This is a genomic window from Pseudomonas congelans (genome assembly GCF_900103225.1).
GTDB classification, from domain to species: domain Bacteria; phylum Pseudomonadota; class Gammaproteobacteria; order Pseudomonadales; family Pseudomonadaceae; genus Aquipseudomonas; species Aquipseudomonas congelans.
In genome coordinates, this window is sequence record NZ_FNJH01000001.1 from 1,017,784 (window position 1) to 1,075,454 (window position 57,671).

The following is a 57,671-nucleotide window of genomic DNA, read 5'->3' on the forward strand; positions in this document are numbered from 1 at the left end:
AGGTTTCTGGTCGCCATGCCGCTCGACCCAGGGACGCAGCACAGTGGCGGGCAACGCTTCGCCACCAAACACCACGTAGCGCAGCGCCAGAGGAGCAGTGTTGCCACGGTCGGCTTCATCAAGACCACGGAAGGCCGATGGCGTCTGACTGAGCACGGTGATGCGCTGATCGGCGAGCCATTGACGCAGGCTGGCAGGCGAGCGCGAAACGTCATACGGGACAACGGCCACCTGGCCGCCGTGGGCGAGGGCACCCCAGATTTCCCAGACCGAGAAGTCAAAACCGATGGAGTGGAACATCGACCAGACGTCCTGGGCGTTGAAGCCAAAGGCGCGCTGGGTGCTTTCCAGCAGGCGACTGACGTTGCCATGGGAAACCTGCACACCCTTGGGCTCACCGGTGGATCCCGAGGTGTAGATGATGTAGGCAGTGGAATTGCTCGGGTCGATACGGGTGTCTTCAGCGGCCGGTTGCAGCGCCGGCGCGGACAGCAACTCGTCGAGTGCCAATACACGCAGAGACGGTATGTTCGGCAGGTTGGCGGCATCGCCGATGATCAGGTTCAACTCACTGTCGCGCACGATGTGCTCGACGCGTTTGCCGGGGTATTGCGGGTCGACCGGCACATAGGTGCCACCGGCCTTGAGAATACCCAGCAAGCTGGTGACCAGATCGACGCTGCGCGGCAGGTACATACCCACACGCGTGCCATAGGTCACACCTTCATCGCGTAAACGTGCAGCCAGCTTCGTCGAGAGCGCGTCGAGCTGTGCGTAGCTCAACGTCCGGGCCGCATCGCTGACAGCGGTGCGCTCAGGAAATTGACGTGCCCTGTCACTGAATATCTCGTGCAGGAAAGCACCGGGCTTGAGAGGGGCTGACGCGGCGCAAGGCGATTCGTCAGTGTTCTTAATCGGCATGACCAAGGCTCCTGTGTAGTAACCAGGTGCAGCGTTCAGATCCGCTGCACTCGAGACATCCCTGCGGCCTGAAGGATCCGTTCAAAGGGCCGGCACGATCCGCAGTTGGCGCATTTCAGCACCGACTGCCAGCCGGCGTCTGTCGAGGGAAATGGGGACAAAGCCCTGCCGAACGCAATGAGTACGTATTGACGCTCTGCGCGACCGCTGTCCCGGATTGCGGTGACAGACGCCCCCGGGCCATCAGTGTTTTTATTCTTGCGCGGTGCCGGAGCGTGTTGGTCTGGCGCCAAACAACGTGGATGTGAAGGGCTGAGGTCCAGGAGTTTGTTCATGAGTCTTCAAGCTGACACTGCGCCCGTTTTCGCTGACCAACAGCAAGCGGATGCGCCAACGTGGCCCGACGGGGCCGCTGACCGCTCGGTGCGGTTGTCCCTGCTGGCTGCCGGCATCAGTTTGCCGATGGTCGTCGAGCCATGTGCTGACGAACTGGACCCGGTTCAGTGGGCCAGCGCGCGACGCGAAGCGATTGAGGCATTGTTGTGTCGTCACGGCGCGGTGTTGTTTCGCGGGTTCGACCTGCCTTCGGTCGCCGCCTTCGAAGCATTTGCCGAGGCGCTGTCGCCTGGCCTGCACGGCACCTACGGCGATCTTCCGAAGAAGGAAGGCGGGCGCAATGTCTATCGCTCAACGCCATATCCCGAACGCGAAATGATCCTGTATCACAATGAGAGTTCTCACCTGGAAAGCTGGCCTCGCAAGCAATGGTTCTTCTGCGAGAAGCCATCGCAAGTGGGCGGGGCGACCCCGCTGGCGGACATCCGCCAGGTGCTTGCCTACCTGCCCAAAGAGGTGGTCGAGCGCTTTGAAAGCAAAGGCCTGCTTTACAGTCGCACGTTCACTGCCGGAGTCGAGCCAAGCTGGGAATCGTTCTTCGGCACCTCTGAGCGCAGCGTCATCGAGCAGCGTTGCCGCGAACAGGGCACAGACTTCGAATGGCTTGACGGCGACACGCTGCAGCTGCGCACCCGTTGCCCGGCGGTGATCAGCCACCCGTTCACCGGCGAGCGCTGCTTTTTCAATCAAGTGCAGTTGCATCACCCCTATTGCATGGGCGAGGAACTGCGCGAGGACCTGCTCGACATGTTCGGCCCCGAGCGCCTGCCACGGCTGGTCAGTTATGGCGACGGTTCAGCCATCGAAGACTCGGTGATGGCCTTGATCGGTGATGCCTACGAGGCTTGCGCGGTGCGCTTCGACTGGCGCAAGGGCGATGTGGTGATGCTTGACAACATGCTCGTCGCCCATGCCCGTGATCCTTATGAAGAGCCGCGGCTGATCGTTGTGGCCATGGGTGAAATGACCGCTCGGGGCGATGTCTGGCAACCGGCCTGAATGTTCGATATCCATTGATACCGTCAGGGCTTTCAACCACCAGCGCCCGCACGGACCAAGCATCCAAGGACAGCAACCAATGAAAACCAAGCAAGAGAAGAAGACCAGACCGGGCTCGATCATGCGTCTGTTGTGGAGCAGCCATCCCTGGCTGACGTTCTTTACGCTGGTTACCGGGCTCATCAGCGGCGTGGCGTCCATTGCCGTGGTCAATGTGATCAACCAGGCGATTCACGAGGAGACCTTTCAGCGTCAGTCGCTGTTCTGGTTCGTTGGTCTGAGCGCGGTGGCGCTGCTGTTCCGCAACGGTGCAGCGCTGTTTCCGGCCTACGCCAGCATGCGCATCATGACCCGCCTGCGTATTGCCCTGTGCCGCAAGATCCTCGGCACGCCGCTTGAGGAAGTCGACCGCCGCGGTGCGCCGAATGTCCTGACGATGCTCACCAGCGATATTCCGCAACTCAACGCTACGTTGTTGATGATGCCAACGATCCTGGTGGAGTCGGCTGTGTTTCTGTTCGGTATTGCCTACCTTGCCTACCTGTCCTGGGTGGTGTTCGCGATCACCGTCGCTCTGATGATGCTGGGGGTTGCACTGTACCTGGTGCTTTTCATGGGCGGCATGAAGTTCAGCCACAAGGTGCGCGACGAGTTCACGGCGTTCAATGAACACACGCACGCGCTGGTGTTCGGACTCAAGGAACTGAAACTCAACGGTATTCGCCGCCGCTGGTTCAGCCGCTCGGCGATCCAGGAGTCTTCGGCCCGGGTCGCGAAGTACAACTACATTGAACGGCTCTGGTTCACTGCCGCCGACAACGTTGGCCAACTGAGCCTGTCGCTGCTGGTCGGTTGCCTGCTGTTCGCAGCGCCGATGTTCGCTGTCATCGATGCCAAGACCATGAGCGCCAGTGTGCTGGCAGTGCTGTACATCATGGGCCCGCTGGTGATGCTGGTCAGCGCCATGCCCATGCTGGCCCAGGGACGTATTGCCTGCACGCGCCTGGCGGACTTCGGTTTTTCCATTAACGAAGCGCATCCGGAACCGGAAACCGGCGACGCCGACAATGTGCTGTTCCTCGACCATAAGAAGCCCTGGGATAGTATCCAGCTGAAGAACATACACATGAGCTACAAGGACCCACTGAGCAACTCCGGTTTTGCCCTGGGACCTATCGACCTGACAATCCGTTCCGGTGAGTTGATCTACATTGTCGGCGGCAACGGTTGTGGCAAAAGTACCCTGGCCAAGGTGCTCTGCGGCCTGTACATCCCGAAAGAAGGTCAGCTACTGCTCGACGGTACGGTAATCACCGACGACTCGCGCAGCAACTATCGCGATCTGTTCTCGGCGGTGTTCTCCGACTTCCACCTGTTCAACCGCCTGATAGGTCCTGACGAGAAAGAACAGGCCAGCACCGATCAGGCGCAGAAATACCTGTCGACTCTGGGCCTGGAAGACAAGGTCAAGATCGAAGGACACGGTTATTCGACTACCAAAGCTTTGTCATACGGCCAGCAGAAACGCCTGGCCCTGGTGTGCGCCTATCTGGAAGACCGTCCGATTTACCTGCTGGACGAATGGGCCGCCGACCAGGACCCGCCATTCAAGCGTTTCTTCTACGAGGAACTTCTGCCAGACCTCAAACGGCGCGGCAAGACGGTACTGATCATCACTCACGATGACCAGTACTTCCAGCTGGCCGATCGCATCATCAAGTTGGTCGACGGTTGCATCGTCTCCGACGTGAAGTGCGAGGTCCAGGGCAAGCGCGCCTGAACTGAAGCGCTGTTCAACTTTCCAGGGACGATCCTTCACAAAACTGCATGAAGCAGATCGCTCCCTGCCTTGATCCGACTACCGGTTTTCGCTGCCTTTTGTGTGCGGCCAGGCCGACCCTTTGCGAGAAGAAATGTATGGCATTTGCCCTGACCGCTGCGCAACGCAATATCTGGCTGGATCAGATGACCCAGGGCGACTCGCCGTTATACAACATCGGCGGCTATATGGAGATCAATGGCCCCCTCGACTCCGATTTGTTCATGCAAGCCATGGGCCTGTTGATCGAGAAGCACGATGCGCTGCGCATGGTCCTGCTCGATCAACGTGACGAGGAGGGCGTGCCGCTGCAAAGCTTTGCCACGAGCATGCCTATGCCCGTGACACCGCTGGACTTGCAAGGGCAGGACGACCCGCATCAGGCCGCCGAACACTGGGTCCAGGCTCAGCTTGAACAAGCGTTCAAGCTGGAGGGGGGGCCCCTGTTCCGAATGCATTTTCTCAAGCTGGAAGCACAGCGCTTTTATTTTGTGTTTTATGCCCATCACATTGCGCTCGACGGCTGGAGCATCGACGGGGTCTCCAAGTCCCTCAGTGATATTTACAATGCATTGTGCGATCAGCACACGCCCGATCTGGCTGCGCCGTCCTATATCGATTTCATCGAGGACGACTGTCAGTATCGCGGGTCGCGACGTTTTACCCTCGATCAGGCCTACTGGCTGGACAAGTACCGCGACATCCCCGAGCCCTTGCTGGTACCACGCCCGCGCCAGGCCGAGGATCAGAATCAGCTACCGAGCCGTAGCGGCCACCTCCGTTACGGTCTGGCACGTGAGCTGGATCAGCAGATGGAAGACCTGGCCCTGCGCCTGAACGCCTCATCTTTCCACGTTTTTCTGGCCGTGCTGTACGTGTATTTCACCCGTACCTACCAGCGTGATGAACTGGTCATAGGCTTGCCGATTCTCAACCGCTCCAATGCCAGCTACAAAAAGACCCTCGGCCTTTTTACCCAACTCAGTTCGGTGCGGTTGAAATTCAGTCACGACCTGCCGTTCGCCGAATTGGTCCAGGGCATCGGTCGGGCGGTCAAGCAGGATTACCGCAACCAGCGGTTTCCGGTCAGCGACCTCAACCGGCTGCTGGAGTTACGCCGTACCGAGCGTACGCAATTGTTCGACCTGACATTCTCCTACGAGCGGCAAAACCACCTGCTGCGCTTCGGCCAGGCAACTGCCCGCGTCGTGAAGGGTTCGAATAATCACGAACAGACACCGCTGGCCATCCACCTGCGCACCAACACGTGCGACTCTGAATCGTGGCTGCACTTCATCTACAACGAGGCGTTTTTTCAGCATGACGAGATCGCACCCCTTGCCGAGCGCTTGCAGCATGTCATGGCGCAGGGCCTGGCGAACGAACAACGGCCGGTGCATGAGTTCTCGCTGATCAGCAAGAGCGACCACCTCCAGATGCAGGCATGGAATGCCGCTCAGCCACATTCCACCGAGAACCTGACGATCCACCAGCAGTTCGAAGACCGCGCCGCAGAGCGACCGGACGCCGTCGCGCTGGTGTTCGAAGAGCAGACCCTGAGCTACGGCGAACTCAACGCCCGCGCCAACCAGGTCGCCCACCGCCTGCTGGCCCACGGCGTTCGTCCGGATGATCGGGTGGCGATCTGCGTCGAACGTGGCCCGACAATGATTATCGGCCTGCTGGGTATTCTCAAATCCGGCGCCGGTTACGTGCCGCTGGATCCCGCGTATCCCCTTGAACGTCTGGCCTACACCCTTGGCGACAGCGCACCGGTGGCGTTGTTGAGCCAGCAGTCAGTGCGGCAAGCCCTGCCAGTGTCGGAAGTGCCGGTGATCAGTCTCGACGATACCGATCTGCAGGACGAATCCGCCTGCAATCCGCAGGTGCCGGGGCTGACGGCCGCGAACCTGGCATATGTGATCTACACCTCCGGCTCCACAGGTCTGCCCAAAGGCGTGATGGTCGAGCATCGCAACGTTGCACGGCTGTTTTCCGCCACCGCAGACTGGTTCGGCTTCAATGAACAGGATGTCTGGGCGTTGTTCCATTCGTTCGCCTTCGACTTCTCGGTCTGGGAAATCTGGGGCGCGTTGCTGCACGGCGGCCGTCTGTTGATCGTCCCGCAACTGGTCAGCCGTTCGCCCGAAGACTTCTACAACCTGGTATGCAGCGCCGGGGTGACGGTGCTCAACCAGACGCCAAGTGCGTTCCGCCAACTGATTGCGACCCAGGGCGAGCATGAGCAGGCACATTCGCTGCGTCAGGTGATCTTTGGCGGTGAAGCGCTGGAAACGGCGATGCTCAAGCCGTGGTATGCACGCAACGTGAATGCCGACACACAACTGGTAAACATGTACGGCATCACCGAAACCACCGTGCACGTGACCTATTACCCGTTGCAGCCCGAAGACGCCCAGCGCCTTGGTGCCAGCCCGATCGGCAAACGCATTCCCGACCTGCAGCTGTACCTTCTCGATGCCTACGGCCATCCGCTGCCACCGGGTGCAGTGGGCGAGTTGTACGTTGGCGGGGCAGGCGTGGCCCGAGGCTACCTCAATCGCGATGAATTGAACGCGACGCGCTTTCTCGACGATCCATTTGCCTCGGCGCCCGGCGCGCGAATGTACCGCTCCGGCGATCTGGGTCGCTGGTTGCCGGACGGCAGCCTGGAATACCTGGGCCGTAATGATGAACAGGTAAAAATTCGCGGTTTCCGTATCGAGCTGGGCGAGATCGAGGCCCAATTGAGCGCCTGCGAAGGCGTGCGTGACGCTGTGGTCGTGGTGCGTGAAGACGAACCGGGCGACAAGCGTCTGGTGGCCTATGTCATCGGCACGGCGGGGCAGGAACTGGACGCCACCTACTTGCGTGAACAGCTGCGTCTGTCGCTGGCCGAGCACATGCTGCCAGGCGCTTTTGTCAGCCTGGAACGTTTCCCGCTGACCGCCAACGGCAAGCTCGACCGCAAGGCATTGCCGCTGCCTGCTGCCGAGGCCTATGCCCGGCGTCAGTACGAGGCACCGCAAGGCCTGGCGGAAACCCGGCTGGCCGGGTTGTGGACCGAGTTACTGGGCGTCGAGCAGGTAGGCCGTCATGACCAGTTCTTCGAACTGGGCGGACATTCGATGTTGGCGGTGAAACTGATCGAACGCATGCGCGAGGTCGGTCTGAATGCCGACGTCCGCGTGCTGTTCGGCCAGCCGACCCTGGCCTCCCTGGCGGCCGCCAGCGGCAAGGCCACAGACGTTGGAGCACCCGCCAACAGGATTTCCGCCGATTGTCGGCACATTACCCCGGACATGCTGCCTCTGGCCCGACTCACCCAGGCTCAGATCGACCGTGTGGTCGCCACCGTGCCGGGCGGTGTAAGCAATGTGCAGGATATCTATGGGCTGGTGCCTTTGCAGGAAGGCATCCTCTATCACCATCTGACGAGTGAGGAGGGTGATCCGTACCTGTTGCGGGGCCTGTTGCGGGTCAATAGCTTCGAACAGTTGCTGGATTTCACGGAAGCCTTGCAGCAGGTCATCGATCGCCACGACATTCTGCGCACGGCGGTGGCCTGGGAAGAACTCGACGAGCCGGTGCAGGTGGTCTGGCGTGAGGCACGGCTGCGGGTCGAGGCGTTTTTACCGCACCCGGACCAGGGTGATGTCGCGACCCAGTTGCAGGCCCGGTTCGATCCACGGCGGATACGTATGGATCTGCATCAGGCTCCGATGATGCGCCTGCACTACGCCGAAGATCCCGTCGACCAGAGCTGGGTCGCGGTGTTGCTGTTCCATCACCTGATCGACGACGCCACCTCGCTGGCTTTGCTCGGCGCAGAGATCGAGGCTTTCAGACAAGGGCGCGGCGAACATCTGCCCGCGTCGGTGCCGTACCGAAATCATGTGGCGCAGGCGCGACTGAGCGTGAGCCGCGAGGAGCACGAAGCGTTTTTCCGCGACATGCTCGCAGATGTTAACGAGCCGACCCTGCCGTTCGGCCTGCAAGACTTGCAAGGCGACGGTGGCGGAGTCGATGAAGCCCTGCTGCCGGTCGAACCGGAGCTGGCCGGACGTCTGCGCGCCCATGCCCGGCGATTGGGCGTCAGTAATGCCAGCCTGCATCACCTGGCGTGGGCACAGGTGGTCGGGCGCCTGTCGGGTCGTCAGGACGTGGTCTTCGGTACTGTGCTGATGGGCCGCTTGCTCAGTGGTCAAGGCGCCGAGCGGGCCTTGGGCATGTTTATCAATACCTTGCCATTGCGCGTCGCTGCCGGAGAGCAGGGCATTCAGGCTGCAGTGCGAACCACCCACGCACGGTTGGCGGCGTTGGTCAGTCATGAGCATGCACCGCTGTCACTGGCTCAGGGATGCAGTGACGTGGCGGCACCGACACCGTTATTCAGTGCACTGATGAACTACCGCCATGTCGCGGTCGGTGCCCGGACACCTCAAGAGACGGGGCAGACCAGACTCTGGGGCGGTGTCGAGGTACTCGGCGGTGAGGAGCGCACCAACTACCCGTTGTCGATATCGGTGGACGACCTCGGCGAATCCTTCGGCCTGACCGTTCAGGCGGTGGCCGGAATCGATGCCCGGCGCATCTGCGGTTACATGCATAGCGTGCTGGAGCAACTGGCCGACGCGCTGGACAGCCGGCCCGATGCGCCCTTGCATAGCCTCGACTGGTTGCCCCCGCACGAGCGTCGCCAATTGCTGGAAGACTTCAACGCGTTCGATAGCGCCTACCCGCAAGACCTTTTGCTGCACCAACTGTTCGAGGCCCAGGCGGCTGCGCAGCCGGATTCGGTGGCGGTCACCTACGAAGGCCAGCAGCTGAGCTACGCCGAGCTCAATCAGTGGGCCAACCAGATTGCCCACCGGTTGATCGCTGCAGGCGTCGGCGCTGATGACCGTGTGGCGATCTGCGTGGAGCGCAGTCTGGAAATGATCGCCGGCCTGGTGGGTATTCTCAAGGCCGGTGCCGGCTATGTGCCGCTTGACCCTTCCTATCCTGCCGAACGCCTGGCCTTCATGCTAGAGGACAGCGCGCCGAAAATGCTGTTGACCCAGCGCGGCTTGCGCGAGCGCTTTGCGCAGGCTTCCATGCCGATCGTCCTGCTGGAAGCTGACGCCCGCGCCGAGAGCGGTATCGACGGTGAGCCGGCAACCAATCCGCAACTCGCCGGGCTAAGTGCCCGGCACCTGGCGTACCTGATCTACACCTCGGGCTCTACCGGCCAGCCCAAAGGCGTGGCCATGCCCCATGCGCCGCTGGTCAACCTGCTGCATTGGCAGATCACCCAGACTGTCGAGCAGCGTCGCCCAAAGCAACGCACCTTGCAGTTCGCGGCGCTGGGTTTTGATGTGGCCTTTCAGGAAATCTTCAGCACCTTGTGCGCAGGCGGCGAACTGTCACTGATCCACAGCGATATTCGTCTGGATTTCCGTCGCCTGTTCAAGCATCTCTGCGCACAGCGCATCGAGCGCTTGTATATGCCGTGCATTGCCCTGCAAGCGTTGGCCGAGGCCATGGCGGCCGAGACCGAACAGCCTGAGTGCCTGTTGCAGGACGTGATCACTGCTGGCGAACAACTGCGAATTACCGAACGGATGCGGCAGTTCTTTGCCCGTCTGAGCGACGCCCGCCTGCACAACCACTATGGCCCGACCGAATCCCATGTGGTTACGGCGCTGACCCTCGACGGCGACCCACAGTTCTGGCCAACCTTGCCGAGCATCGGCCAGCCGGTGGCCAACACCCGCATCTACCTGCTTGACGAACACATGCGCCCGGTGCCGGTGGGTATCGCCGGTGAACTGTACATCGGCGGCGCATCCGTCGCCCGTGGTTACCTGAACCGCGATGACCTGACCGCCGAACGCTTTATCGCTGATCCGTTTGCCGCCAGCGATGTCGGCAACCCACACACGCGTCTGTACAAGACCGGCGACCTGGGCTGCTGGCAGGCGGATGGCAGGATCGTCTACCTGGGCCGTAACGACGATCAGATCAAGATTCGTGGCTTTCGTATCGAACTGGGGGAAATCGAGGCACGCCTCGGTCAGTATCCGGGGCTGCGCGATACAGCAGTGCTGGCCCGCGAAGACGTTCCCGGTGAAAAGCGCCTGGTGGCTTATTTCAGCGTGCAGGCCGGCCAGGTTGTGCCCGAGGCTGATCAGATACGCGTGCATTTACAGGCACTGCTGCCGGACTACATGGTCCCGGCAGCCTACGTGCACCTGGAAAAAATGCCGGTGTCGCCCAATGGCAAGCTTGATCGTCGTGCGTTGCCGCAACCATCGACCGATGCCTTCGTCAGCCGCGACTATCAGGCCCCGCGCGGCGACACCGAAACCACGCTGGCGGCGCTCTGGTGCGAAGTGCTGAGTGTGGAACGGGTCGGTCGCCAGGACCATTTCTTCGAGCTGGGCGGTCATTCGCTGCTGGCGGTGAAGCTGATCGAGCGCATGCGGCAGGTTGGCCTGAGCGCCGATGTCCGCGTCCTGTTCGGCCAGCCCACCCTTGCCGCACTGGCGGCGGCGGTGGGCGGCGGCATCGAGATCGAGGTTCCGGCCAACGGCATCCCCGAGGGCTGCAAGCACATCACCCCGGACATGCTGACGCTCACCACGCTGGACCAGGCGAGTATCGAGCGCATTGTCGCCGGCGTACCCGGTGGCGCGGCGAACGTGCAGGACATCTACCCGCTGGCGCCGTTGCAGGAAGGCATTCTTTATCACCATATCGCGGCCGAACAGGGCGACCCGTATCTGCTGCAAGCGACCTGCGCCCTGCGCGATCCGGCACACGTACGACGCTTTGCCGAAGGCTTGCAGGCGATGATCGATCGCCATGACATCCTGCGCACAGCGTTGGTCTGGGAAGGCCTGGAACAGCCGCTGCAAGTGGCTTTGCGCCGGGTGGAACTGTCGATGGAGCAGATCACCCTGGCCCCGGACGGCGGCGATATCGTCGCTCAGTTGCAAAGCCGTTTTGATCCGCGCGTGTGCCGTCTCGACCTCAGTCGGGCCCCGCTGATTCACCTGGCCTTTGCCGAGGACTCGGAGAACCAGCGCTGGGTGGCGATCCTGCTGTTCCACCATATTGCCCTCGACCACACCGCGCTGGACGTGATGAGCGCAGAAATGCTCGCCCACTTGCAAGGCACGGCGGCGCAACTGCCGGCAGCGATGCCTTACCGGAATTACGTGGGCCAGGCCCGTCTGGGCGTGAGTGGCGAGCAACACGAAGCATTCTTCCGCGAGATGCTCGGTGATGTCGATGAACCGACCCTGCCGTTCGGGCTGTTTGAGGTGCAGGGTGACGGGCAGGGCATCAAGGAGGTTCGCCACGCGCTTGCGCCTGATCTGTGTCAGCGTCTGCGCACTCAGGCGCGGCAACTGGGAGTGAGTGCAGCAAGCCTGCACCACCTGGCCTGGGCGCGAGTGCTGGGCAGCGCCAGCGGACGCGAAGACGTGGTCTTCGGCACCGTGTTGCTGGGGCGTATGCAAAGCGGCATGGGTGCCGACCGCGCGCTGGGGATGTTCATCAATACCTTGCCGCTGCGGGTCGATGTCGGTGCCTGCACCGTGCGTCAGGCGGTACGTCGCACCCATGCCCGTTTGACCGCATTGCTCGGCCACGAACATGCGCCTTTGGTGCTGGCTCAACGTTGCAGCGCGGTGTCCGCAGCGTCGCCGCTGTTCAGCGCGCTGCTCAACTATCGCCACAGCCCGGCACGTGAAGCCAGCGGTGGCGATCGTTGGGCGGGTGCCCAGGTGCTCGGCGTACGCGAACGGACCAACTACCCCTTGAGCCTGTCGGTGGACGATCAAGGCGACGGCTTCCTGTTGAGCGTGCAGGTGGCCGCCGGCTTCGATGGCCAGCGGATCTGCGCTTATATGCAGACCGTCTTGAGCCATCTGGTGGAGGCCCTTGAATCCGCACCGGATTCAGCAGTTTGCAACCTGCCGGTGGTGCCGGAAACCGAACAACGACAACTGCTGGTAGCGTTCAATGACACCGCGCGGGATTACCCGCGGCAACAGACCGTACACAGCCTGTTCGAGGCCCGGGTAAGGGCCTGCCCCGAAGCTTGCGCGGCGATTCACGACGGCGTTGCCGTGAGTTACGCCGAACTCAACGCCCGGGCCAATCGCCTGGCGCGGCATCTGCTGGGCCTTGGCGTACAGCCGGGCGACAGCGTGGCTATTCTGCTGGAGCGCAGCCATGACTTGCTCGCCAGTCAGCTGGCAGTGCTCAAATGCGCGGCAGTGTACGTTCCGCTGGACATCAACGCACCGGTCGAACGTCAGGCGTTCATGATCGAGGACAGCCAGGCGCATGTCCTGCTGACCCATAGCCACGTATCACTGACAACCACTGCCCAGCGTGTCGATCTCGACGTGCTGGATCTGGACGGTCTGAAAGACACTGATCTGGCATTGCCGCAGTCCAGCGAAAGCGTCGCCTACATCATGTACACCTCTGGCTCGACGGGCATTCCGAAAGGTGTATTGGTGCCGCATCGGGCCATCAGCCGGCTGGTGATCAACAACGGTTATGCCGACTTCAATGCTCAGGATCGCGTAGCGTTCGCTTCCAACCCGGCATTTGATGCCAGCACGCTGGATGTCTGGGCGCCGTTGCTCAATGGCGGTTGCGTGGTGGTGATCGGGCAGAGCGACTTGCTGTCGCCGATGAATTTCCAGCAACTGCTGCTGGAACAGGCGGTGACTGTCTTGTGGATGACCGCCGGGTTGTTCCATCAATATGCTTCGGGGCTGGGCGAAGCCTTTTCGCGCCTGCGCTACCTGATTGTCGGCGGCGATGTGCTGGACCCTGCCGTCATAGGCCGGGTGTTGGCCAACAGTCCTCCGCAACATCTGCTCAACGGCTATGGCCCGACCGAAGCCACAACCTTTTCCGCGACCTACGAGATTACTTCAGCCGGCAATGGCTCGGTTCCTATCGGCAAACCGGTGGGCAACAGCCGCCTGTATGTGCTCGATAGCCAAGGCCAGCCGGTGCCGTTGGGCTTGCCCGGCGAGCTGTATATCGGCGGGCAGGGTGTCGCCAGGGGCTATTTGAATCGTGACGAACTGACCCTTGAGAAATTCGTCGCAGACCCGTTCGACAGCGACCCTGAAGCGCGCTTGTACCGCACCGGCGATCTGGTTCGCTGGCGTGCCGACGGTAATCTGGACTATCTGGGTCGCAATGACGATCAGGTGAAAATCCGTGGTTTCCGCGTTGAACTGGGTGAGATCGAAGCACGCCTGGCCGAGCACACCGAGGTCCGCGAAGCCGTGGTGCTGTGCCGTCAGGATGTGCCCGGAGACAAGCGTCTGGTGGCCTATTTTACGGCGCAGCAGCCCGAAACCGTGCTCGACATTGAGTACCTGCGCAGCCACCTGCAAGGCACATTGCCGGACTACATGGTGCCGGCAGCCTACGTGCAGCTCGATGCGCTGCCGCTGACCGCCAACGGCAAGCTTGATCGCAAGGCCCTGCCAGTGCCTGATGCGCAATCGTTGATCAGTCGTGGTTACGAAGCACCGCAAGGCGAGGTCGAAGCGGCGCTGGCCGGGATCTGGGCTGAAGTGCTGCAGGTCGAGCGGGTTGGCCGCAACGATAACTTCTTCGATCTGGGCGGGCATTCCCTGCTGGCCATGCGCATGGTGTCTCAAGTGCGCCAGCAGTTGGGCGTGGAATTGCCGCTGGGCGAGCTGTTTGCGCTCGGTGAACTGGCAGCGGTGGCCGCAGCGCTGAATGGCGTGGCCCGCAGTGAACTGACAGCGATCCTGCCGGTGAAGCGTGATCAGCCGATGCCATTGTCCTTCGCCCAGCAAAGGTTGTGGTTCCTGGCACAGATGGACGGCGGTAACGAAGCCTATAACATCCCGATGGCGCTGAGCCTCGGGGGTGCGCTCGACGTCACCGCCCTGACGCGAGCCCTGGCGCGTATCGTCGAACGCCATGAAACCCTGCGCAGCCGATTCGTCACCCGCGAAGGCGCTGCGCACGTGCTGTTCATGCCCTCCTGCGCAGACGTCGGGTTGTCTGTCGAAGACATTCGTCATGCGCCCCATCGCCTGGAAGAGTGCATTCGGACCGAGGCGGTCGCACCGTTCGATCTGGCTGAGGGACCGCTGATTCGCGCTCATTTGCTGCAAGTGGCCGACGACCGTCATGTGCTGCTGATGACTGTGCACCATATCGTCGCCGATGGCTGGTCGATGGGCGTGCTGAGCCAGGAACTGCTGGCGCTGTACCCGGCGTTCTGCCAGGGACAGCCCGATCCACTGCCACCTCTGGCGCTCCAGTACGCCGATTACGCGGTATGGCAACGTCGCTGGCTCTCCGGTGAACGCCTGCAACATCAGGCGGCCTACTGGCATCAGGCGCTGGAGGGCGCGCCGACGCTGCTCACGCTGCCGACTGACCGGCCACGTCCGGCGCAGCAGGACTTCGCCGGTGCCAGCCTTGCAGTGCAACTGAACCCACGCCTGGCGGCAGATTTGCGCCAACTGGCACAACGTCAGGGCGTCACGCTGTACATGGCGCTGATGGCCGCCTGGGCAACGACACTCACGCGTCTTTCGGGTCAGGCCGAAGTGGTGGTTGGCAGCCCGGTGGCAGGGCGAGGCCGTACCGAGCTGGAAGACCTGATCGGCCTGTTCGTCAACACCCTGGCGGTGCGCATCGATACCTCGGGCAATCCGAGCGGCGAGGCGCTGCTGGCCCGGGTCAAGGCCCGCGTGCTGGAAACACAGGAACATCAGGACCTGCCGTTCGAGCAGGTTGTAGAAGTCGTTCGCCCGACACGCAGCCTGGCCCATCCGCCTTTGTTCCAGAACACGCTGAACTGGATGCCGGGCCAACACGCCAACGATTCGCTTGGCGACCTGCGAGTGGAGCCGGTCGAGCAGATCAATCAGGTGTCCAAATTCGACCTTTCGCTGAACCTGAGCGAGCAGGGCGAGACGCTGGTCGGTACGCTGGACTACGCCACAGCGCTGTTCGACGAAACCACAGCGCAACGGTATCTCGGCTATTTCCTGCAAATCCTCGAAACCCTGGCGACTGATGAGCAGACGCATCTCGATCGCATCACGCTGGTCGGCGAAGAGGAACGCCGTTACCTGCTGGAAACGCTCAATACGACGGTGCTGGCGCAGGTTAATGACGAGCAGACCGTGCACGCCATGATCGAAGCCCGGGCAGTCAGCGCACCTGAAAGTGTCGCAGCACAGGTGGGTGAGCATTGTCTGCACTATGGCGAGATGAACCATCGTGCCAACGCCCTGGCCCATCACCTGATCAGTCTCGGCGTAGGTGTCGATGATCGCGTGGCGGTCATGGCCTGTCGCGGGCTGGACACGCTGGTGGCCATGCTCGCTGTCCTCAAGGCTGGTGCAGGCTACGTCCCGGTCGATCCGTCGCACCCTGACGAGCGCATTGCCTATCTGCTGACCGACAGCGCACCCAAAGTGCTGCTGACCCAGCAGGCCCTGATGAGCCGTGTGCCGGAAACGGCTGTGCCGGTCATCGCCTTCGACCGCCCCGAATGGCCGCAACGCCTGGACAACCCGCAGGTGGCAGGGCTCAACCCCACGCATCTGGCGTACGTGATCTACACCTCCGGCTCCACGGGCCAGCCAAAGGGCGTGATGGTCGAGCACCGCACCCTCGGTAACCTGATCGACTGGCATTGTCAGACCTTCGATCTGCAGGCTGGCAGCCATACCGCCAGCGTCGCTGGCTTCGGCTTCGACGCCATGGCCTGGGAAGTCTGGCCGGCGCTGTGTGCCGGGGCGACCCTGCACCTGCCGCCTGCGGACGTGAGCAATGAGCAAATCGATGCGCTGCTCGACTGGTGGATCGCCCAGCCGCTGCAGGTGGCTTTCCTGCCGACGCCGGTCGCCGAATACGCCTTCAGCCGCGGCCTGACTCACCCCACCTTGCGCACGCTGTTGATCGGTGGCGACCGTCTGCGCCAGTTCCAGCGCGATCCGGGCTTCGCCGTCATCAACAACTATGGCCCGACCGAGGCCACGGTGGTCGCCACGTCGGGGCGTTTGTTGCCCGACGGTAGTCTCGACATCGGCACACCGATTGCCAATACCCGCGTGTACTTGCTCGACGAGCATCAGCAACTGGTGCCATTGGGCGTGGCAGGCGAGCTGTACGTCGCCGGAGAAGGCGTGGCGCGGGGTTACCTGAATCGGACGGAGATGACCGCCGAGCGCTTTCTGCGTGATCCGTTCCACGCCGACGCGCGGATGTACCGCACCGGCGACCTGGCACGCTGGAACGCCGACGGCACTCTCGACTACCTTGGGCGTAACGATGATCAGGTGAAGATTCGCGGCGCGCGCATCGAACTGGGCGAGATCGAAGCGCAGCTAAGCCGGTTGCCGGGTATCGAAGAAGCGCTGGTGCTGGCCCGAGAGGACGAACCGGGCCAGCCAAGGCTGGCGGCGTATTTCATCGAGCGCGACGTTTCGCTGTCTACGCCGGTGTCCGAATTGCGTACTGCCTTGCTGGCGGTGCTGCCGGGCTACATGGTGCCCAGCGCCTTCGTGCGTCTGGACGCCTGGCCGCTGACGGCCAATGGCAAGGTTGACCGCAAGGCCCTGCCCATGCCGGATCGCGAGGCGCTTCCGGATCGGGACTACGAGGCACCCCAGGGGCCAGTGGAAACGGCCGTGGCCGAGATCTGGAGTTCATTGCTGCATGTCGAGCAGGTGGGGCGTCATGACCACTTCTTCGAGCTGGGCGGGCACTCGCTGCTGGCCGTCAACCTGATCGCGCAAATGCGCCGTCAGGGGCTTGATGCCGATATTCGCACCCTGTTCACACAGCCGACGCTGGCCGCGCTGGCTGCTTCCGTTGGGGGCGTAAATGAAATAACAGTTCCGGAAAATGCCATCCCGGAGGACTGCACGCGCATCACGCCGGAGCTGCTGCCGCTGGCCGATCTCGATCAGGCCGCTATCGACCTCATTGTTGCCAATGTGCCCGGCGGCGTGGCGAATGTTCAGGATATCTACCCGCTGGCGCCACTGCAGGAGGGGATTCTCTACCACCACCTGGCTGCCGAACAAGGCGACCCGTACGTCCTGCAAACAGTATTCGAGACTACTGACCGCACGCGTCTGAACGCCTTTGTCGATGCCTTGCAAAGCGTGATTGATCGCCACGACATCCTGCGCACTGCCGTGCTTTGGCAAGGCCTGGAAACACCGGTGCAGGTGGTCTGTCGTCAGGCTCGGCTGTTGCCGGAACAGGTCGAACTCGACCCGTTCGAGGGGCCGATCATGGCGCAGCTGCAACAGCGCTTCGACCCTCGCCATTCGCGGCTGGACATGGGCCAGGCACCCCTTATGCGGCTGATCTTCGCCGAAGACCGGCACAACCAGCGTTGTGCGGCGATCCTGCTGTTCCATCACATGGTCCTCGACCATACAGCGATGGAGATTGTGCTCCACGACATGCAGGCGCACCTGCTGGGACAGACTGACCAACTCGAAGTCGCCATTCCGTATCGCAACTATGTGGCTCAGGCTCGCCTGGGTGTAAGCCGCGAGGCCCATGAAGCGTTTTTCCGCGAATTGCTTGCTGACATTAACGAACCGACGCTGCCGTTCGGCCTGCTGGATGTGCAAGGAGATGGCCGCGACGTTGAAGAAAGCAGCCTGACACTGGACCGGCAGTTGAACAGGCGCTTGCGCGCCCAGGCTCGGCAGTTGGGGGTAGGCGCCGCGAGTCTGATGCACCTGGCGTGGGCTCAGGTACTGAGTCAGGTATCGGGCAGGCACACCGTGGTATTCGGCACCGTGTTGATGGGCCGCATGCAGAGTGGCGAAGGTGCCGAGCGGGCGTTGGGCATGTTCATCAATACCTTGCCGCTGCGCGTCGATCTGGCCGGGCAGGGTGCACGGGCCGGCGTACGCGCGACCCATGCCCGACTCACCGCATTGCTCGGCCATGAACACGCGCCGTTGGTGCTGGCGCAGCGTTGCAGCGGCGTGGCGGCACCGTTGCCGTTGTTCAGCGCGCTGCTCAACTACCGCCACAGCAGTGTGGCAGAACCCTCCAACGAGTCGATCGAGGCCTGGCGCGGTATCGACGTACAGAATGGCGAGGAACGCACCAACTACCCGTTGACCTTGAACGTCGATGATCAGGGCGACGGTTTCAGATTGTCAGTGCTGGTGACCGGCAAGGTCGGTGCCGGACGAGTCTGCGGGTATATGCAGAGCGCGCTGGACAATCTGCTTACTGCGCTGGAGCAGTCACCGGACGCTGCGCTCGAAAGCCTGCCGATCCTGCCTGTTGCCGAGCGTGAGCAGTTGCTGGTGCAGTTCAACGCCACCGAGATGGATTACCCGCAGCAGCAGACCATTCATGGCTTGTTCGAAACGCAGGTCGAGCGCACGCCGCAGGCGCTTGCCGTCGTCCACGGCGAACAGCGCCTGACCTATCGCGAGCTTAACGAGCAGGCTAACCGTCTGGCGCATGCCTTGCGCAAGCAGGGTGTGCAGCCGGATTCCAGGGTCGGGATCTGTGTAGAACGCGGCGCGGAAATGGTCGTCGGCTTGCTGGCAATCCTCAAGGCGGGTGGCGGTTACGTGCCGCTGGACCCGGCTTATCCAGCGGAACGTATTGCTTACATGTTGCAGGACAGCGCACCGGCTGCCGTGCTGGCGCAGTCGGCAACTGAAGCGTTACTGGCCAACGTTTCGGTGCCGGTCATCAACCTTGACCTGGGCAACTGGCAGGACGAATCCATCCAGAATCCACAGGTGCCCGGGCTTACTTGCGCGCATCTGGCGTACCTGATCTACACCTCGGGCTCCACCGGCTTGCCGAAAGGCGTGATGATCGAGCACCGCAACACAGTGAACTTCCTCAGTTGGGCGCATACGGCATTCGACGGCTCTGCACTGGAAAAAACCCTGTTCTCCACCTCACTGAACTTCGACCTTGCGGTCTACGAGTGCTTCGCGCCGCTCACCTCAGGGGGCAGCATCGAGGTGGTCAGGAACGTGCTGGAACTGCAATACGGCGGGCACGATATCGGCCTGATCAACACCGTGCCGTCGGCGCTCAAGGCGCTGCTGGAAATCAACGCGTTGCCAGAGTCGGTGCATACCGTCAACGTCGCCGGTGAAGCGCTCAAACGCAGTCTGGTGGAAAACCTGTTCGAGAAGACCGGCGTGCAGCGCCTATGCAACCTCTACGGCCCGTCGGAAACCACCACTTACTCCAGCTGGGTGGCGATGGATCGCGAACACGGCTTCGCTGCACACATCGGCAAACCGGTCGGCAACACCCGATTTTACCTGCTGGACAGCCAACAGCAACCCGTTCCACTGGGCATTGCGGGGGAGATCTACATTGGCGGCGCGGGCGTAGCCCGTGGCTACCTCAACCGTGACGACCTGACTGCCGAACGCTTCCTCGCGGATCCGTTCAGCCAACAGCCGCAGGCACGCATGTACCGCACCGGCGACCTTGGCCGCTATCTGCCAGACGGCAATATCGAATACCTGGGCCGTAACGACGACCAAGTGAAGATTCGCGGCTTCCGGATCGAACTGGGCGAGATCGACGCGTGTCTGGCCAGGCATCCTGCCGTCCAGGATGCGGTAGTCACCGCCCGTGAAGACGTCCCCGGTGAAAAACGCCTGGTGGCGTATTACACGGTCCAGTCCGCGCAAACGGAGCCGGTCATCGACAGCCTGCGCGGCTGGCTGCTGGGGCAGTTGCCGGCCTACATGGTCCCGGTGGCGTACGTGCGTCTCGACGCATTGCCTCTCACGCCCAACGGCAAACTCGACCGCAAGGCGCTGCCTGAGCCGGGCGAGGGCGCGTTGACAAGCCGTAGTTATGAAGCCCCGCAAGGCGAGAGGGAAATACTGATCGCCGGTATCTGGCAAGACTTGCTGGGTGTCACGCAGGTTGGACGGCATGACCACTTTTTCGAGCTGGGCGGCCACTCTCTGCTCGCTGTCAGCCTGATGGAACGCATGCGTCAGGAAGGTTTGGAGGCCGAGGTCAAGTCGCTGTTCAAACACCCCACCCTCATGGAATACGCAGCAACAACGGAAAGAATGGAGATTGTTCTGTGAGCATGATCGAGCTGTTGGCATTACTGGAAGAGAAAGATGTGCAGCTTGCCGTCAAGGGCGACCAACTGGTCGTCAGCGGCAAGCGCCAGTCCCTCACGGAGCCAGCCGTGCTGGCGCTGTTGCGCGAGAACAAGGCCGCGTTGATCGAGTTGATCAATGCCGGCGAGTATTACAGCGGCAAGGCCGATGAAGTGGACGTTCCTGCCCAGGCGATTGCGCCGGGCTGCGAGCGCATCACGCCGGACATGTTGCCGTTGATCGAGCTCGACCAGGCAGCCATCGAGACCATCGTTGCCCGCGTCCCTGGCGGCGTGCGCAATGTGCAGGACATCTACCCGCTGGCGCCGTTGCAGGAAGGCATTCTTTATCACCACATCGCCGCCGAACAAGGCGATCCTTACGTACTGCAGGCACAGTTTACGATTGCCAGCCGGGAACGCTTCGACGCGTTCACCACGGCCTTGCAGCAGATCATCGACCGCCACGACATCCTGCGTACCAGCGTGGTATGGGAAGGCCTGGACGAGCCGGCTCAGGTCGTGTGGCGCAAGGCTGACCTGGTGCTCAGCGAAATCACCCTTGAGCCTGCCGCCGGCACCGCCAGCGAGCAGTTGCAACAACGCTTCGACCCACGGCATTACCGCCTCGATATCAGCCAGGCACCCTTGCTGCGGCTGGCCTTCACCCACGACGTCGCCAACCAGTGCTGGGTGGCGATGCTGCTGTTTCACCACATCGCCATCGACCATGCGGCGCTGGACCAGATCCATCATGAACTCCATGCGCACCTGGGCGGTCAGGCCCACACCCTGGGCGAGCCGGTGCCCTATCGCAACTACGTGGCCCAGGCCCGGCTCGGCGTCACGAACAAGCAGCACGAAGGTTTTTTCCGCGAGATGCTCGGCGACGTCGATGAACCCACATTGCCGTTAGGCCTGCACGATGTGCGCGGCGACGGCCATGGTATCGAAGAAGCGCATCAGACCCTGCCTGTAGCGCTGAGTCGGCGCTTGCGAAATCAGGCCCGACTGCAAGGGGTCAGCGCGGCGAGCCTGCATCACCTTGCCTGGGCACAGGTGCTCGGGCGCCTGTGCGGGCGCAACGATGTCGTGTTCGGCACGGTGCTGATCGGCCGTATGCGCGGCGGCGAGGGGGTTCGCCGGGCCTTGGGGATGTTTATCAATACGTTGCCACTGCGGGTTTCGGTAGGTGAGCAGGATGTGCGCAGCGGGGTCAAGGCCACCCATGCACGCTTGACAGCATTGCTCGGCCACGAACACGCCTCGCTGGCGTTGGCCCAGCGTTGCAGCGGTGTATCGGCACCGACGCCACTGTTCAGCGCACTGCTCAACTACCGGCACAGTTCCGCTGAAGCGGCGACCGATCAGGAAGTGACCGATCAGGCCGCTCAACTCTGGGAAGGGATCGAGGTGAGGGGCGGCGAAGAACGCACCAATTACCCGTTGATTTTATCCCTCGACGATTTTGGCGAAGGATTCGGCCTGACTGTTCAGGCTGTCGCCGGTATCGGTGCCCGGCGGGTTTGCGGCTATGTGCAGACGGCGCTGGAAAGCCTGGTCCAGGCACTGGAGCAGACGCCGCAGGCACCGTTGAACAGCCTGCCGATCCTGTCGACCGACGAGCGTGAGCAGTTGCTGGTGGATTTCAACGACACCGCGCTGGATTACCCGCAACAGCAGACCATTCATGGCCTGTTTGAAGCGCAAGTCGAGCGCACGCCTCAGGCGCTGGCCGTGGTTCATGACGGGCAGCGCCTGACGTATGGCGAGCTTAACGAGCAGGCCAACCGTCTGGCCCATGCCCTGCGCAAGCGGGGCGTGCAGCCGGATTCGCGGGTCGGGATATGTGTTGAACGCGGCGTGGAGATGGTCGTCGGCTTGCTGGCGATTCTCAAGGCGGGCGGCGGTTATGTACCGCTGGACCCAGCTTATCCGGCAGAACGGATCGCTTATATGCTGCAGGACAGCGCTCCGGCAGCGGTGCTGGCGCAATCGGCGACCGAGGCGTTACTGGCCGACGTTTCGGTGCCAGTGATCAACCTTGATTTGAACAACTGGCAGGACGAATCCGCCCGAAATCCGCAGGTGCAGGGGCTGACTTCCGCGCATCTGGCGTACCTGATCTACACCTCGGGTTCGACCGGTCTGCCGAAAGGCGTGATGATCGAGCACCGCAACACCGTGAACTTCCTGATCTGGGCGCATAAGGCTTTCGAGGCCGGCACAGACAACTCGGCACTGGAAAAAACGCTGTTCTCCACCTCACTGAACTTCGACCTCGCAGTCTACGAATGCTTTGCGCCGCTCACCTCGGGTGGCAGTATCGAAGTCGTCAAAAACGTGCTGGAGCTGCAACACGGCGATCATGATATCGGCCTGATCAACACCGTACCGTCGGCGCTGAAAGCACTGTTGGATGTTGATGGGCTGCCGGCATCGGTGCACACCGTGAACGTGGCCGGTGAAGCGCTGAAGCGCAGTCTGGTCGAGTCGCTGTTCGAGAAGACCGGCGTGCAGCGCCTGTGCAACCTCTACGGCCCTTCGGAAACCACCACCTATTCAAGCTGGGTGGCCATGGATCGCGAAGACGGCTTCGCTGCGCACATCGGCAAACCGGTCGGCAACACGCAGTTTTACCTGCTGGACGAGCAACAGCAGCCTGTGCCACTGGGTGTTTCAGGTGAGATCTACATCGGCGGTGCCGGTGTGGCCCGTGGTTACCTGAACCGCGACGACCTGACCGCCGAGCGCTTCCTCAACGACCCGTTCAGCCAAAACCCAGCGGCACGCATGTACCGCACCGGCGACCTTGGCCGCTATCTGCCGGACGGCAATATCGAATACCTCGGTCGTAACGACGATCAGGTGAAGATCCGTGGCTTCCGTATCGAACTCGGCGAGATCGATGCACGTCTGGCCAAACACCCGGCAGTCCATGAAGCGGTAGTCACCGCGCGCGAAGATGTGCCGGGCGACAAGCGTCTGGTGGCTTATTACAGCGTCCAGCCCGCGCAAGCGGAACCGGGCATCGACAGCTTGCGCGGCTGGCTGCAGGAACAACTCCCGGCCTACATGATCCCTGTGGCCTACGTGCGTCTCGACGCAATGCCGCTGACTCCGAACGGCAAGCTCGACCGCAAGGCGCTGCCAGCGCCGGAAAGTGACTCACTGATCAGCCGTGGCTACGAAGCCCCGACAGGTGAAACCGAAACGAAGATCGCGGCTCTCTGGCAAGACTTGCTGGGCATTGAGCAGGTCGGCAGACATGACAACTTCTTCGAGCTGGGCGGACACTCACTGTTGGCCGTCAGCCTGATAGGACATATGCGTCAGCTGGGCCTGAGCGTCGATGTGCGTGCGCTGTTCGGCCAGCCGACGCTGGCCGCACTGGCGGCTACCGTCGGTGGTGGCACGGGAGTGGTGGTGCCGGCCAATCTGATCAGCGAGGATTGCAAGCGCATTACGCCCGAGCTGCTGCCGTTGATTGATCTGACCCAGTCGCAGATCGATCAAGTCGTGGCAACCGTGCCGGGTGGCGTAGCGAATGTGCAGGACATCTATCCGCTGGCGCCGTTGCAGGAAGGTATCCTTTATCACCACCTGGCCGCCGAAATCGGCGATCCCTATGTGTTGCAGACTCAGTTCGCCTTTGATAACCGCGAACGCATGGACGCCTTTGTTCAAGCGCTGCAAACGGTTATCGACCGTCACGATATTCTGCGCACCAGTGTGGTGTGGCAAGGCCTTGAGAACCCGCTGCAGGTGGTCTGGCGTAAGGCGCAATTGCACCTTGAAGCGCTCGAACTGGATCCTGTGAACGGTGATATCGACGTACAACTGCACAGCCGCTTCGACCCGCGTCACTACCGTCTGGACATCGGTCAGGCACCGTTGATGCGTGTGGCCTATGCCGAAGATCCGCGCAACCAGCGGATTTGCGCGATGTTGCTGTTTCACCACATGGCCCTGGACCACACGGCGCTGGAAGTGGTGAAGCACGAAATACAGAACGGCTTGCTCGGCGAGGCCGAAGCCCTGGCAGCGTCGGTGCCCGTGCCGTACCGCAACTATGTGGTTCAGGCACGCCAGGGTGTCAGCCAGGCTGATCACGAAACGTTCTTCCGCGACATGCTGGGCGATATCGACGAGCCGACCCTGCCGTACGGCCTGCTGGATGTGCAGGGCGATGGCCGCCACGTCAAGGAAGCCAGCCTGACGCTGGACCCTCAACTGAATCTGCGCCTGCGGGCTCAGGCCCGGCAGCAAGGCGTGAGCGCCGCCAGCCTGGTGCATCTGGCCTGGGGCCAGGTGCTCGGCACTGTGTCGGGCAAGCGTGACGTGGTGTTCGGTACGGTGTTGATGGGCCGGATGCAGGCCGGTGAGGGCGCCGAACGCGCCTTGGGCATGTTCATCAACACCTTGCCGCTGCGGGTTTCGGCAGGTAAGCAGGGCGTGCGTGACGAGGTCAAGGCGACCCATAAGCGCGTGACTGCGTTACTCGGTCACGAACATGCATCCCTTGCCCTGGCCCAGCGTTGCAGCGGCGTTGCCGCACCGACGCCGCTTTTCAGCGCCTTGCTCAACTACCGCCACAGTGCAGCTGCCAGCGTTTCCGAACAGGCGGTCCAGGCCTGGCAAGGTATTCATGTTCTGAGCAGTGAAGAACGTGCTAATTATCCACTGAGCTTGAGCGTCGATGACTTTGGCGACGGTTTCAGCCTGAATGCACAGGCGGTGGCGGGTATCGATGCGCGGCGCATCTGCGACTACATGCAGACCGCCTTGAGTCATCTGGTCGAGGCCCTTGAATCCGCCCCGGATTCAGCCGTGTGCGACCTGCCGGTAGTGCCGGAAGCCGAGCGGCAGCAACTGCTGCTGGCATTCAACGACACCGCGCAGGACTACCCGCAGCAGCAGACCGTGCACGCCATGATTGAAGCCCGGGCAGTCAGCGCACCCGAAAGTGTCGCAGCTCAGGTGGGCGAGCATCGCCTGCACTACGGCGAAATGAACCATCGCGCCAACGCACTGGCCCATCACCTGATCAGTCTCGGCGTAGGTGTCGATGATCGCGTGGCGGTCATGGCCCGTCGCGGGCTGGACACGCTGGTGGCCATGCTCGCCGTCCTCAAGGCAGGCGCCGGCTACGTCCCGGTCGATCCGTCGCACCCTGACGAGCGCATTGCCTATCTGCTGGCCGACAGCGCACCCAAAGTGCTGCTGACCCAGCAGACCCTGATGAGCCGCGTGCCGGAAACGGCTGTACCGGTTATCGCCCTCGACCGACCTGAATGGCCGCAACGCCTGGACAACCCGCAGATGGCCGGGCTCAACGCCACGCATCTGGCGTACGTGATCTACACCTCCGGCTCCACGGGTCAGCCAAAGGGCGTGATGGTCGAGCACCGCACCCTCGGTAACCTGATCGACTGGCATTGCCAGGCCTTCGATCTGCAGGCTGGCAGCCATACCGCCAGCGTCGCAGGCTTCGGCTTCGACGCCATGGCCTGGGAAGTCTGGCCGGCGCTGTGTGCCGGGGCGACCCTGCACCTGCCGCCTGCGGACGTGAGCAATGAACAGATCGATGCGCTGCTCGACTGGTGGATCGCCCAGCCGCTGCAGGTGGCTTTCCTGCCGACGCCAGTCGCCGAATACGCCTTCAGCCGCGGCCTGACTCACCCCACCTTGCGCACGCTGTTGATCGGTGGCGACCGTCTGCGCCAGTTCCAGCGCGATCCGGGCTTCGCCGTCATCAACAACTATGGCCCGACCGAGGCCACGGTGGTCGCCACGTCGGGGCGTTTGCTGCCCGACGGCAGCCTCGACATCGGCACACCGATTGCCAATACCCGCGTGTACCTGCTCGACGAGCATCAGCAACTGGTGCCGCTGGGGGTGGCAGGCGAGCTGTACGTCGCCGGGGCGGGCGTGGCGCGGGGCTATCTGAACCGGCCGGAGATGACCGCCGAGCGCTTTCTGCGTGATCCGTTCCACGCCGATGCCCGGATGTACCGTACCGGTGACCTGGCACGCTGGAACGCCGACGGCACTCTCGACTACCTGGGGCGTAACGATGATCAGGTGAAAATCCGCGGCTTACGCGTTGAGCTGGGTGAAATCGAAGCGCGCCTGGCCGAACACGCCGAGGTTCGTGAAGCCGTGGTGCTGTGCCGCCAGGATGTGCCTGACGAGAAGCGTCTGGTGGCCTATGTTACGACGCAACAGCCTGAAACCATGCTCGACATCGAACACCTGCGCAACCATCTGCAAGGCACATTGCCGGACTACATGGTGCCGGTAGCTTATGTACAGCTCGATGCGCTGCCGCTGACCGCCAACGGCAAGCTCGACCGCAAGGCCCTGCCAATGCCCGATGCGCAATCGCTGATCAGTCGTGGCTATGCAGCACCACAGGGCGAGGTCGAGACCCTGCTGGCATCGATCTGGGCTGACATACTCAAGGTCGAACAGGTCGGTCGCCATGACCACTTCTTCGAACTGGGCGGCCATTCGCTGCTCGCCGTTAAATTGATCGAGCGCATGCGTCAGGTCGGCCTGAGTGCCGATGTGCGCGTACTGTTCAGCCAGCCTACGCTGGCGGCACTGGCGACAGCGGTCGGCGGTGGCACGGAAGTCGTGGTGCCGGCCAATCTGATTCCGGAACGCTGTGAACACATCACCCCGGACCTGCTGCCGCTGATCAGCCTGACTCAGGCGCAGATCGACCGCGTGGTCAAGCATGTGCCCGGCGGTGCCACTAACGTACAGGACATTTACCCGCTGGCGCCTTTGCAGGCAGGTATTCTCTATCACCACATCAGTGCCGAGCAGGGCGACCCGTATACCCTGAAAGCGCTGTTCAGTCTGCGCGACCGCGCACGACTGGACGATTTCAGCCACGCCTTGCAAGGGGTGATCAATCGTCACGATATCCTGCGCACCGCTGTGCTGTGGGAAGGTCTCGACGAACCGCTGCAAGTGGTGCTGCGTCAGGCTGAAATGCGCGTCACCGAGTTGTGCCTCGACCCGGCAGACGGCGCGATTGATGAACAGTTGCACGAGCGCTTCGATCCCCGGCATTACCGCCTCGATGTGCGTCAAGCACCCTTGATGCAGATTGTCTTTAGCCATGATCCGCTCAACGATCGCTGGCTGGCGATGCTGCTGTTCCATCACCTGGTCAACGACGCCACCTCGCTGTACGTGGTGCTGCACGAAATGCAGGCGCACCTGCTAGGTCAGGGTGCTTCTCTGGGTCAGAGCGTGCCATATCGCAACTACGTGGCCCAGGCCCGCCTGGGTGTCAGCGAGGCCCAGCACGAAGCGTTCTTCCGCGAGATGCTCGGCGACATCGACGAGCCGACGCTGCCGTTCGGTTTGCAGGATGTGCAGGACGGCGGCGGTGACATCGAAGAGGCGAGCGTGAGCCTGCCCGCTGAACTGAACCTGCGTCTGCGGGCCCAGGCCCGACAGGCGGGCGTCAGCTCCGCGAGCCTGATGCACCTGGCCTGGGCGCGGGTGCTCGGCAGTGTATCGGCCCGTGAACAGGTGGTGTTCGGCACGGTACTGCTGGGCCGTATGCAGGCCGGCGAGGGTGCCGACCACTCGTTGGGCATGTTTATCAACACCTTGCCGCTGCGCGTCGATATTGGCGCGACAACGGTGGTCGATGGATTGAAAGCGACCCACGGGCAACTGACGGCCTTGCTGGGCCACGAACACGCGCCACTGGTACTCGCCCAGCGTTGCAGCGGCGTGGATGCCCCGGCGCCACTGTTCAGTGCGTTGCTCAACTATCGGCACAGTGTGGTGAGCGATGTTTGCGCAGAAACCGCCACAGCCTGGGACGGGATCGAGTCTTTCGGCGCCAAAGACCATACCAACTACCCGCTGACCCTGAATATCGATGACGTGGGCAACGGTTTCAACCTGACGGTACTGGTCAGCAGCACCATCGGCGCCAAACGGGTCTGTGGCTACATGCAGACCGTGCTGGAGCATCTGGTGGATGCGCTGGAGCGGTCACCGTCGTCGGCCCTCGACAGCCTGCCGATCCTGCCGGCTGCCGAACGTGAGCAGTTGCTGGTGGCGTTCAACGACACCGCACTGGACTACCCGCAACAGCAGACTGTGCATAGCCTGTTTGAAGCTCAGGTACGTTCGTCCCCCGAGGCTTGCGCGGCAATCCACGACGATATTGCCGTGAGCTATGCACAACTCAACACCCGGGCCAATCGTCTGGCGCGGCATCTGCTGGGGCTCGGCGTACAGCCGGGTGACAGCGTGGCGCTTCTGCTGGAACGCAGCCTCGACCTGATCGCCAGCCAGTTGGCGGTGCTCAAGTGCGCGGCGGTGTATGTGCCGCTGGACGTCAATGCACCGGCCGAACGTCAGGCGTTCATGGTTGAGGACAGCCAGGCGCGTGTATTGCTGACCCACAGTCACCTATCGCTGGCAACCGCTGCGCAGCGTGTTGACCTCGAGCAACTGACGCTGGATGGCTTGAGTGGCGATGATCTGACACTGCCGCAGTCCAGCGAAAGCGTCGCCTACATCATGTATACCTCTGGCTCGACAGGTGTTCCGAAAGGTGTGCTGGTGCCGCACAGGGCCATCAGTCGTCTGGTGATTAACAACGGCTACGCTGATTTCAATGCACAGGATCGTGTAGCGTTCGCTTCCAATCCTGCGTTTGACGCCAGCACGCTGGATGTCTGGGCACCGTTGCTCAACGGCGGCTGCGTAGTAGTGATCGGGCAGACCGATGTGTTGTCTCCGCGCGAGTTCCAGCGCCTGCTGCTGGAACAATCGGTGACTGTGCTATGGATGACCGCCGGGTTGTTCCATCAATACGCTTCAGGTCTGGGCGAAGCCTTTTCGCGTCTGCGCTACCTGATCGTCGGCGGCGATGTGCTGGACCCGGCGGTGATTGGCCGGGTCTTGAAAGAAGGCGCCCCGCGACACTTGCTCAACGGCTACGGCCCGACCGAAGCGACGACCTTTTCCACGACCCATGAGATCACCTCGGTCGGCAACCGCGGTATTCCTGTCGGCCGCCCGATTGGCAACAGCCAGGTTTATGTGCTCGATACCCTGCGCCAACCGGTGGCGGTGGGCGTGGTCGGTGAGCTTTACATCGGCGGGCAGGGCGTGGCCAAGGGTTACTTGAACCGCCCGGAGCTGAATGCTACACAGTTTGTCGCCAACCCTTTCAGCGACGACGCTGGAGCCCTGTTGTACAGCACCGGTGACCTTGGCCGCTGGAACGCGGACGGGGTCATCGAGTATCTGGGCCGAAACGACGACCAGGTGAAAATCCGTGGTTTCCGTATCGAACCGGGTGAAATCGAAGCGCGTCTGGTCGAATGCCCTGGCGTCAGCGAGGCCGTAGTGCTGGCCCGCCAGGACGAGCCTGGACAAAAGCGCTTGGTCGCTTACGTCGTCGGCGAAGACAGCAGCGCCTTGTCAGCGGTCGAACTGCGCCGTGAACTGGCAGCGTCGCTGGCCGACTACATGGTGCCGAGCGCCTTTGTCATGCTGGATGCGTTGCCGCTGACCGCCAACGGCAAGCTTGATCGCCGAGCCCTGCCGGTACCGGACGCCGACGCCTATGCCAGCCGTGAATTCGAGGCACCCGAGGGTGAAGTGGAAATCGCCCTGGCGCGCTTATGGTGCGAATTGCTCAACGTTGAACGCGTCGGCCGTCACGATCACTTCTTTGAACTCGGCGGGCACTCGCTGCTGGCCGTCAGCCTGATCGAGCGCATGCGTCAGGCAGACCTGAGTGCCGATGTACGCGTGCTGTTCAGCCAGCCTACGCTGGCGGCACTGGCGGCAGCAGTCGGGGGTGGCAGCGAAATTGTGGTACCAGCCAATCTGATCACCGAGGATTGCCAGCACATTACGCCTGAACTGCTGCCACTGGCCAACCTGACCCAGCCGCAGATCGATCAAGTCGTAGCCACCGTGCCGGGCGGCGTGGCCAATGTGCAGGATATCTACGCGCTGGCACCGTTGCAGGAAGGCATTCTCTATCACCACATGGCAGCCGAGACCGGCGACCTTTATGTGCTGCAGACCCAGTTCGCCTTTGACAACCGCCAGCGCCTGGACGCCTTCGTTCAGGCCTTGCAAAGGGTTATTGATCGTCACGACATTCTGCGCACCAGCGTGGTATGGGACGGTCTGGACTCGCCGGTGCAGGTGGTTTGGCGCAAGGCGCAATTGCATATTGAAGGGCTTGAACTTGACCCGGCGGACGGTGAGATTGGCGCGCAACTGCACAGCCGCTTCGATCCGCGTCACTATCGCCTCGATATGACTCAAGCGCCCCTGATGCGCCTGGTCCATGCCGAGGACCCGCGCAACCAGCGAATCACTGCGATGCTGCTGTTCCACCACATGGTCCTGGACCATATGGCCATGGAAGTGGTGCAGCATGAAATGCAGGCCTGGCTGCTGGGCGAAGTCGAAGCCTTGTCGGCGCCCGTGCCGTACCGCAATTACGTGGCCCAGGCACGTCTGGGCGTCAGCCAGGCGGATCACGAAGTGTTTTTCCGCGACATGCTCGGCGATATCGACGAACCGACGCTGCCGTTCGGCCTGACGAATGCGCAGGGCGATGACCTTGATATCGAAGAAGCCAGCCTGATGCTGGATCCTCAACTCAATCTGCGCCTGCGTGCTCAGGCCCGACAACAGGGGGTGAGTGCCGCCAGCCTGGTGCACTTGGCCTGGGCTCAGGTGCTGGGCAAGGTGTCAAACAGGCAGGACGTAGTGTTCGGCACCGTGCTGATGGGCCGGATGCAGGCAGGGGAAGGCGCAGATCGGGCTTTGGGAATGTTCATCAACACCTTGCCGCTGCGGGTGTCGGTGGGCGAGCAGGGCGTGCGTGAAGGAGTCAGGGCCACTCATAAATGCTTGACTGCCTTGCTCGGTCACGAATATGCCTCACTGGCGTTGGCCCAGCGTTGCAGCGGGATTGCCGTACAGACACCACTGTTCAACGCACTGCTCAATTATCGCCACAGTGGGGTCGGTAGTGTGTCCGAACAGGCCATACAGGCCTGGCAGGGCATTCATGCCCTGAGCAACGAGGAACGCACCAACTACCCGCTGACCTTGAACGTCGATGATCTGGCCGACGGGTTCAGCCTGACGGCTTTGGTGGTCTCGTCAATCGGCGCACAGCGTGTATGCGGCTATATGCACACAGCGCTGGAAAACCTGTTGACGGCGCTGGAGAAGACGCCAGAAACGCCGTTGCACGGTTTGTCGATTCTGCCGGCGGCCGAGTGCGAGCAGTTGCTGGTGGATTTCAACGACACCGCGCTGGATTACCCGCAGCAGCAGACCATTCACGGGATGTTTGCAGCACAGGTCGAGCGCACGCCGGATGCTTTGGCAGTGGTTCATGGCGAGCAGCGCCTGACCTACGGCGAGCTCAACGAGCAGGCCAACCGCCTGGCGCATGCCTTGCGCAAGCAGGGCGTGCAGCCGGATTCCCGCGTCGGGATCTGTGTTGAGCGCAGTGCCGAGATGGTCGTCGGTTTGCTGGCGATCCTCAAGGCAGGCGGCGGTTATGTGCCGCTGGACCCGGCGTATCCGGCAGAACGCATTGCCTACATGTTGCAGGACAGCGCTCCGGTAGCAGTGCTGGTCCAGTCGGCAACTGAGGCATTACTGGCCGACGTTTCGGTGCCAGTGATTAACCTTGATCTGAGCCACTGGCAGGACGAATCCGTCCAGAATCCGCAGGTCAAAGGGCTGACTTCGGCGCATCTGGCGTACCTGATCTATACCTCGGGCTCCACCGGTCTGCCGAAAGGCGTAATGATCGAACACCGCAACACCGTGAACTTCCTGAGCTGGGCGCACACGGCCTTCGACGGCTCTGCACTGGAAAAAACCCTGTTCTCCACTTCGCTGAACTTCGACCTCGCCGTCTATGAGTGCTTTGCGCCGATCACCTCGGGCGGCAGTATCGAAGTCGTCAAGAACGTGCTGGAACTGCAACACGGCGAGCACGATATCGGTCTGATCAACACCGTACCTTCGGCGCTGAAAGCGCTGCTGGAAGTTAACGGCCTGCCGGAATCGGTCCACACAGTGAACGTGGCCGGTGAAGCGCTCAAGCGCAGCCTGATCGAGTCGCTGTTCGAGAACACCGTCGTGCAGCGCCTGTGCAACCTCTATGGACCGTCTGAAACCACCACCTACTCAAGCTGGGTGGCGATGGATCGCGAAGAGGGTTTCGCCGCGCACATCGGCAAACCGGTCGGCAACACGCAGTTTTACCTGCTGGACCAACAGCAACAGCCTGTGCCACTGGGTGTTGCCGGTGAAATCTACATCGGCGGCGCCGGTGTGGCGCGGGGTTACCTGAACCGTGATGACCTCACCGCCGAGCGCTTCCTCAAAGACCCGTTCAGCCAGCAACCAGCGGCACGCATGTACCGCACCGGCGACCTGGGTCGTTACCTGCCTGACGGCAATATCGAATACCTGGGCCGTAACGATGATCAGGTGAAAATCCGCGGCTTCCGTATCGAGCTCGGTGAGATCGATGCACGCCTGGCCAAACACCCGGCGGTCCATGAAGCGGTGGTCACCGCCCGCGAGGACAGCCCGGGCGACAAACGCTTGGTGGCTTATTACACCGTCCAGGCAGCCCACACTGAACCGAGCATCGACAGCCTGCGCGACTGGCTGCAGGAGCAACTCCCGGCCTACATGATCCCTGCGGCTTACGTGCGTCTCGAAGCGCTGCCGCTGACCCCGAACGGCAAACTCGACCGCAAGGCCCTGCCAGCACCGGACAGTGATGCACTGATCAACCGCGAATACGAAGCCCCACAAGGCGAAACCGAAATACAGATCGCGGCTATCTGGCAAGACCTGCTGGGCGTTGAACGGATTGGTCGTCACGACAACTTCTTCGAACTCGGCGGTCATTCGCTGCTGGCCGTCAGCCTGATCGGGCGTATGCGTCAGTCGGGCCTGAGCGTCGATGTGCGTGTGCTGTTTGGTCAGCCAACGCTGGCTGCGCTGGCAGCGGCCGTCGGCGGCGGCACCGAGATCGTGGTGCCCGCCAATCTGATTTCCGAGCACTGCGAGCACATCACCCCTGACCTGCTGCCACTGGCCGACCTGAACCAGGAACAGATCGATAAGGTGGTCGCCAGCGTGCCAGGCGGCGTAGCGAATGTGCAGGATATCTACGCGCTGGCCCCCTTGCAGGAAGGTATTCTCTATCACCATATTGCTGCCGAGCAGGGCGACCCCTATGTGCTGCAGGTGCAGTTCGCCTTCGATGACCGTGCGCGTCTGGACGCTTTCGTCGAGGCGTTGCAGGCGGTCATCGTGCGTCATGACATTCTGCGCACAGGCGTGGTCTGGAAAGGCCTGGAATCACCCGTGCAGGTGGTTTGGCGCGAGGCGCAGATGCACCTTGAGGGGCTTGAACTTGACCCGGCGGACGGTGAGATCGGCGCGCAACTGCATAGCCGTTTCGATCCGCGGCACTACCGCCTCGATATGACTCAAGCGCCCCTGATGCACCTGGTCCATGCCGAGGATCCGCGCAACCAGCGAATCACTGCGATGCTGCTGTTCCATCATATGGCCCTGGATCATATGGCCATGGAAGTGGTGCAGCATGAAATGCAGGCCTGGCTGCTGAGCGAGGCTGAAGCCTTGTCGGCGCCCGTGCCCTATCGCAATTACGTGGCTCAGGCGCGTCTGGGCGTCAGCCAGGCCGATCACGAAGTGTTTTTCCGCGACATGCTCGGCGACATCGACGAACCGACGCTGCCTTTCGGCCTGCAGGATGTGCAGGGCGATGGCCGTGATATCGAAGAAGCCGCTCTTGTAGTGGACAGCCGGTTGAACCTGCGACTGCGTGCTCAGGCCCGACGCGAGGGCGTCAGCGCAGCCAGTCTGGTGCATCTGGCCTGGGCTCAGGTGCTGGGCAGGGTTTCAAACCGCCAGGATGTCGTGTTCGGCACCGTGCTGATGGGCCGGATGCAGGCCGGTGAAGGCGCCAACTGGGCACTGGGGATGTTCATCAATACCTTGCCGCTGCGCGTTGATCTTGCAGGGCAGGGCGTGCGGGACGGAGTGAAGGCGACCCATGCCCGCCTCACTGCACTGCTCGGTCACGAACATGCTTCGCTGGCCTTGGCTCAGCGTTGCAGCGGGGTTGCCGCATCGACGCCACTGTTCAGTGCACTGCTCAATTACCGGCACAGTGCGCCTGGCAGCATATCCGAGCGGGCTACCCAGGCCTGGCAGGGCATTCATACGCTGAACAGCGAAGAACGCACCAACTATCCATTGACCTTGAACGTCGATGACCTGGGCGACGGTTTGAGGTTGTCGGTGCTGGTGTCCGGCAAGATCGGTGCCGGGCGAGTCTGCGGGTATATGCAGACCGCGCTGGAAAGCCTGCTCGTTGCGCTGGAACAGTCACCGTCCTCTGCCCTCGACAGTCTGCCGATCCTGCCTGCCGACGAGCGCGAGCAGTTGCTGACGGGGTTCAACGACACTGCGCTGGATTACCCGCACGAACAGACCATTCATGGCTTGTTCGAAGCACAGGTCGAGCGCACACCGGACGCTTTGGCAGTGCTTCATGGCGAACAGCGCCTGACCTATCGCGAGCTTAACGAGCAGGCCAACCGTCTGGCGCATGCCTTGCGCAAGCAGGGCGTGCAGCCGGATTCCCGCGTCGGGATCTGTGTAGAACGCAGCGTGGAGATGGTCGTCGGTTTGCTGGCGATCCTCAAGGCGGGCGGCGGTTACGTACCGCTCGACCCGGCTTATCCGGCGGAACGTATTGCTTACATGTTGCAGGACAGCGCACCTGCTGCCGTACTGGCTCAAACCGCTACTCAGGGCTTGCTGGCCGACGTTTCGGTGCCGGTGATCAATCTTGATACAAGCAACTGGCAGGTCGAATCCGTCCAGAATCCGCAAGTGGCGGGGCTGAACTCTGCGCATCTGGCGTACCTGATCTACACCTCGGGTTCCACCGGTCTGCCGAAAGGCGTAATGATCGAGCACCGCAACACGGTGAACTTCCTGACCTGGGCGCATAACGCTTTCGGCGCTTGCGCCCTGGAGAAAACGCTGTTCTCCACCTCGTTGAACTTCGATCTTGCGGTCTACGAATGCTTCGCGCCGCTGACGTCGGGCGGCAGCATCCACATGGTGAAAAACGTCCTTGAACTGCAACACGGCGATCACAATATCGGCCTGATCAATACCGTGCCCTCGGCGCTCAAGGCCTTGCTGGAAATCGATGGCCTGCCAACGTCTGTGCACACCGTAAACGTTGCTGGCGAAGCGCTGAAACGCACCCTGGTGGAATCGCTGTTCGAGAAAACCGGCGTGCAGCGCCTTTGCAACCTCTACGGTCCCTCGGAAACCACCACCTACTCAAGCTGGGTGGCCATGGACCGCAAAGATGGTTTCGCAGCGCACATCGGCAAACCGGTCGGCAATACGCAGTTTTACTTGCTGGACGAGCAACAGCAGCCTGTACCACTGGGGGTCGCGGGTGAAATCTACATCGGCGGCGCCGGTGTGGCGCGGGGCTACCTGAACCGTGATGACCTCACCGCCGAGCGTTTCCTAAAGGACCCGTTCAGCCAGCAGCCAGCGGCACGCATGTACCGCACCGGCGACCTGGGCCGTTACTTGCCAGATGGCAACATCGAATACCTGGGGCGTAACGACGATCAGGTGAAGATACGTGGTTTCCGTATCGAACTGGGCGAGATCGATACGTGTCTGGCAAGACACCCGGAAGTACAGGAAGCAGTGGTTGTCGCCTGCGAGGGCGCACCCGGCGAAACCCGTCTGGTGGCGTATTTCACAGCGTCCGATCCTGCACGGTTACCGGAAAGCAGCGCGCTGCGCACGCACCTGCAAGAGCTGCTGCCAGACTACATGCTGCCGGCAGCCTATATGCTGCTTGATGCGTGGCCGCTGACGCCGAACGGCAAGCTGGATCGCAAGGCCCTGCCGGCGCCGGACAGCAGCGCGCTTGTCTCGCGTGCTTACGAGGCCCCGGTGGGTGACGTCGAGATCAAGCTGGCGGCGCTCTGGGCGGATCTGCTCAATGTCGAAAAGGTCGGGCGTCATGACCATTTCTTCGAACTGGGCGGGCATTCATTGCTGGCGGTGAGCCTGATCGAGCGCATGCGCCAGGCGGACCTCGAAGCGGATGTGCGAGTGCTGTTCGGTCATCCAACGCTTATTCAGGTGGCTGCCTCGGTGGGCAAGGTCAAGCGGCTGGAGGTGCCGCAGACTAAAATTCCGACATTCAATCGCAAACGTCGTATCTGAAGCTGCGGTAATCGCCCGCCCGATCGGCAAACGATCGGGCGGTTGCTGTCCACCCTGAGGCTCTTGGCAGCGCCTTCGCAACATCCTCCCAGCCTGCTCAGCCAGGCGCTCGCACATCGCTGCGTCGACGTCACCCTCAAGTCTTGTCCCAGCTTCCCACGACATACAGTCGCCCATGGATGCTCTAATTTTTGCGACGTGTGGGATGCACGGCAAATGGGACGTTTCGTGTGTATGTGTCAGAGGACTGCAGCCCTTTATGGCGGCGGCGCCCATCGTACCTGCGCCCGGATCCCGTTCTGTCTTCGAGTTTCGAAGCCCCTCCGTTTTTATCGTGCGAAACACTGTTTGCGACACCGGGTTCCGGAGTCGTCAACCCTCTCCGAAATGATAAACAGCAGGTTATTCGATGCACTTCAGCGAATTGATGGCAGTTCTTTCCACGCATCCGATCCGTCTTCAACAGGAAGAAGATGATCTGGTGATTCTCGGAGACGACGAGGGGCTGGACAGTGCCACGCTCGCAAGCCTGAGCGTGCACAAGGCAGAACTGCTGACGCTGGTAGCTCGAATGGGCGGTGACTGGCTCAGTCCGGCGTTTCGCATTACCACGGACATGCTGCCGCTGGCCAATCTGAGTCAGGAGGCGATTGACAGGATCGTCGACGCAGTACCGGGAGGGGCTGGTAATGTGCAGGACATCTACCCGCTGGCGCCGTTGCAGGAAGGGATTCTCTACCATCACCTGACGGCCGGGCAGGGTGATCCCTATGTATTGCAGGCGCTGTTCGGGGCCGAGAGTCGCGAACGTCTCGATGACTTCGCCGAGGCACTGCAGGCGGTCATCGAACGCCATGACATCCTGCGCACGGCGATGGTCTGGGAAGGTCTCGACGAACCGGTGCAAGTGGTGTTGCGTGAGGCGACGCTGGCAGTGGATGAGCTGACACTGGACGCCGCCGACGGTGACATCGAAACCCGGTTGCGCGAGCATTTTGATACCCGGCATTTCCGTCTGGACCTGCGTAAAGCGCCGCTGATGCGCATGGTCTGCGTTGAAGATACCGCCAATGCGCGCTGGGTCGCTATCCTGCTGTACCACCACATTGCCATTGACCACGCGGCGATGGACCTGGTGAAACACGAGATGCAGGCCTTCCTGCTCGGTGAAGGCCATACCTTGCCTGAGACAGTGCCGTATCGCAATTACGTGGCACATGCCCGACTGGGTGTCGGGGCTGATGCTCATGAAGGTTTTTTTCGCGAAATGCTGGCCGATATCGATGAGCCAACACTGCCGTTCGGCGTGGTCGGAACGCCGGGCAGCGACTCATTGATCGAAGATGTGCGCCTGCAAGTCGATGACGTGGTGAGCGCGCGCCTGCGGACCCTGGCCCGACAGCTGGGGGTGAGTGCCGCGAGCCTGCATCACCTCGCATGGGCGCGGGTGGTGGGTGCGCTGTCAGGCAAGTCGGACGTGGTTTTCGGTACGGTGCTGATGGGCCGGATGCAGGGCGGCGACGGCGCCGATCGAGCGTTGGGTATGTTCATCAACACGTTGCCGTTACGAGTCAAGCTGGAAGGGCATGCGGTGCGCGAAGGGGTCAGAACCACCCACGCACGGCTGACCGCCTTGCTCGGTCACGAACACGCATCCCTGGCCCAGGCCCAGCGTTGCAGTGGCGTAGCCGCACCGGCACCGTTGTTCAATTCGCTGCTCAATTATCGCCACAGTGCCAGCGAACCGGTGGCCTCGTCAGAGACGCTCCAGGCCTGGCAAGGCTTGCAGAGCATGGGCAGCGAGATGCGCAGCACTTACCCGATCACGCTGTCGATCGACGACTTGGGCCAGGGCTTCAACCTGACAATTCAAGCCTTGGCACAGATCGGTGCACAGCGCATCGGCAACTATATGTTGATGGCACTCGGCGCGCTGGTAGAGGCGCTGGAGCAGCAGCCGCAAACCCCGTTGCAGCGTTTGAACATCCTCTCATCAACCGAACGCCAGCAAGTGCTGCACGATTTCAATGACACGGCACGCGACTACCCACGCAACAGCAGTCTGCAAGAACTGTTCGAGCAACGAGTGGCAGCGCAGCCCGATGCAGTGGCTGCTGTACAAGATGACCAGCAACTGACCTACCATGAGCTCAACAGTCGCGCCAACGCGCTGGCCCGTCACTTGGCCGACCTCGGCGTGCAACCGGGGGAGCGGGTGGCGTTGCTGCTGGAGCGCTCCCTTGATCTGCTGGTCGGTCAGTTGGCGATTGTCAAATGCGGGGCGGCCTATGTGCCGCTGGACATCAACGCCCCCGCCGAGCGTCAGGCATTCATGCTGCACGACTGCGGGGCGCGGCAGGTATTGACGTTGGTCCGCCATGACCTCCCTGAAGGCATCCAGCGGATCGACCTTGACCTGCTGCAACTGCCAGGCGATACGCCCAACCCGGTACCGTCAGCGTCCGCCGAGTCGGTGGCCTACATCATGTACACGTCCGGCTCCACCGGTATGCCCAAAGGCGTATTGGTGCCGCACCGTGCTGTCAGCCGCCTGGTGCTCAACAACGGATACGCTGATTTCAATGCGCAGGATCGTGTAGCGTTCGCCTCAAACCCGGCTTTCGACGCCAGCACCCTGGATGTATGGGCGCCACTGCTCAATGGCGGCTGCGTGGTCGTGGTGGCGCAATCGGTGTTGCTGTCTCTGGACGAGTTCCGCGCGCTGCTGCTGTCCCAGTCGGTCAGCGTGCTGTGGATGACTGCGGGCCTGTTCCATCAATACGCCGACGGCCTGATGGAGGCTTTCGCCAGATTGCGCTACCTGATCGTCGGCGGCGATGTGCTGGACCCGGTGGTGATCGCCCGGGTCTTGAAAGAGGGCGCCCCGCGACACTTGCTCAATGGCTACGGCCCGACCGAAGCAACGACCTTTTCCACCACCCATGAGATCACCTCGGTCGGCAACGGCGGTATTCCTGTCGGCCGCCCGATTGGCAACAGCCAGGTCTATGTGCTCGACGCCCTGCGCCAACCGGTGGCGGTGGGCGTGGTCGGGGAGCTGTACATCGGCGGGCAGGGCGTGGCCAAGGGTTACCTGAACCGCCCGGAGCTGAACGCTACGCAGTTTGTCGCCAACCCTTTCAGCGACGACGCTGGAGCCCTGTTGTACCGCACCGGTGACCTTGGCCGCTGGAACGGGGACGGGGTCATCGAGTATCTGGGCCGTAACGACGACCAGGTGAAGATCCGTGGCTTCCGTATCGAACTGGGTGAAATCGAAGCGCGTCTGGTCGAATGCCCTGGCGTCAGAGAGGCCGTGGCGCTGGCCCGCCAGGACGAGTCTGGGCAAAAACGTCTGGTGGCGTATGTCGTCGGCGATGGCAGCAGCGCCTTGACCGCAGTCGGACTGCGCCGTGAACTGGCAGCTTCGCTGGCCGAATACATGGTGCCGAGCGCTTTTGTCGTGCTGGATGCGTTCCCGCTGACCGCCAACGGCAAGCTTGATCGCCGAGCCCTGCCAGTACCGGACGCCGACGCCTACGCCAGCCGTGAATTCGAGGCACCCGAGGGTGAAGTGGAAGTCACCCTGGCGCGCTTATGGTGCGAATTGCTCAACGTTGAACGCGTCGGCCGTCACGATCACTTCTTTGAGCTCGGCGGGCATTCGCTGCTGGCCGTCAGCCTGATCGAACGCATGCGTCAGGCGGGTCTGAGCGCCGATGTACGCGTGCTGTTCAGCCAGCCTACGCTGGCCGCACTGGCCGCGGCTGTCGGCGCAGGCCATGACATCAAGGTACCGTCCAACCTGATAGATAAAGGCTGCGAGCGCATCACCCCGGAACTGTTGCCACTGGCGAATCTGACCCAGGTGCAGATCGACCAGGTGGTCGCCACCGTACCCGGCGGCGTGACCAATGTGCAGGATATATACGCGCTGGCACCGTTGCAGGAAGGCATTCTCTATCACCATATGGCAGCCGAGCAGGGCGACCCCTATGTCCTGCAGACCCAGTTCGCCTTTGACAACCGCGAGCGCCTGGACGCCTTCGTTCAGGCCTTGCAGATGGTCATCGATCGTCACGATATTCTGCGTACCGGTGTGGTCTGGGACGGTCTGGACTCCCCCGTGCAGGTGGTCTGGCGTCAAGCGAAATTGCACCTTGAGGGGCTTGAACTTGACCCGGCGGACGGTGAGATCGGCGCGCAACTGCATCGCCGCTTCGACCCGCGGCACTATCGCCTCGATATGAGCCAGGCACCGCTGATGCGTCTGGTCCATGCCGAGGACCCGCGCAACCAGCGAATCACTGCGATGCTGCTGTTCCATCACATGGCCCTGGACCATATGGCGCTGGAAGTGGTGAAGCATGAAATGCAGGCCTGGCTGCTGGGCGAGGCCGAAGCCTTGTCGGCACCTGTGCCGTACCGCAATTACGTGGCTCAGGCACGCCTGGGTGTCAGCCAGGCCGATCATGAAGTGTTTTTCCGCGACATGCTCGGCGATATCGACGAACCGACGCTGCCTTTCGGCCTGCAGGATGTGCAGGGCGATGGCCGTAATATCGAAGAAGCCGCGCTTGCAGTGGACAGCCAGTTGAACCTGCGCCTGCGCGCTCAGGCCCGACAACAGGGCGTGAGTGCAGCGAGTCTGGTGCATCTGGCCTGGGCTCAGGTGCTGGGCAAGGTTTCCGATCGTCGCGATGTGGTGTTCGGCACCGTACTGCTGGGCCGTATGCAGGCCGGCGAGGGCGCTGACAGGGCGCTGGGAATGTTCATCAACACCTTGCCGCTGCGGGTCGCCGTAGGCGGGCAAGGGGTACGCGCCGGGGTCAAGGCAACACACGCGCAACTTACCGCGTTGCTCGCTCATGAACATGCCTCACTGGCGTTGGCCCAGCGTTGCAGCGGTGTAGCCGCACCGACGCCACTGTTCAGCGCACTGCTCAATTACCGCCACAGTGCGGTTGGCAGCGCTGCAGAACGAACTGCCCAGGCCTGGCAGGGTATGCAAGCCCTGAACAGTGAAGAACGCACCAACTATCCGTTGACCTTGAACGTCGATGACGTGGGTGACGGCTTCAAACTGACCGCACTGGCGGCGACCACGGTCGGTGCGCAGCGCGTGTGTGGCTACATGCACACGGCGCTGGAACAGCTGGTGGATGCTCTTGAGTTAATGCCACAAGCGTCGTTGCAAAGTCTGTCGATTCTGCCAGCGGTCGAACGTGAGCAGTTGCTGGTGGCGTTCAACGACACCGCGCTGGATTATCCGCAGCAGCAGACCATCCATGGCTTGTTCGAAGCACAGGTCGAGCGCACGCCGGATGCGGTAGCGGTGGTTCACGGCGAACAGCGCCTGACCTATGGCGAGCTTAACGAGCAGGCCAACCGTCTGGCCCATGCCCTGCGTAAACAAGGTGTGCAGCCGGATTCGCGGGTCGGAATCTGTGTAGAGCGCGGCGTGGAAATGGTCGTCGGCTTGCTGGCGATCCTCAAGGCGGGCGGCGGTTATGTACCGCTGGATCCGGCGTATCCGGTAGAACGCATCGCTTACATGTTGCAGGACAGCGCTCCGGCAGCCGTGCTGGCCCAGTCGGCGACTGAAGCATTACTGGCCGACGTTTCGGTGCCAGTCATCAATCTTGACCTGGGCAACTGGCAGGACGAATCCGTCCAGAATCCGCAGGTGCAGGGGCTGACTTCCGCGCATCTGGCGTACCTGATCTACACCTCGGGCTCGACCGGTCTGCCAAAGGGCGTGATGATCGAGCACCGCAACACCGTGAACTTCCTGAGCTGGGCACACAGTGCTTTCGATGCTTCTGCTCTGGAAAAAACGCTGTTCTCCACCTCACTGAACTTCGACCTCGCCGTCTATGAATGCTTTGCGCCGCTCACCTCGGGCGGCAGTATCGAAGTCGTCAAGAACGTGCTGGAGCTGCAACACGGCGAGCACGATATCGGCCTGATCAACACCGTACCGTCGGCGCTTAAGGCACTGCTGGACGTTGACGGTCTGCCTGCATCGGTGCACACCGTGAACGTGGCCGGTGAAGCGCTGAAGCGCAGTCTGGTTGAGTCACTGTTCGAAAAAACAGGTGTGCAGCGCCTGTGCAACCTCTATGGCCCTTCGGAAACCACCACCTATTCAAGCTGGGTGGCCATGGATCGCGAAGACGGCTTCGCAGCGCACATCGGCAAGCCGGTCGGCAATACGCAGTTTTACCTGCTGGACGAGCAACAGCAGCCTGTGCCACTGGGTGTAGCCGGTGAGATCTACATCGGCGGTGCCGGTGTGGCGCGGGGTTATCTGAACCGCGACGATCTGACCGCCGAGCGCTTCCTCAAAGACCCGTTCAGCCAAAACCCAGCGGCACGCATGTACCGCACCGGCGACCTGGGCCGCTACCTGCCGGATGGCAATATCGAATACCTCGGTCGTAACGATGATCAGGTGAAGATCCGTGGCTTCCGTATCGAACTCGGCGAGATCGATGCGCGTCTTGCCAAACACCCGGCGGTCCATGAAGCGGTGGTCACCGCGCGCGAAGATGTGCCGGGCGACAAGCGTCTGGTGGCTTATTACACCCTGGCGGCCGGGCAAGCCGTGGTCGACATCGACAGCCTGCGCAGGCATTTGCAGGAAAAGCTGCCTGAGTACATGGTGCCGGCCATTTATGTACGGCTTGAGGCCATGCCGCTGACACCGAACGGCAAACTCGACCGCAAGGCCCTGCCGGCGCCGGAAAGTGACTCACTGATCAGCCGCGAATACGAAGCCCCACAAGGCGAAGTCGAAACGCAGATCGCGGCTGTCTGGCAAGACCTGCTGGGCGTTGCCCGGATTGGTCGTCACGACAACTTCTTCGAACTCGGCGGCCATTCGCTGCTGGCGGTGAGCCTGATCGGGCGTATGCGCCAGTTGGGCCTGAGCACCGATATACGCGTACTGTTCAGTCAGCCGACCCTGGCCGCACTGGCTGCTGCAGTCGGCGGTAGCACGGACATCGTGGTGCCAGCCAATCTGATCACCGAGGATTGCCAACGCATCACGCCTGAATTGCTGCCACTGGCCGACCTGACCCAGGCACAGATCGATCAAGTGGTCGCCAGCGTGCCGGGCGGCGTGGCGAATGTGCAGGACATCTACCCGCTGGCCCCCTTGCAGGAAGGCATTCTCTATCACCATATCGCTGCGGAGCAGGGCGATCCCTACGTACTGCAGGCCCATTTCGCTTTCGATGACCGCGCAAGTCTGGACGCCTTCGTTCAGGCTTTGCAGGCCGTCATCGAGCGTCACGACATTCTGCGCACCGCTATGCTCTGGAAAGGTCTGGACTCACCCGTGCAGGTCGTCTGGCGCCACGCGCAGTTGCCTCTCGAGAGGCTGCACATCGACACGGCAGCCGGCGATATCGGCGCGCAACTGCACAGTCACTTCGACCCGCGTCATCATCGTCTTGATGTCACTCAGGCACCGCTGATGCGCCTGGCCTATGCCGAGGACCCGCTGAGCGAGCGGATCTGCGCGATGTTGTTATTCCATCACATGGTTCTCGATAACATGGCGATGGCCGTGGTGCAGCATGAAATGCAGGCCTGGTTGTTGGGCGAAGCGCAAACCCTGTCGGCACCCGTGCCGTATCGCAATTATGTGGCCCAGGCACGCCTGGGCGTCAGCCGGGCCGAGCACGAAGCGTTTTTCCGCGACATGCTCGGTGATGTGGACGAACCGACGCTGCCGTTCGGTCTGATGAATGTGCAGGGCGATGGCCTTGATATCGAGGAAGCCAACCTTGCGCTGGCCCCTCGGTTGAACCTGAGACTGCGCGCTCAGGCCCGACAACAGGGCGTGAGCGCTGCCAGTCTGGTGCACCTGGCCTGGGCTCAGGTGTTGAGCACGGTTTCAAACCGGCAGGACGTGGTGTTCGGCACCGTGCTGATGGGCCGGATGCAGGCCGGCGAAGGCGCAGAGCGGGCATTGGGGATGTTCATCAACACCTTGCCGCTGCGGGTTTCGGTGGGCGGGAAGAGTGTGCGTGACGGGGTCAAGGCCACTCATGAAAGCCTGACCGCCTTGCTGGGTCATGAGCATGCTTCGCTGGCGCTGGCTCAGCGTTGCAGCGGCATTACCGCACCGACGCCACTGTTCAGTTCGCTGCTCAATTATCGCCACGGTACGCCTGGCAGCGTATCCGAGCGGGCTACCCAGGCCTGGCAGGGTATTCATACGCTGAACAGCGAAGAACGCACCAACTATCCATTGACCTTGAACGTCGATGACTCCGGTGAAGGCTTCAACCTGAACGTACTGGTCAGCAGCGCCGTGGGTGCCAAACGGGTCTGCGGTTACATGCAGACCGTGCTGGAGCATCTGGTGGATGCGCTGGAACAGTCACCGTCTTCGGCCCTCGACAGCCTGCCGATCCTGCCTGTTGCCGAGCGTGAGCAGTTGCTGGTGGCGTTCAACGACACCGCGCTGGATTACCCGCCCGAACAGACCATTCATGGCTTGTTCGAAGCACAGGTCGAGCGAACTCCGGATGCGGTAGCGGTGGTTCACGGCGAACAGCGCCTGACCTATCGCGAGCTTAACGAGCAGGCCAACCGCTTGGCCCATGCCTTGCGCAAGCAGGGCGTGCAGCCGGATTCCCGCGTCGGGATCTGTGTCGAGCGCAGTGCCGAGATGGTCGTCGGTCTGCTGGCTATCCTCAAGGCGGGCGGCGGGTATGTGCCGCTGGATCCGGCGTATCCGGTAGAACGCATCGCTTACATGTTGCAGGACAGCGCTCCGGCTGCCGTGCTGGCTCAAACCGCTACCCAGGGCTTGCTGGCCGATGTTTCGGTGCCTGTGATCAATCTGGACCTCAGCGATTGGCAGGACGAATCCGTCCGGAATCCGCAGGTGGCGGAGCTGACTTCGGCGCATCTGGCGTACCTGATCTACACCTCGGGTTCCACCGGCCTGCCGAAAGGCGTGATGATCGAACACCGCAACACCGTGAACTTCCTGAGCTGGGCACACAGTGCATTCGACGCTTCTGCACTGGAAAAGACGCTGTTCGCCACCTCGCTGAACTTCGACCTCGCGGTCTACGAATGCTTTGCGCCGCTGACGTCGGGCGGCAGCATCGAAGTCGTCAAGAACGTGCTGGAGCTGCAACACGGCGAGCACGACATCGGCCTGATCAACACCGTACCGTCGGCGCTGAAAGCGCTGCTGGAAGCTAACGGCCTGCCGGCATCGGTGCACACTGTGAACGTGGCCGGTGAAGCGCTGAAACGCAGCCTGGTGGAGAGCCTTTTCGAAAAAACCAGCGTGCAGCGCCTGTGCAACCTCTATGGCCCTTCGGAAACCACCACCTATTCGAGCTGGGTGGCGATGGATCGCGAAGAAGGCTTCGCTGCGCACATCGGCAAACCGGTCGGCAACACACAGTTTTACCTGTTGAATGAACAGCAACAGCCCGTTCCACTGGGCGTTGTGGGCGAGATCTACATCGGCGGCGCCGGTGTGGCCCGTGGCTACCTGAACCGTGACGACCTGACCGCCGAGCGCTTCCTCAAAGACCCGTTCAGCCAGCAGCCTGCGGCACGTATGTACCGCACTGGCGACCTGGGTCGCTATCTGCCAGACGGCAATATCGAATACCTGGGCCGTAACGACGATCAGGTGAAGATCCGTGGTTTCCGTATCGAACTGGGTGAGATCGATGCACGTTTGGCCAAACACCCGGCGGTCCATGAAGCGGTAGTCACCGCGCGCGAGGACATTCCGGGCGACAAGCGTCTGGTGGCTTATTACACCGTCCAGGCAGCCCACACTGAGCCGGACATCGATAGCCTGCGCGACTGGCTGCAGGAGCAACTGCCGGCCTACATGATCCCTGTGGCCTATGTGCGTCTCGACGCAATGCCGCTGACCCCGAACGGCAAACTCGACCGCAAGGCCCTGCCGGCACCGGACGGCGATGCACTGATCCGTGGCGGCTACGAGGAGCCACAAGGCGCAGTGGAAATCGCTCTGGCGAAGATCTGGAGCGACTTGCTCAAGCTCGAACGTGTCGGTCGCCACGACCATTTCTTTGAACTCGGCGGGCATTCGTTGCTGGCGGTGAGCCTGATCGAACGCATGCGCCAGGCTGGTCTGAGTGCCAACGTGCGTACGCTGTTCAGTCAACCGACCCTGGCGGCACTGGCCGCAGCGGCAGGCGCGGTCGACGATCTGGTTATTCCGGCCAATGGCATTCCTGCGGATTGCCAGAGAATCACTCCGGACATGCTGCCGTTGATCGACCTCAGTCAGGAGCAGATCGACCAGGTGGTGGCCTGCGTGCCCGGCGGCGCAGCGAACGTGCAGGACATCTATCCGTTGGCGCCGTTACAGGAAGGCATTCTCTATCACCACATCAGCGCCGAACGGGGCGACCCCTATGTGCTGCAGGCGCAGTTTGCCTTTGACAGCCGCGCACACGTGGACACCTTCGCCAAAGCGCTGCAAATGGTCATCAACCGCCATGACATTCTGCGCACGTCCATGCACTGGGAAAGCCTCGATGAGCCGTTGCAGGTGGTCTGGCGCCAGGTCGAGCTCAGCGTCGAAGAGGTTGAGTTCGACTCTGGCCTCGATGAGATAACCCGTCAGTTGCAGGATCACCTCGATCTGAGCCAGGTACGTCTGGACATCCGTCAGGCACCCTTGATGCGCCTGGTATGCGCCCTGGACAGCGGCAACGAACGCTGGCTGGCAACCTTGATGTTCCACCACATGATCCTTGATCACACCGCCCTGGATCAGGTGCAGCATGAAATGCAGGTCTGCCTGCTCGGTCAGGTCGGGCAACTTGGCGACTCCGTTCCCTACCGCAATTATGTCGCTCAGGCCCGACTAGGCCTGAACGAGCAGGACCACGAGCAGTTCTTCCAGGACATGCTCGGCGACATCGACGAACCGACCCTGCCGTTCGGCCTGCACGATGTGCAAGGCGACGGCAGCGCTCTCGATCATGCCCGTCTGCAGCTGGACGGCGCTTTGAACCAACGCCTGAGAGTTCAGGCGCGGCAACTCGGGGTCAGTGCGGCAAGCCTGATCCACCTGGCGTTCGCGCAAATGCTGGGCCGCCTCAGCGGGCGTGAACAGGTGGTGTTCGGCACCATTCTGATGGGCCGGATGCAGAGCGGTCAGGGTGCCGAACGAGCCCTTGGCATGTTCATCAATACCTTGCCGCTACGGGTAGACCTGGGCGAGCAGGGCGTGCGTGACGGGGTCAAGGCCACGCACCGGCGCTTGACCGGGTTACTCGGGCATGAACACGCCTCGCTGGCACTGGCCCAGCGCTGCAGTGGCGTGGTCGCACCGACGCCGCTGTTTAGCGCCTTGCTCAATTATCGCCACAGCAACGTTGCCGTGACCGACGAGGCACTGACCGCTTGGAGTGGCATACAGTCGCTGGGGCTGGCCGATGAAGAACGCACCAACTACCCATTGACGGTCAACGTCGACGATACGAGTGAAGGTTTTCTGTTCACCTCGCTGGTAACGGCGAGCATCGGCGCACAGCGTGTGTGTGACTATTTGCAACTGGCCGTAGAGGGGCTGGTCGATGCGCTGGAACAGGCACCGCAAACCCCGCTGCACGCCATTTCGATTCTGCCGCCCAGCGAGCGTGCGCAGTTGCTCGAACACTGGAACCTGCCCGCCAAGACCGATACAGACGAAATACCGATCCATCTGCAATTCGAAGCCCGTGCAGCGGAACGACCAGACGCCGTCGCGTTGATGTTCGAAGCGCAATCCCTGAGCTACGGCGAACTCAACGCCCGCGCCAACCAGGTCGCCCATCGTTTGCTGGCCTTGGGTGTGCGCCCGGATGATCGGGTGGCGATCTGCGTCGAGCGTGGCCCGGCAATGATTATCGGCCTGCTGGGTATTCTCAAATCCGGCGCCGGTTACGTGCCGCTGGACCCGGCGTACCCCCTTGAGCGCCTAGCCTACACCCTCGGCGACAGCGCACCGGTGGCGTTGTTGAGCCAGCAGTCAGTGCAGCAAGCCTTGCCGGTGACGGAATTACCCGTCATCAGTCTCGACGATGCCGACTTGCAGGACGAATCCGTCTGCAACCCCGAGGTACCGGGGCTGACGGCTACGAGTCTGGCCTACGTCATCTACACCTCCGGTTCAACCGGTCTGCCCAAAGGCGTGATGGTTGAGCATCGCAACGTGGCGCGGCTGTTTTCGGCCACCGCAGACTGGTTCGCGTTTGGCGAACAGGATGTCTGGGCGCTGTTCCACTCGTTCGCCTTTGACTTCTCGGTCTGGGAAATCTGGGGCGCATTGCTGCACGGCGGCCGTCTGTTGATCGTCCCGCAACTGGTCAGCCGTTCGCCTGAAGACTTCTACAACCTGGTATGCAGTGCCGGGGTGACGGTGCTCAACCAGACGCCAAGTGCGTTCCGCCAACTGATTGCTGCACAGGGCGAGGACGGGCAGGCACATTCGTTGCGCCAGGTGATTTTCGGTGGTGAAGCGCTGGAAACGGCGATGCTCAAGCCGTGGTACGCCCGCAACGTGAATGCCGGTACACAACTGGTAAACATGTACGGCATTACCGAAACCACCGTGCACGTCACCTATTACCCATTGCAGCCCGAAGACGCCCAGCGCGTTGGTGCCAGCCCGATCGGCAAACGCATCCCGGACCTGCAGCTTTATCTGCTCGACGCCCATGGCGAACCGGTGCCGGTAGGTGTGATCGGCGAGCTGTACGTGGGCGGTGCCGGTGTGGCACGTGGCTACCTGAACCGAGAAGCACTGACGGCCGAGCGTTTCATCGATAACCCGTTCAGTACGGCGCCGGGTGCGCGGCTGTACCGCACCGGCGACCTGGGACGCTGGCTGGCCGACGGCAGCCTGGAATACCTGGGCCGCAACGACGAACAGGTCAAGATTCGCGGCTTCCGCATCGAACTGGGCGAGATCGAAGCGCAACTCGCCGCGTGTGAGGGTGTGCAGGATGCGCTGATGCTGGTCCGCGAAGACGAACCGGGCGACAAGCGTCTGGTGGCCTATGTCATTGGTACGGCGGGCGTCGAACTGGACGCTAGCCGATTGCGCGAGCAACTGCGCCTGTCGCTGGCCGAGTACATGCTGCCAAGTGCCTTTGTCAGCCTGGAAAGTTTCCCGTTGACGGCCAACGGCAAGCTCGACCGCAAGGCGTTGCCAGCGCCCGACAGCTCGGCGGTGGCCAGTCGCGGCTATGAAGCGCCCGAAGGCGACACCGAGATGGCTATTGCGCGGATCTGGCAAGACCTGCTGCAACTGGAGCAGGTCGGTCGTCATGACCACTTCTTCGAACTGGGCGGCCACTCGCTACTGGCCGTGAAACTGATCGAACGCATGCGTCAGATCGATCTGGTTGCCGACGTGCGTGTGCTGTTCAGCCAGCCGACCTTGTCTGCACTGGCGGCAGCGGTGGGCGGCAAGGGTGCAGTGGAAGTACCCGCCAACCTTATTCCCGCCGGCTGTGAGCGCATCACCCCGGACATGCTGCCGCTGGTGTCGCTCAGCCAGGATGATATCGACCGAGTGGTAGAAAATGTGCCCGGCGGTCTGGCCAACGTGCAGGACATCTATGCCCTGGCGCCGTTGCAGGAGGGGATTTTGTATCACCACCTTGCCGCAGCCGAGGGTGACCCCTATCTGCAGTACGCCCTGTTTGCCTTTGACAGCCTCGAGCGTCTGCACAGTTTTGCCCAGGCCCTGCAAGGCGTGATCGCCCGGCACGATATCCTGCGCACCGCCGTGCTTTGGGAGCGTCTCGACGCCCCCGTCCAGGTGGTCTGGCGTGAAGCGACCCTGGGCCTGGATGAGCAGCTGCTGGACCCGGCCGATGGCGATATCACCGAACAACTGATCAAGCGCCTGGACCCTCGTCACACGCGCCTGGACATCCGTCAGGCACCGATGCTGCGTATTGGCTATGCGCAGGACGAAGTGAACCACCGCTGGCTGGGCATGCTGCTGTTCCATCACCTGGTGGACGATGCCACCTCGCTGCGTATTCTGAGCAGCGAAATCGAGGCCTATATGCTGGGTCAGCAAGCCTCGCTGCCGCCGTCCGTGCCTTATCGCAACTACGTGGCGCAAGCCATGCTCGGCGTCAGCCGTGAAGAGCACGAGACGTTTTTCCGCGACATGCTCGGTGACATCGATGAACCGACGCTGCCGTTCGGCCTGCAGGACGTGCAGGGCGACGGAAGCGGTATCGAGGAAGTGCGCCAGCTGGTCGACGTGGATCTGAGTCGCCGCCTGCGCGTACAGGCTCGCCAGCTGGGGGTCAGCTCCGCCAGTCTGTATCACCTGGCATGGGCCCGTGTTCTGGGCGCAGTGTCAGGCAAGGATGACGTGGTGTTCGGCACCGTGTTGCTCGGCCGCCTGCAGGGTGGTGCCGGGTCTGACCGGGCGCTGGGAATGTTCATCAACACCTTGCCGCTGCGGGTCACGCTGGGCGAGCAGGGCGTACGCAGCGGCCTGAAAGCCACCCACGCACGACTCAGCGGCCTGCTGGCCCATGAACATGCCTCGCTGGTACTGGCCCAACGTTGCAGTGGTGTACCCGCTTCGACGCCACTGTTCAGCTCGCTGCTCAACTTCCGCCACACCGGTGATGTCGGTGCAAGCGACCAGGCGCTGGTCGCGTGGGAAGGCATTCAGGCGCTGCACGGCGAAGAACGCACCAACTACCCGCTGACCCTGTGCGTGGATGATCTGGGCGAAGGTTTCGCCCTGACCATCATGGCCGAAGGGCAGATCGGTGCCAAACGTGTGTGTACCTACATGCACTGTGTGCTGGAAAACCTGGTGCAAGCACTGGAACAGACCCCGGACGCTGCGCTGGGAGCGCTGAATATCCTGCCCGCGATCGAGCGCCAGCAGCTGCTGGAAAGCTGGAACACCCCGCATGCCCTGCAGGCCGACGACGCCCTGATCCACCGTACCTTCGAAGCCTGGGTGGTGGCGCAGCCGAATGCCGTGGCCCTGCATTATGAAGACCGCACACTGACCTACGCCGAGCTGAACACCCGCGCCAATCAGGTAGCCCATTGTCTGATCGGCCTGGGCGTGCAGCCGGATGACCGGGTGGCGATCTGTGTCGAGCGCAGCCTGGAAATGATTGTCGGCCTGCTCGGAGTGCTCAAGTCCGGTGCGGGCTACGTACCGATTGACCCGGCCTATCCGGCCGAGCGTATTGCCTATCAGTTGCAGGACAGCGCCCCGGTGGCGGTGCTGGCCGATGCTGCGGGGCTGGCGCTGCTGGGCACGTTCGACGGCCCACGCGTGGATTTACACAGTCCGGCATTGCAGGCCCAACCGGGTAACAATCCACAGCTGACCGGGCTCAGCTCGCGCCACCTGGCGTATGTCATCTACACCTCCGGCTCGACCGGCCTGCCCAAGGGCGTAATGGTCGAGCACCGCAACGTGGCCCGGCTGTTCTCGGCCACCCAGAGCTGGTTTGGCTTCAATGAGCAGGATGTCTGGGCGTTGTTCCATTCATTCGCGTTCGACTTCTCGGTCTGGGAAATCTGGGGTGCGCTGTTGCACGGCGGGCGTTTGCTGATCGTGCCGCAGTTGGTCAGCCGCTCTCCGCAAGACTGCTACGCGCTGTTGTGCAGCGCCGAAGTGACGGTGCTCAACCAGACCCCGAGCGCGTTCCGCCAGTTGCTCAGTGCCCAGGGCGAGAGCGATCAGCGGCACTCCTTGCGCCAGCTGATTTTTGGTGGCGAAGCGCTGGACACCGGGATCCTCAAGCCGTGGTACGCCAGGGTGATCAACGCCGGTACGCAGTTGGTGAACATGTATGGCATCACCGAAACCACGGTGCATGTGACCTATCACCCCCTGGTGGCGGCAGATGCGCAGCGTGCGGGCGTGAGCCCTATTGGTGTGCGCATTCCCGATTTGCAGTTGTATGTGCTCGACGCGCGCCGCGAGCCGGTGCCGGTGGGTGTGGTCGGCGAGCTGTATGTCGGCGGCGCCGGTGTCGCGCGGGGCTACTTGAATCGTGAAGCGTTGACGGCCGAGCGTTTCATGGCGAATCCGTTCAGCAAGGATCCTCAGGCGCGCCTGTACCGAACCGGCGACCTGGGTCGCTGGATGGACGATGGCAGTCTCGATTACCTGGGCCGCAACGACGATCAAGTCAAAATCCGTGGTTTCCGTATCGAACTGGGAGAAATCCAGGCTGCGCTGGCCGCTTGCGACACGGTCCGCGAAGCGCTGGTGCTGGTCCGCGAGGATCAACCGGGCGACAAGCGCCTGGTAGCCTATGTGATCGCCGCGCCGGGCCAGGAGATCGTCGCGGCTGACTTGCGCGCACGATTGCTGCTGTCTCTGGCCGACTACATGGTGCCCAGTGCTTTTGTGGCAATGGACAGTTTCCCGCTGACCGCCAACGGTAAGCTCGACCAAAAGGCGTTGCCCGCACCGGATGCGCAGGCACTGGCAATGCGTGAGTACGCGCCGCCCGAGGGCGATGTCGAGATCGCCATCGCGCAGATCTGGCAGTCTCTGCTGCAAGTGCCACAGGTTGGCCGCCACGATCATTTCTTCGAGCTGGGCGGGCATTCGTTGCTGGCCGTCAAACTGATCGAGCGCATGCGTCAGATCGACCTGTCGGCCGATGTGCGGGTGCTGTTCAGCCAGCCGACCCTTGCCGCGCTCGCTGCGGCAGTGGGCGGGTACACCGACGTGCAGGTGCCGGATAACCTGATTGTGCCGGGCTGCGAGCGCATTACCCCTGACATGCTGCCGCTGGCTGATCTGGATCAGGCAGCGATTGATCGGGTCGTCGCCAGCGTGCCGGGCGGCCTGGCCAACATCCAGGACATCTACGCCCTGGCCCCCTTGCAGGAAGGCATTCTGTATCACCATCTGGCGACGGATGAAGGTGACCCCTATGTCTTGCAGATGCTCCTCGCGTTCGATGATCGCGAGTGCCTGGCCGGATTCGCAGCGGCCTTGCAGAGCGTGGTCGAACGCCACGACATTCTGCGCACCGGCGTGGTCTGGGAAGGGCTTGAGCAGCCGGTACAGGTGGTCTGGCGCAACGCGAAACTGAGCCTGGAAGAGGTGGCCATCGATCCGCTCGACGGTGACGTGCTGACACGACTACGCGAGCGTTTTGACCCGCGTCACTATCGCCTGGACATCGGCCAGGCGCCGCTGATGCGCATCGCCTATGCCGAGGACAACACCCACCAGCGTCTGGTCGGCATGTTGCTATTCCACCATCTGGCGCTGGATCACACCTCACTGGAAGTAGTGGTGGAGGAAATGCAGGCCAGCCTGCAGGGGCAGATCGAACAATTGCCGGCGCCGGTGCCTTATCGCAACCATGTGGCACAGGCGCGTCTGGGGATCAGCCAGGCCGAGCACGAAGCGTTTTTCCGCGACATGCTCGGCGACATCGATGAACCGACCCTCGCTTACGGCCTACAGGACGTGCAGGGTGATGGCAGCGGTATCGAGGAAGTGCATCAGGTGCTCGACAGCCAGCTGAGCAGCCGTATACGCAGCATTGCGCGGCAGTTGGGGGTTAGCGCTGCAAGCCTGGCGCACCTGGCATGGGCTCAGGTGGCAGGTCGGGTCTCGGGCCGTGAAGAAGTGGTGTTCGGCACCGTACTGATGGGCCGCATGCAGGGCGGCAGCGGTGCCGACCGGGCGCTGGGAATGTTCATCAACACCTTACCGCTGCGCATCAGCGTCGGCAGCCAGAGCGCTCTGGCGGCGGTCAAGGTCACTCACCAGCGTCTGTCGGCCCTGCTGGGGCATGAGCATGCCTCGCTGTCGCTGGCCCAGCGCTGCAGCGGCGTGCCGAGCTCGCTGCCGCTGTTCAGTACCTTGCTCAACTACCGCCACAGCAACGGCGGTGCGGCCTCGACCGACACATTGTCGGCCTGGCAGGGCATTCAGACCCTGAGCATGGAGGAACGGACCAACTATCCGCTGTGCCTGAACGTCGATGACCTGGGCGATGACTTCACGCTCACCATTCAGGCCGTCAAGCAAATCAGTGCCACGCGCATCGGCGAGTACATGCAGGTTGCACTGCGCAGCCTGGTAGAAGCGCTGGAACACACGCCGCAAGCAGCGCTGAACAGCCTGGCGATACTGCCGGACGATGAGCGCGAGCTGTTGCTGGCGGGCTTCAATGACACCGCCCATCCTTATCCGCGCGATGTTCTGATCCACCAACTGATCGAACAACAGGCTGCTCAGCGTCCGGATGCCTGCGCCGTAAGCGGCGACAGCGGTGCGTTGCTCACTTACGCCAAGCTCAACCAACAGGCCAACCAGCTCGCCCATCGTCTGATCGAACTGGGCGTGGAGCCTGATGCGCGTGTCGCGGTCAGCCTGCGTCGCGGCCCGGAAATGGTCGTGGCGCTGTTGGGTATCCTCAAGGCCGGTGGCGCCTACGTGCCGATCGACCCGGATCTGCCCAGCGCTCGCCGGGCCTACATGCTTGAAAACAGCGCCCCCCATGCGGTGCTGACCAGTCAGGATCTGCTGGCAGATCTGCCAGCCCTTAGCATTCCGGTGCTGGTGCTCGACGGTCGTGACGACCGCGCCCAGCTTGCCGCACAGCCAGTCAGCAACCCGGATGCCAGGGCCCTGGGTCTGCAGCCGAATCATCTGGCCTACGTGCTCTACACCTCGGGTTCCACCGGGCAGCCCAAAGGCGTGATGAACGAACACCTGGGCGTGGCCAACCGCCTGCTCTGGGCTCGCGACGCCTATCAAGTGAACAGTCAGGATCGCGTGCTGCAAAAGACCCCGTTCGGCTTCGACGTGTCAGTCTGGGAGTTTTTCCTGCCATTGCTGGCCGGTGCCGAACTGGTCATGGCACGTCCCGGTGGCCATCAGGAGCCGGATTACCTGGCGCAGGTAATGAGTGACGCGGGCATTACCCTGCTGCACTTCGTGCCTTCAATGCTCGATGTATTCCTGGAACACCGTTCGAATCGCGACTTCCCGCAACTGCGCCGCGTGCTGTGCAGCGGCGAGGCCTTGCCTCGTGCGTTGCAGCGCCGCTTCGAGCAACACCTCAAGGGTGTTGAACTGCACAACCTGTATGGCCCGACCGAAGCGGCCATCGACGTGACTGCGTGGGAATGCCGCCCGACAGATCCTGGCGACAGCGTGCCCATCGGTCGCCCGATTGCCAACATTCAGATGCACGTGCTGAATGCCCAAGGCCAGCTGCAACCGCTGGGCGTGGCCGGTGAGCTGCACATTGGCGGTATCGGCGTGGCACGAGGTTACCTGAACCAGCCGGAGTTGAGCTCCGAGCGTTTCATCGCCGACCCGTTTTCCAGCGATCCGCAGGCACGTCTTTACAAAACCGGCGACGTGGGTCGCTGGCTGGCCAATGGCGCGCTGGAGTACCTGGGCCGCAATGACTTCCAGGTGAAGATTCGCGGCCTGCGCATCGAAATCGGTGAAGTCGAGGCCGCGTTGGCCAAACACCCGGCGGTTCACGAAGCGGTGGTCACCGCTCGCGAAGACATCCCCGGTGACAAACGCCTTGTGGCTTACTACACACAGTCTGCCGAGCAGACTGCTGTCGATATCGAAACCCTGCGCAGTCACCTGCAGCAACAGTTGCCGGAGTACATGGTTCCGGCCATTTATGTGCTGCTTGAGGCCATGCCACTGACGCCGAACGGCAAGCTGGATCGCAAGGCGCTGCCAGCACCGGACAGTGACGCGCTGATCAGCCGTGGCTACGAAGCACCGCAAGGCGAAACCGAAGAGCAGATCGCGGTTATCTGGCAAGACCTGCTGGGCGTCGAGCAGGTCGGGCGTCACGACAACTTCTTCGAACTCGGCGGTCACTCGCTGCTGGCCGTCAGCCTCACCGGGCGTATGCGCCAGTTGGGCCTGAGTGCCGATGTGCGCGTGCTGTTCAGCCAGCCCACCCTGGCCGCACTGGCCGCACTGGCCGCAGCCGTGGGCGGCGGCACCGAGATTGTGGTGCCAGCCAACCTGATCACCGGGGATTGCCAGCGCATTACGCCTGACCTGCTGCCACTGGCCGACCTGACTCAGGCGCAGATCGATCAAGTCGTAGCAACTGTGCCGGGCGGCATAGCCAATGTGCAGGACATCTACGCACTGGCACCGTTGCAGGCAGGCATCCTTTATCACCATCTGGCCGCCGAAGTCGGTGACCCCTATGTGCTGCAGACGCAGTTCGCCTTCGCTGACAGCGAGCGCCTGAACGCCTTCGTTCAGGCCTTGCAGATGGTCATCGACCGCCACGACATTCTGCGCACCAGCGTGGTATGGGACGGTCTGGACTCACCGGTGCAAGTGGTCTGGCGTCAGGCCCGGTTGCACCTTGACGCGCTTGAGCTTGATCCGGCAGACGGCGATATCGGTGCGCAACTGCACAGCCGCTTCGATCCGCGCCATTACCGTCTGAACGTCGGCCAGGCACCGCTGATGCGTGTGGCCTATGCCGAAGACCCGCTCAATCAGCGCATCTGCGCGCTGCTGTTGTTCCACCACATGGCGCTGGACCACGTGGCGCTGGAAGTGGTGAAGCATGAAATGCAGGCCTGGCTGGCGGGCGAGGCAGACAGCCTGGCAGCGTCGGTGCCCGTGCCGTATCGCAACTATGTGGCCCAGGCACGCCTGGGTGTCAGCCAGGCCGATCACGAAGCATTTTTCCGCGACATGCTCGGCGATATCGATGAGCCGACGCTGCCGTTCGGCCTGCTGGATGTGCAGGGTGAAGGTCGCGACATCGAGGAAGCCAGCCTGGCGCTGGACCCTCAACTCAACTTGCGCCTGCGTGCTCAGGCCCGGCAACAGGGGGTGAGTGCCGCCAGCCTGGTGCACCTGGCCTGGGCTCAGGTGTTGGGCAAGGTATCAAACAAGCAGGACGTGGTGTTCGGCACCGTCCTGATGGGCCGGATGCAGAGTGGCGAAGGTGCCGAGCGGGCACTGGGGATGTTCATCAACACTTT

6 protein-coding genes (2 of these 6 only partly in view) are annotated in these 57,671 nt (G+C 62.2%); 5 read left to right on the forward strand and 1 reads right to left on the reverse strand.

What is annotated here, in order from left to right:
* Nucleotides 1-921 carry the 5' end (the start) of a syringomycin E biosynthesis L-threonine--[L-threonyl-carrier protein] ligase SyrB1 gene (gene syrB1 / locus BLR20_RS04205; protein WP_054994099.1) on the reverse strand. Its footprint begins 924 nt before the window's first position, so the window shows 921 of its 1,845 coding nt (coding positions 1-921); its start codon is at nucleotides 919-921; its stop codon lies off the left edge, out of view.
* A 333-nt stretch (nucleotides 922-1,254) separates the two neighbouring features.
* Here syrB1 and BLR20_RS04210 point away from each other — a divergent pair, with 333 nt between their 5' ends.
* The 5 genes from BLR20_RS04210 to sypC all read left to right on the forward strand — a co-directional run.
* Nucleotides 1,255-2,316, forward strand: coding sequence for a TauD/TfdA family dioxygenase (locus BLR20_RS04210; RefSeq protein ID WP_054994100.1), 1,062 nt, complete (start codon nucleotides 1,255-1,257; stop codon nucleotides 2,314-2,316).
* A gap of 79 nt (nucleotides 2,317-2,395) precedes the next feature.
* Nucleotides 2,396-4,096 (forward strand): cyclic peptide export ABC transporter, encoded by a 1,701-nt coding sequence (locus tag BLR20_RS04215; protein ID WP_010438132.1) that lies wholly within the window; start codon nucleotides 2,396-2,398, stop codon nucleotides 4,094-4,096.
* A 137-nt stretch (nucleotides 4,097-4,233) separates the two neighbouring features.
* The gene (locus BLR20_RS04220; protein WP_054994101.1) at nucleotides 4,234-20,268 is read left to right on the forward strand and encodes a non-ribosomal peptide synthetase; all 16,035 of its coding nucleotides are present in this window, start codon (nucleotides 4,234-4,236) and stop codon (nucleotides 20,266-20,268) included.
* Nucleotides 20,265-36,638, forward strand: coding sequence for a non-ribosomal peptide synthetase (locus BLR20_RS04225; RefSeq protein WP_074594421.1), 16,374 nt, complete (start codon nucleotides 20,265-20,267; stop codon nucleotides 36,636-36,638). The genes BLR20_RS04220 and BLR20_RS04225 overlap by 4 nt, the downstream gene beginning before the upstream one ends.
* Nucleotides 36,639-37,047: 409 nt before the next feature.
* The coding region annotated (sypC, locus tag BLR20_RS04230; RefSeq protein ID WP_074594534.1) for a syringopeptin non-ribosomal peptide synthetase SypC crosses the window boundary (this coding region is incomplete at its 3' end): on the forward strand, nucleotides 37,048-57,671 show 20,624 of its 28,547 nt. Its footprint extends 7,923 nt past the window's final position.

Excerpts from the sequence above, each read along its gene's own strand:
- BLR20_RS04215 (WP_010438132.1), top strand. The coding sequence starts at position 2,396 with ATGAAAACCAAGCAAGAGAAGAAGACCAGACCGGGCTCGATCATGCGT.
- BLR20_RS04210 (WP_054994100.1), top strand. The coding sequence starts at position 1,255 with ATGAGTCTTCAAGCTGACACTGCGCCCGTTTTCGCTGACCAACAGCAA.
- BLR20_RS04220 (WP_054994101.1), top strand. The coding sequence starts at position 4,234 with ATGGCATTTGCCCTGACCGCTGCGCAACGCAATATCTGGCTGGATCAG.